Genomic DNA, 57412 nt, shown 5'->3' with positions numbered 1-57412 from the left:
TTGGTGTGCGGCTTCACCTGGCGGACCAGGTCGAGGTTGACGATCGTCGAGCGGTGCACGCGCTGGAAGCGGCGCGGATCGAGCCGCTTCTCCAGATCCTTCATCGTCTCGCGCAGGATCAGCGTGTTGTCGCCGGTATAGATGCACATGTAATCGCCGGCCGCGTCGATCCGCTCAATCGTGTCGACATCGACGCGGAAGATCTGGCCGCGATCCTTGATGTTGATCAGCTTCTCGAAGCGGCTCGACGCCGGCTCGGTGCCGTCGCCGGTGGCGATGTCGTCCACCGCATCCGGCGCGACTTCGGCCAGCACTTCCTTCAGCTTCTCCACTTCCTCCACGCCGCGCTTCTCGGTGAGGCGCTGGCGGACGCGGTCCAGCGTGTCGGCGAGCCGCGACGGCTCGACCGGCTTCATCAGGTAATCCACCGCCTGGGCCTCGAAGGCGCGGATGGCGTGGTCGGAGTAGGCAGTGACGAAGACGAACAGCGGCGGCTCGACTTCCATCAGGCCCTGGATGACCGAGAACCCGTCGAACCCGGGCATCTGGATGTCCAGGAAGACGAGGTCGGGCTTGTGCGTCTTGATCGATCGGATGGCTTCGCGGCCATTGGAGCATTTGTCGATGATTTCGACATCCTCATGCTCCTGCAGCCGGAGCTCGAGCCCCTGAATCGCCAGGGATTCGTCGTCAACGAGGATGGTACGGATGGTCATGCGGCCTCTCGGTTCGGTTCCTCAAGCTGGAACGGTATTTCGATCTCAACGCTGAAACCTTCCCCAGGTTTCGTTCGCGTCTCGAAACGATGGTCAGGCCCGAAAGCCTGCACCAGCCGTTCCCTGATATTGGCGAGCCCCACGCCAGTGGAAAGCGTCGGCCTAGGACGCGCTTCGATCAATCCCGGACCCGTATCGGACACGGCGATCTGCACCCTGTCTCCGGTGAGTCGAGCCGAAACGATGATGTCGGCGCCGTTCTCCTGCGTGCTGACGGCATATTTGATTGCGTTTTCGACCAGCGGCTGAAGCAGCAGCGACGGCAGCCGGCCCTTGGCGACACGCGGGTCGAGGTCGAAATGCATCCGCAGCCGCTCATCGAAGCGCATCTTCTCGATCTCGAGATAGAGCTTCAGCGTCTCGATCTCCTGCGCCAGCGTCACGTGCGCGGTCGGCTCATTGGCCAGCGTGTAGCGCAGGAAGGAGGAAAGGCGCGACAGCATGATGTTCGCGCGCTCCGTCTGCTTGAGCAGCACCAGCGTCGAGATCGAGTTGAGCGTGTTGAACAGGAAATGCGGGTTCAGCTGGTAGCGCAGCATCGCCAGCTGGGCGCTCGATGCCTGGTTCTCCAGGATCTGCATCTGATCGATCTGCTGCTCGACGATCAGGTAGAAGTTGATCCCGAAATAGAGTGCCGACCAGCCCGCCAGCACCGTGAAGGTGAGGAAGCTGTAGCCGATCACGCGCGCTACGGTAATGCCGGGCTCGGCGGCCGTGAACGAGTAGGTGAAGGCTTCCAGTACGGCATAGATCAGCGTCGCCGCACCGAGCGTCGCGAGGGTGAGCAGCACCGCCGGGATGCGCGGCAGCCGGCGGTAGAAGCCGTAGAGCGCGGACAGCAGCAGCGTGAGGCAATAGCCGACGATCGCCTCGATGATCGCCTTGATCAGCCCCTCTACCGAGAAGCCGTTCGAGATCGACGAGACCGAGCGCAGCAGCAGATAGCCGCTCCAGCCGGTCGCCTGGAGAATCCAGAAGGCACGGCCCTTGTCTTCGAAAAAGGGACGCGAAAACAGGTCGGGCTTGGGAAGGCCCAACGTCCTGGTGCTGGTGCCGGTCTGCGGAAGCGAAGTCTTTGCCACGCTGCGCCTGTACCATCGCGGCGGCGAGGGGGCAAAAAAAATGCCGGGCGCGCTGGGCGCCCGGCATTCCAGAGGTGATGGTCGGTACCGCTTAGAAGGTGAAGCGGGCGCCGACACGGATCGAGTAGAGCGACTGGTTCGCGTAGATCTGATCACTCGGGGCGGTGAAGTTGGCGGTGCCCCCCACCGGCGAGTAGCGATACTGTGCGCAGGGCTGCGCTGCGCTGGTCGCTACCGTTCCTGCGCCATCGGCGTTGCCCTTGGTGGTCAGGCACTGAACCCGAACCGTCGGCACGTTGTACGGGAACACGTACTCGCGGGTCTGGCCCCACTTCTTGTTCAGGAAATTGGTGAAGTTCTCGATGTCGCCGAAAATGGTGACACGCGACTTGCCCAGACCGGTCGGCAGTTCCTGCGACACGTGCAGATCGATGCGGGTGAACCACTTCGAGTGGAACGCGTTGCGCGGCGCGATCTGGCCACGATATTTGCCAAGACCCGAAGCGTCGATGAACGCGTTCACCGCATCGCGAACCGCAGGGGTGCTGTACGAGACGAGCGGATCGTTCACCGTCGGCACGTACATCAGATAGCGGTTGCCACCAGTGCCGGTGCCCGAGCTGACACCGGTGGTGCCAAACACCGAGGAACGGCCGCTGCCGAAATCCTGGAAGGTGTAGCTGTACGGGTGACCGATGCGCGACTCGCCGAACAGCGCGAAGGTGGTCTTGTAGTCACCGAAGAAAGCGTGCTCATAGTTCAGGCTGTACTTGAAGAAGTACTTCACCTGATCGTTCGAGATGCCATAGGCGACGTTGTTCGGATCAACAAACGCGCCGTTGCTGTAATTGGAACCAGCGGTCGACGAGGTCGCCGGCGACTGATCCTTCACGTCCTGGTAGGTGAAGCTGCCGTTGATGTTGAGGCCGAAGTCCCAGGTCTTGTCGACGCGAGCGACACCGATCAGTGCGCGGCCCTTGCTGGTGTTGGTCAGCAGGATGTCGCTGTTGGTGTTGGTGCTGGCGGCGCCATCGATGATGTTCTGATAGCGCTGGCGACCGTCGGGCGTCAGCGAGCCGACGATCGGCTGCGAGCGGATGTCGGTGAAGTACACCTGATCGCGGACCTTCGAGTACAGGAAGTCGGCGCCGAAGGTCCAGCCGCTCACCGTGTATTCGCCGCTGAGCGTAGCGCGCCACTGCGACGGCACCTTGAAGTTGGGCGCAAGCGCGTTGACGGTGGCGTTGGTGGCAACCGTGGCATTGGTCAGGAGCGTGTTGACCTCACCCGGGATCGACGTGCCGGTCACGCCGGAGAGCGCTGCGTTGCCGATCGCGGCGTTGGTGGTGGCGCCCGAAAAGCCGGTGGCGGTGCGGTTGATCTGCACAGAGTTGGTGAGCACGCCAGTGTTCGAGAAGCTGTTCGACACGTAGACGTCGGGAGTGCCGCCGCCGAAGATGCCGCCGCCGCCGCGGATGCTGACGCGCGGAAGCGGCTTCCAGTCGAAGCCGACGCGCGGCTGGAACAGGCCTAGACCAGAGATATTGGCGTTGTTGGCACCGATCGTCTGGAGCTGCCCGTTGACGACCGCCCCGGCTCCATAGCGCGCGGTGTAGGCGGCGCTCCGTGCCGGCAGATCATGCATTCCGTAGAGGTCGTAGCGCATGCCGTAGCTGATGTTCAGCGTCGGAGTTACGCGCCACGAGTCCATCACGCCGAACGTATAGCTTTGGTACGAGAAGTTCGCAGCAGCGTTGTTCGGTACCAGCGACGGGATCGCGTTGGCATAGGTCATCTGGTTTGCCGTCTTGTTCTGCAGATCGGCGATTGAATCGAAGTAATAGTTGCCGGCGCTGTTCTGCAGGAACGAGTTGAAGACGTTCACGAACTGCAACTCGGTGAAGATGCGCAGGTCATGATCGTTCTTTGTCAGGCGCGCCTGGAGCATGCCTCCCCACGTATCCGTTTTGAGCTGGTTGGTCTGGCGCGAATTGTCGGGGCCAAACGAAACGACCGCAGCGTTGTTTTCGCAGGCAGTAAGCGACGAGCCCGAAACGGTCAGCGGCGTCGACGTCTCATTGGTGCAGACGCGGAACTGGGCGAACCCGCGACCTAGCAAGGGATCCTGAATACGAGTGTAGTTCTTGTAGAACACACGCGCTTCGGTCGAGAAATCGTCCGACCAATCCGAGTTCAGCTGCACCACGCCGGTATGCAGGCGATTACCTTGAATATAGGCGTTAGACGCAAGACCCAGCCCGTAGGGCTGGTTGGTGAAGGTGTTGTTAAGCAGGTTGATGGCGTCGTTGGCATAGGTGTACGTCACCGACATGCGCTGCTTGTCGCTGATGTTCGCATCCAGGCGGGCGACGACGCGATCATCCTTATCGCCGGACTCGCGCAGCACGCCGCCGGTGTTGTAGTTATAGACGCTCTTCGCAATTGCGCTGATGCGATCCACCTGCGCCTGGGTAACGCCGGGGATGATCGTGCCGCTGTTGTTTTCGATCGGGCCTTCCGCGATCGGACGGCCTCCGCGCAGCCGCTCACCAGCGACCATGAAGAACAGCTTGTCCTTGATGATCGGGCCGCTCAGCTCGGCGCCATAGTTGTCGACGTGGAAGTTCGGGACATTGATGCTGACGTTCTTAGTTTTTTTGCCGACGAACTCGTCGCCTGAGCGGGCATAGAAGCCGCTGCCGTGGAACTCGTTGGTGCCCGACTTCAGAACGATGTTGATGGCGCCGCCCTGGAAATTGCCTTCACGGACGTCATACGGCGCGATCTTCGCCTGGAACTGGCCGATCGCATCAAACGGAATCGGCGAGCGGCGGCTGGGCAGACCATCGGTGTTGAGGCCAAAGTTGTCGGTGATGGGCACGCCGTCGACGCTGAAGCGGTTGTAGCGTGCATTCTGGCCAGCGAAAGAGATCGCGCGGCCGCCCGTGGGGGTGTCGTCGAGGCGGGCGAACGGATCGCGGCGCGAAAGGTCGCGGATGTCGCGGTTGAGGCTGGCCACATTGGCGATTTGCTCGGCAGAAAGAACGGTCGCAGGACCCTGCGAAATCGAGCGAGCGCCTCGGATGGTGCTCGCCGTCACGACGATGTCTTGGCCCTCAGCGACCAGTTCGACCGGCAGATCGAATGACTGGGCGGCAACGGTGTAAATGTCGGTGATCGAAGCGTTCGAATAGTTCGGCGCCGTTACTTCGACGGTGTACGGTCCGCCGGTGCGCAGGCCGGTAAGGTTGAAGCTGCCGCTCGCGTCGGTGCGGGCGGTAGAGCGGGTTCCCGATGCGGAATTGGTCGCGACGACGATCGCATCGGCAACCGGTGCGCCGTTGGCGGTCACGGTGCCGCGAATCGTCGAGGTGGTTTCCTGCGCGTGCGCGGCAACGGGAATGAGCAGCGCGGCAGCGGCCACGCCTGCAAGATAGTGCGTTCGCATCGAAAGAGTTCCCTTGTAGAGCCTGTGGCTACCAGTCGTGGCGCTTCGCGCGCCATCTGTCTGGGTGCCCCCTGCTCGGCTTTGATTGCGGAATTGTGACAGTCAATACGTACGCATCGTTCCGCTATGGTGCGTTGCAAAATGGCATCACTCGGAAGCGCGCACGATTGCCAGCCAATCGCCCTCGCTGATCACCCGGATTCCCAGATCTGCAGCCTTCTTCAGCTTCGACCCCGCACCAGGGCCGGCGATCACCAGATCCGTCTTCGCCGATACCGAACCGGATACGCGCGCGCCCAGCCGCTCTGCCTGCGCCTTGGCTTCGTCGCGGCTCAAGGCCTCCAGCGTGCCGGTGAAGACCAGTGTCTTGCCCGTCACTTCCGAGTCGCGCGATTCGACGACGAAGGGTGGCGGCGAGACCTGCGCCAGCAGATCCGCCCAGACAGTGCGGTTGTGCGGTTCGTGGAAGAAGTCTGCCAGCGCATGGCCGACGGCGGCACCGACATTCTCCACCCCGATCCGCTCGGCAATCGCCTTGTCGAGCCGGGTGCGGTGCCTGGCCTCGCTTTCGCCCAGCTGCGACGGGGTCGCCTCGCGTAGGGCGATCAGTTCATCGGCCAGCGCCTCCAGGGCGGGCAGGGTGACATAGCGCTTGAGCAGGTCGCGGGCGGTGATCGCGCCGATATGGCGGATGCCGAGGCCGAACAGCAGTCGTGCGGCATCGGGCGCGCGCTTCGCCTCGATCGCGGCGAGCAGGCTGTCGACTGACTTTTCCTGCCAGCCTTCGCGGCCGAGCAGGGTGGCGCGATGCCGGGCGAGGCGGAAGATGTCGGCGGGTTCGGTGATCCAGCCGAGGTCCAGCAGCTCGATCAGCGTCTTCTCGCCCAGCCCGTCGATGTCGAGGGCGCCGCGGCTGACGAAATGCTTCAGCCGCTCCAGCCGCTGTGCCGGGCAGATCAGCCCGCCGGTGCAGCGGACATCGACTTCGTCTTCCTCGGCGACCGCCTCCGATTGGCAGATCGGGCAGTGCGCCGGGAAATGCCAGTCGGGGCGCGGTTCGTCGCGGGTGAGGTTCTCGACGATCTGCGGGATCACGTCGCCCGCGCGCTGGAGAACGACGCGGTCGCCCGGGCGCACGCCCAGCCGGGCGATCTCGTCGGCATTGTGGAGCGTCGCGTTGCTGACGACGACGCCGCCCACCGTCACCGGCTCCAGCCGCGCGACCGGCGTGAGCTTGCCGGTGCGGCCGACCTGGATGTCGATCGCCTGCAGGGTGGTCTGGGCCCGCTCCGCCGGGAATTTGTGCGCCAGGCCCCAGCGCGGCGCCCGCCCGACGTAGCCGAGCCGCTCCTGCCAATCGAGCCGGTCGACCTTGTAGACCACCCCGTCGATATCGAACGGCAGGTCGGCGCGGCGGGCCTCGATCGCGCGATACTGGGCGAGCGCGTCCTCCAGCGTTGGCGCGCGGACGAACAGGTCGGAGACCGGAAAGCCCCAGGCGCGAACGCGGTCGATCGCTTCATACTGTTTGTCCGCGAGCGGTTCGCTCAACTCGCCCCAGCCCCAGGCGAGGAAGCGCAAGGGGCGCGCCGCGGTGACGGCGGCGTCCTTCTGGCGCAGCGAGCCGGCGGCGGCGTTGCGCGGATTGGCGAACTGGCGCGCTTCCTTGCCCGACTCCTCCGCTTCGAGGAGCAGCCGCGCGTTGAGCGCGGCAAAATCGGCCTTGGCCATATAGACCTCGCCGCGCACCTCGCAGACCGGCGGGGCGCCTTCGATGCGGTGGGGAATGTCGGCGATGGTGCGGACATTGGGCGTTACGTCCTCGCCGATCCTGCCATCGCCGCGGGTGAGCGCCTGGACCAGCACGCCATTTTCGTAGCGCAGCGAGCAGGACAAGCCGTCGATCTTGGGCTCGGCGGTGAGTTCGACCGGTGCATCGTCGGCCAGCTTCAGGAAGCGGCGCACGCGGCCGAGGAAGTCGGCAATGTCCTCGTCCGAAAAGCCGTTGTCGAGGCTGAACATCTGCCGCGCATGCGCCACCTTGGCTAGCGGGCCCGAGGGTGTGGCGCCGATCTGGCGGGAGGGCGAATCGGCGCGGATCAGGTCCGGGAACGCGGCTTCAACCTCGGCATTGCGGCGGACCAGCGCGTCGAAGGCCGCGTCGCTGATCTCGGGCGCGTCGGCGTCATGATAGCGGCGGTTGTGGTGCGCGATTTCTGCGGCGAGCCTTTCCAGCTCGGCGGCGGCTTCGTCGGGCGTGCGGGGCAGCGTCATGGCCCCGCGCTAGGGGATCGGGGCGGTTGATCGCAAGGGGCTTTGCGGCCATCACCCGCGGCCATGCGTATTGCGACCATGGCCAAGGCACTTGTTGGACTCCTGCTCTGGATCGTGGTGGCGCTGTGCCTGTTCCTGACGCTGGTGCCGCCCTTCCTCGATCGCATCTATTATCGCGGTGTCGAGACCGGCCATTTCGACGGGCAGCACTTCGCCAATCCGGACGGCGAAACCGCGCCGGCGCCGGCGCTTGGCTTTGTCTTCCTTGCGCACCGTATCGCCAGCGCGACTCGACAGCCGCCCTGGCCCGCCAGCGTGCCGGTGGCGCAAGGCCATCCCGCGGCGCGGGTGGACGGGCAGGCGATGCGGGTCACCTGGATCGGTCATGCCAGCGTGCTGATCCAGACCCAGGGGCTGAACATCCTCACCGATCCGGTGTGGAGCGACGTGGCGGGGCCGTTCGGCATGGGGCCGAAGCGTGTTGCCGCGCCCGGCGTGCGGCTGGCCGACCTGCCGAAGATCGACCTGATCGTCGTCAGCCACAATCATTACGACCATCTCGATCTCGCGACGCTCAAGACGATCTGGCAGCGCGACCGGCCGGTGATCGTCACCGGACTGGGCAACGACAGCGTGATCGGGCAAGCGGGCGTGCCTGCCCGCGGGCTCGACTGGGGGCAGCGGCTGACGCTGCGGCCCGGCATCGACGTCGTCGTTACACGCAACCACCATTGGAGCAGCCGCTGGTTCGCCGATCGCAACCGCGCGCTTTGGTCCAGCTTCGTGGTGACGCTGCCGGGCGGCAACCTGTTCTTCGCCGGCGACACCGGCTGGGGTGACGGCAAATGGCCGGCCGAGGCGGCGGCGCTGGGTCCGGTGCGGTTCGCCGCGATCCCGGTCGGCGCCTTCCGCTTCAAGCCAGGGCAGATGGCGGCCGACGCGCATATCGGTCCGCGCGACGCTATCCGGGTGTGGGATGGGCTGGGGCGGCCCTGGGCGCTGCCGATCCACTGGGGCACGTTCCGGCTTTCCTGGGAAGCGTATCGCACCCCGCCGGACATGCTCGCGGCGATGCTGCGCTGTGGCGGAACCGATTCCGCCCGGTTCGCCGATCATGCGATCGGCCGGAGCTTCGACGTGCCGGCAATCGGCGCACCGCCCCGAGCGCCGAACGACGATGGTATCGCCGCCTGCCGTGCAGCAGGGCGCTTCGACCGCTTCCGCTGAGCTTGAGACGCTGCGCCGCGGTTCCTAAAAGAAATCCGGGAACGGGGCAGATGCACGAAACGACCGGCGCACGGCGCCACCATCCAACAAGTGCCGAGCGCGTGGGCAAGGCGATCGCGGTAGGAAGCGGGCTGGGCGGCCTGCTCGTCCTGATGCTGCTGATTGCAGCGGGACAGCGTGCACCGCTGGGGCTGCTTGTCGGCTGGATGGTGGGCACGCTCTTTGCGGGCATCGCCCTGTCGGCAGTGGCTGGCCCGATTTGGCTGCTGCTGCACGCGGCGGGGCTTCGGCGCGGCCGCTACGCCGCGCTGGTCACGGGGCTGCTGGGGCTGGGGCTGTTCCTCGGCGCGCAGGGCGGCGGTAGCGCGATGTTCAGCCTTGCGCCGGTCGACACGCGCAGCTGGCTGTTCGCGATCGCCTTCCGGTTCGCCCAGGCGGCTGCGGTGGCGCTGCTCGCCGCCGGCATCGGACTCGCGATGTGGCGGATCGCCTATCGGCCAACGCCCTGATCGCAAGGCCGCTTTTCAGATGCGGCCGCACACCCCATATTCCGGCCATGGCGATCCAGATCCGGACCAACCTTGCCGAGCCCGAAACGGGCCAAGCCTTCATTCCCCACCGCCCGCAGCGCCCCGAAAAGGCGGAGGGCGGCAAGAAGTTCAAGCTCGTCTCCGACTATCAGCCTTCGGGCGACCAGCGTTTCGCGATTCCGGAGCTGGTGGAGCAGGCACGGGCGGGCGAGCGGGACCAGGTGCTGCTCGGCGTCACCGGATCGGGCAAGACCTACACCATGGCCAAGGTCATCGAGGAATTGCAGCGCCCGGCGCTGATCCTCGCGCCCAACAAGATCCTCGCCGCGCAGCTCTATGGGGAGTTCAAGAACTTCTTCCCCGAGAACGCGGTCGAATATTTCGTCAGCTATTACGATTACTACCAGCCCGAGGCTTATGTGCCGCGGTCGGATACGTATATCGAGAAGGAAAGCTCGATCAACGAGGCGATCGACCGGATGCGCCATGCCGCCACCCGGTCGCTGCTGGAGCGCGACGACGTGATCATCGTCGCTTCGGTCTCGTGCCTCTACGGTATCGGCTCGGTCGAGACCTATTCCGCGATGATCTTCGACCTGAAGAAGGGGCAGGTGGTCGACCAGCGCGAGATTATCCGCAAGCTGGTCGCGCTCCAGTACAAGCGCAACGACGCCGCCTTCGGACGCGGCGCCTTCCGGGTGCGCGGCGACAATCTCGAGCTGTTTCCCTCGCATTATGAGGACACCGCCTGGCGGATCAGTTTCTTCGGCGACGAGATCGAGGAAATCGTCGAGTTCGATCCCCTCACCGGCAAGAAGGTTGCGAGCCTGGACACTGTCCGCGTCTATGCCAACAGCCACTATGTGACGCCGGGGCCGACGCTCAAGCAAGCGATGGAAGCGATCCGCCACGAACTCACCGAGCGGCTGAAGGAACTGGAGGCCGAGGGCAAGCTGCTGGAGCTGCAGCGGCTCGAGCAGCGTACCAATTTCGACCTGGAGATGATCGCGGCGACCGGCTCTTGCGCGGGCATCGAGAATTACAGCCGTTTCCTCACCGGCCGCCTGCCCGGAGAGCCGCCGCCCACCTTGTTCGAGTATCTGCCGGAAAACGCGCTGCTCTTCGTCGACGAGAGCCACCAGACGATCGGCCAGATCAACGGCATGTCGCGCGGCGACCACAAGCGCAAATTGACGCTCGCCGAATATGGCTTCCGCTTGCCCTCGGCGATCGACAACCGCCCCTTGCGCTTCAATGAATGGGACGCGATGCGGCCGCAGACCACCTATGTCTCGGCGACGCCCGGCGACTGGGAGATGGAGCGGACCGGCGGCGTGTTCGTCGAGCAGGTGATCCGCCCCACGGGACTGATCGATCCGCCGGTGGAGATCAAGCCGGTCGAGGAGCAGGTGCAGGACCTGATCCAGGAGTGCAAGGCAACGGCTGCCAAGGGCTATCGCACGCTGGTGACGACGCTGACCAAGCGCATGGCCGAGGACCTGACCGAATATATGCACGAGGCGGGCGTGAAGGTTCGCTACATGCACTCGGACACCGAGACGCTGGAGCGCATCGAGCTGATCCGTGACCTGCGCATGGGGGTGTACGACGTGCTGATCGGCATCAACCTGCTGCGCGAGGGGCTCGACATCCCCGAATGCGGGCTGGTCGCGATCCTCGATGCGGACAAGGAGGGGTTCCTCCGTTCCGAAACCTCGCTGATCCAGACGATCGGCCGCGCGGCGCGCAATGTGGAAGGCCGCGTGATCCTCTATGCCGACCGCATGACCGGCAGCATGGAGCGCGCGCTCGCCGAAACCGGCCGCCGCCGCGAAAAGCAGATGGCGTACAACCTCGAGCACGGGATCACCCCGGCGACCGTCAAGAAGAACATCGGCGACATCATCGCCCATGTCGCCTCGAAGGACGGCGTGACCGTGGAGATCGATGCCGATCGCCCGCACATGGTCGGTCACAATCTGCGCGGCTATATCGAGGAGCTCGAGAAGAAGATGCGCGACGCCGCCGCGAATCTGGAGTTCGAGGAAGCCGGGCGCCTGCGCGACGAGATCCGCGCGCTGGAGGCGGAGGAACTCGGACTGCCCGAAGGCGAGCGCAAGGCACCGGTGATGGGGCGCAGCAACGAAGGCAAGCCGGGCACGCGCAAGACGCGATATGGCAAGCAGACCAAGACCAAGTTCGGCGGACCTCGGCGGGGATAGCTGCGTCGCGGCCAGCTCGCGTTCCGTCGTGATCGCTGCAGCCGCCAGTTGAGCCGCATCGCCCGCTCCCCCATAAGCACGGCCATGCGTTTGCTTTCCCTGCTGGCCGGTGCCGGCCTCGTTCTCATCGCCGGCTGCGTGCCCGCTCCATCCACGCCGCCGCCAGCACCGGCTCCCCGGCCGGTGTCGGTGCCAGTGCCCGCGCCGCCGCCCGCCGCCCCGGCACTTGGTGCGGATTGGCGGGACTGGCCGCTGACGCCGGGTGACTGGCGCTATCGAGCCGGCCGCGCGACCTACGGCGTTGCCGGCGGTACGCCGCTTGCGATCCTGCGTTGTGACCTTGCCGCGCGGCGGGTGACCCTGTCGCGCACGGGTTCTGCCCCGACGGCGCTTACGCTGCGCACCACCAGTGCCGTCCGTGCGATCCCCGCGACACCGGACCTGGGTGCCCCCGGCATGCTGGCGATCAGCTTCGCGCCGAACGACAGCTTTCTCGACGCGCTCGGCTTCAGCCGTGGGCGGTTCGTGATCGAGGGCGGGGGGCTGCCGGTGCTCGTGATACCGGCCTGGCCGGAGATCCTGCGCGTGGTGGAGGACTGCCGCAAATAGCACGAAGCGGCGCGCCGTTTCGGGCCAGACTTCCAGAATCGCACCGATAAAATTCTTTTACAAGACTTGTTCTGCGACTCAGGTGCGTCCTACATGTCAAGTGTGTCGAGAGGCACAGGCTCTTCAACAAGCGAAAGGAGGTGATCCGATGTCTCATGGTTCAGCAATGAGGTCGGTTCAGTTCGTTCGGGAGACGCGCCGCTGACCTTGCCGCGCGGGCGGAAGTCCTCCGTCCGTCGTGCCGTGCGGGAGGTATCCTCTTCCAATCAACGCCGGCAGCTGCAGGTAAAGCGGTCCGCATGGTCTCCCGGGCTGGAGCTCTCCGGCCGCTGACCATGTCGGAGGTCGCCGGGTGCCCTGGTAGGGTCCCGGCGGCCTCTTTCATTTTGAGGAGCCTCGGGCGCACGGCCCGCAGGTTATCGTCAGGTTTCCGCCTGGATATGGACAAGTCCTAGCTTGGCGCGGCGCGAGTCGCATAGGCAGGACCGACCGCTGGTGGATCACGCGGCGGGGTGCTGATGGCGAAGAACGAACAGGGAGACGCAGTTGCGTCCCGCCGAACCGGTCTCGGCGCCATGCTCGAGGCGATACCCTCGCCCGTCATCCTGATCGACCGCAGCGACATGATCGTGGACGTGAACGTCGCATTTTGCGCGCTGGCGGGGCGTGACCCGACCTATTGGCGCTGCACGCCGCTGGCCATGCACATCCCCCACGATCAATATGTGCGCTACTCGGCCGAGCACGCGCATGTTTTCGCGACCGGCGACGACATGGAAACCGAAGAGACCGTGAAGGCGTATGACGGAACGCCCCGCCACGTAGTCACGCGCCGCCGCCGGATTGACGTGGAAGGCGATCCGCTGGTCCTTACGATCCTTACCGATATCACCGCGTTGCGAGATGCAGAGGCTCGGGCGCGGCATCTCGCTTTCCATGATGCGCTGACCGGACTGCCGAACCGCGCCGCGCTTAGCGAGCAACTGGCCGCGGCATTGGATGCACCTGCGCGGGGGCAGCCGGCGCTGCTGCTGGTCGATCTCTATCAATTCAAGGACATCAACGAAGCCTTTGGCGAGTGCGTCGGCGATGCCCTGCTCCGCGCTTTTGCGGACCGGCTCGCGGGCGCGGCCCGCGGGTCGGACTGGGTGGCGCGCACCGGCGGCGATACCTTTGCCTTGCTGATCGATGATTGCCCCGATGCGGCAGCGGCCGAAGCTGCCTGTCGCCGCTTGCTGTCGCTGGCCAACTTGCCGCTCTCCGGGCCGGCGGGCGCAGTGAAGCTGGCGCTGTCGATCGGCTGCGCCTGGGCGGAACCGGGCGTTCGCGCGGAGGATCTGCATCGCCGTGCGGAGTTCGCGCTGTACGAGGCCAAGCAACAGCCCGCCAACGAGTTCCGCCTGTTCGATGCCGCGCTTGCCGCCGAGGTGCAGGACCGCCGCACGCTGGAAGCAGACCTGCGCGACGTGGTGGCCAGCGGCGAACAGCTCGACGTGCACTATCAGCCGGTGATCGGCGCCGGCGGCAATACCGTCGTCGGTGTCGAGGCGCTGGCCCGCTGGCATCACCCGACCCGTGGCACGATTTCGCCTGCCACCTTCATCCCGATTGCCGAGACCAGCGGGCTCATCGTTCCGCTAGGCGAGTTGGTGCTCGACCGCGCCGCCGCAATGATGGCGCGCTTCCCCAACGTTTCGCTGGCAGTGAACCTTTCCCCGATCCAGCTACGGAGCCCCGGATTCGACCGGCAGGTACTCGCCATTCTCGCGCGGCACGGCATGCACCCGGGCCAGCTGCAGCTCGAGGTGACCGAAAGCGCCGTGCTCGCGATGGATCCGTGCGTGGAAGCGGGGCTCGCGCGCTTGCGTGCCGCGGGCGTGCAATTGGTGCTCGACGATTTCGGCACGGGCTATTCCAGCCTTTCGCACCTCCACAAGCTGGCGATCGATCGCGTGAAGATCGACCAGAGCTTCGTACGCGACATCGGTCGCTCGCAGGATGCGCGCGCCATCATCCAGGCGGTGCTGGGCATTGGCCAGTCGCTGGGCCTTGGGGTGACGGCGGAAGGGGTGGAGGACGAGACGCAACAGCTGTTCCTCCGTTCCTTCGGCTGCCACGAGTTTCAGGGCTATCTGTTCTCGCGGCCGCTGCCGGCGGCCGAGGCGGGGACGTTCCTGGAGACATACGCCGAGCGCGCCGCCGCCTAGCGGTGTCACGGAAGGAGGGCGCAGTGTGGCGGCGCGAGGACGCAGTGCTGGCGCATGCGTGTTTCGCCGGTCCGTGTCCCCCCTCGTGATCGTCAGACGTCCTTTGCCAATCCCTTGAGCCGATAGAGCACGTCCAGCGCCTCGCGCGGGCTGAGCGCGTCGATGTCGAGCGCGTCCAGTTCGTGGCGCAGCGCGTCCACCTTCTCCTCCTCCGCATGCGCGGCGGCGGCGAACAGGGGGAGATCATCGAGCCCCGCTGCGAGTCCGCCGGTCTTGGCGCGGCCCGCCTCCAGCTTGTCGAGCACTGCCTTGGCGCGCTTCACCGTGGCGGGGGACATGCCGGCCAGCCGCGCGACCGCGATGCCGTAGCTGCGGTCCGCCGGCCCATCGGCCAGTTCGTGCAGCAGCACCAGCTCGCCCTTCCATTCGCGCGCGCGGACATGGTGGAGGGTAAGCGCGTCGCAGCGCTCGGCCAGCCGGGTCAGCTCATGGTAATGCGTGGCGAACAGGCAGCGGCAGCGATTGTCCTCATGGATCGCCTCCACCACCGCCCAGGCGATGGCGAGGCCGTCATAGGTGGAGGTGCCGCGACCGACCTCGTCGAGGATCACGAAGCTGCGCGGCGTCGCCTGCGCCAGGATCGCGGCGGTTTCGACCATCTCGACCATGAAGGTCGATCGGCCGCGCGCCAGATTGTCCGAAGCGCCGACGCGGCTGAACAGCCGATCGACCAGCCCCAGCGTCGCGCGCGTGGCGGGCACGTAGCTGCCGGCCTGGGCGAGTACCGCGATCAGCGCGTTCTGGCGCAGGAAGGTCGATTTGCCCCCCATGTTGGGGCCGGTGACCAGCCACAGGCGCGAGTCTTCGGAGAGCTTGCAGTCATTCGCCACGAAGCGGCCGCCGCTGCGCGCGACGGCGGCTTCGACCACCGGGTGGCGACCACCCTCGATATCGAAGCAGCTATGCTCGACCAGGTCAGGCCTTGCCCAGCCGCCTTCGGCTGCGCGTTCGGCAAGCCCGGCGGCGACGTCGATGCGGGCGAGCGCGTCCGCGGTCGCGGCGATCGGCTCGCGCCGGGCGAGCGCCTGGCCGGTCAGATCCTCCAGGTGCGCGGCTTCGGCCGAGAGGGCGTGGGCGCCGGCCTGGGTGACCTTCATCGCCACGTCGTGCAGCTCGGGCGCATTGAAGCGCACGACGCCGGCCAGCGTCTGGCGGTGGGTGAAGCCGCTGTCGGGCTTCATCAGCGCATCCGCCGAGCGCGCAGGCACTTCGATATGATAGCCGAGTACGCCGTTGTGGCGGATCTTGAGCGCGGTGATGCCGGTGCGGGCGCGATAGTCAGCCTCAAGCGCTGCGATCGCGCGGCGGCCACCGGCACCGGCATCGCGCAGGTCATCGAGAGCGGCGTCGTAGCCTTCGGCGATATAGCCGCCATGCGCGGCGTCGACCGGCGGTTCTGGCACGAGCGCGCGGGATAGCAGGTCGATCAGCGCGCCGTGGCCGCGAAGCTGTGGCGCGAGGTCGCGGAGCAGGGCGGGCGCATCGGCAATGCGGTCGAGCCGCTCGCCCAGTCGCCACGCGCCGTCGAGGCCGTCGCGCAGCTGGCCGAGATCGCGCGGAGATCCCCGCCCGGCGGCAACGCGGCCAAGCGCGCGGCCGATGTCGGGCAGCGCGCGCAGCGTCGCGCGGATGCTGTCGCGCAGGCCGGCATCATCGTGGAACAGCGTGACGAGATCGAGCCGCGCATCGATCGCGGCACGGTCCATCAGCGGCGCGGCGATGTCGGCGCCGAGCAGGCGCGCGCCCGCCCCGGTGACGGTGCGGTCCACCGCGTCGAGCAGGCTGCCCTTGCGCGTGCCGGCCGCGCTGACGGTGAGTTCCAGGCTTTCGCGCGTCGCCGCGTCGATCGCCATCGCGGCTTCGGCCTGGCTGACCCGTGGTGGGCGGAGGAAAGGGAGCGAGCCTTTGGCCGTGTGCTCCAGATAGGCGACCAGCCCGCCTGCGGCCGCCAGCCCGGCGCGCGAGAATTGCCCGAACCCGTCCAGCGTCGCCACGCCGAACAGCCGCTTCAGCCGCGCCTCGCCGCCGCTGCTGTCGAAGTCGATCTTGGGGCGCAGCGCAGTGGCGAGTTCCGCGAACGCGGTGGCATCGCAGGCAATTGTCTCGGCGGGGTTGAGCCGCGCGAGCTCGGCGCCCAGCCGTGCCGCATCGGTCTCGATCAGCTCGAACCGGCCGGTGGAGATGTCGGCGCAAGCGATCGCGACGCCGCTGCCCGCTTCGCCCACCGCCGCGCACCAATTGGCGGTGCGGCTGTCGAGCAGCGCTTCCTCGGTCAGCGTTCCGGCCGTCACCACGCGGATGATCGCGCGGGAAACGAGCGCCTTGGAGCCTGCGCGCTTCTTTGCCTCCTCAGGCGTCTCGGTCTGGTTGGCGATGGCGACGCGGTGGCCTGCCTTGATCAGCCGGGCGAGATAGGCCTCCATCGCATGTACCGGCACGCCGCACATCGGGATCTTGTCCCCCGCATGCTCCCCGCGCGAGGTGAGCGCGATGTCCAGCACGCTGCTCGCGATCTTCGCATCCTCGAAGAACAGCTCGAAGAAGTCGCCCATGCGGTAGAACAGCAGGCAGTCGCCGGCCTCCTCCTTGAGCGTGAGATACTGGGCCATCATCGGGGTAGGGGCGGCGGAGGACATGGGCATCTCGCTACCGGATGGGCAGGGGGCCGCACAACCGCCGCCACGGGGTGACGCTGGTGGAATCTGGGGATAAGGGCGCGGGCGATGCACAAGTCCCCGCTTCCTCAGCAGGCGGCGCCGATGCTGCGGTGGCGCTGGGTCGTCGCGCTGGCGGCGCTGTCGGTGCTGCCGTTCCTCTTCGTGAGCGTGCCGCCGCTGACCGATGCGCCGGGCCATATCGGTCGGTTCGCGGCGCAGCTGGCTGCGCCGGACAGCCCGCTGCACCGCTATTTCGATTTCGTCTGGCGGCCGACGCTCAATCTCGCGGCCGACCTGATCGTGCAGGTGCTGCACCCGCTGCTCGGGCCGGCTGAGGCGATGTGGCTGGTCTGCGCGGCGGTGCCGGTGCTGACGGTGCTGGGGCTGCTGGTGGTCGCGCGCCAGCTCAACCCGCAGGGGAGCGCAGCGCTGCCCTGGGCGCTGATCTTCGTCTACAACAGTCCGTTCCTCTGGGGCTTCGTCAACTATTCCTTCACGGCGGCGCTAGCGCTGTGCGGGTTCGCGTTGTGGATCGCGCTCGAGTGTCGCCCTACCCTGCGGGGGGCGCTGTTCCTGCCGATCGCGCCGGCGCTGTTCCTGGGGCACGGCGAGGGCGGGGCGCTGCTGTTGCTCTGGGCGGCGGGCTATGAGGCGGGCCGCGTCGGCAGTTGGTGGCGACTCAGGGCGGCGATCGGCGTGGCGGGGCGGCTCTGGCCTTTCGTCACGATAGTGCTGCCGCTCGCGGTCGCCCGCGGCGATGGCGGCACGACGGCATGGGACTTCCCCGGCAAGCTCGACGAATTGACCGCGCTGGTCCGCGACCAGAGCGCCGCGCTCGACATCGCCACCGTGGCTGCGGCGCTGGCGGTGCTGCTGCTGGGACGGCTGAGTGGTGCGCGGATCGTGCGCGCCGGGCTTTGGCCGGTGCTGGGAACGGCGGCGCTGTTCCTCGCGGCGCCGCTCCAGCTTTCGGGCACCAACAATGTCGACATGCGGCTGGCACCTTATGCGATGATGCTGGCGCTGGCGCTGCAGGATTGGCGCCCGGTCGCGATGTGGCGGCGCCGACTGGTGCTGCTTGGGGGCGCGGCGCTGCTGGCGGTGCGGTTCGGCGTCACCAGCGCCAGCTTCCTCGGCTATCAGCGCAGCTATGCGCGCGAACTGGCGGCGCTGGATCATATCGCGCCGGGCAGCCGCGTGCTGAACCTGGTGCCCAACGATTGCGGCCTGCGCGCCTGGCGCCAGCCGCGGCTCACCCATCTAGCCGCGTTGGCCACCGCCGAGCGCCAAGCCTGGACCAATGCGCACTGGTCGGTCGCCTCGATCCATCTGCTGCAGGTCCGCTATGCGCCACCGGGCTTCGCGACCGATCCGTCGCAACTCGTCTCACCCCCGGACTGTGTCGGCCGGGGCGGGGAGACGCGGCAGACCATCGCCGACGTCGTACCGCGCCTGCCGCTGGACGCAGCCGACTATGTCTGGTTGATCGACGTGCAGCTCCCGCGCGGTGCGGCAGAACCGCGGCTGGTGCCGATCTGGCGGTCCGCCCGCAGCGCGCTTTACGCCGTTCGCCCACGCGTCCGGACGTAGGGGAAAGCACGGAGCAGGGCTTCCGTCGTTTGCAATCGCCGCGTCGGGCTGCTTTAGGGGGAGTAAATATCCATCATTAGGAGCCGAGCGGATGGCCGAAGAGAGCAACGTCCAATTTTCCGATCGAGAGGCGCTGCGCTATCACGCCGAGGGCCGTCCCGGTAAGATCGAGATCGTCGCTTCCAAGCCGATGGCAACCCAGCGCGACCTGGCGCTGGCCTATTCGCCGGGCGTCGCCGTGCCGGTGCTGGCGATCGCGGAGAACCCGGCAACCGCCTATGATTATACGGCGAAGGGCAACCTCGTCGCGGTGATCTCCAACGGGACTGCGATCCTGGGCCTCGGCAATCTCGGCGCGCTCGCGTCCAAGCCCGTGATGGAAGGCAAGGCGGTGCTGTTCAAGCGCTTCGCCGACGTCGACTCGATCGACCTCGAGCTGAAGACCGAGGATGTCGACCGCTTCATCGACGCGGTCGAGCTGATGGAGCCAAGCTTCGGCGGCATCAACCTTGAGGACATCAAGGCCCCCGAATGCTTCGTCATCGAGCAGACGCTGCGCGAGCGCATGAACATTCCGGTGTTCCATGACGACCAGCACGGCACCGCGATCATCGCCGCCGCCGGCCTGATCAACGCGCTGTACCTGACCGGCCGCGACATCAAGACGACGAAGATCGTGGTCAACGGCGCCGGCGCCGCCGCGATCGCATGCACCGAGCTGATCAAGGCGATGGGGCTGCCGCAGGACAATCTGCTGATGTGCGATCGCACCGGCGTGATCTACCAGGGCCGCGAGGACGTGAACCAGTGGCAGTCCGCCCATGCCGCCAAGACCGACCGGCGCACGCTGGCCGAGGCGCTGGTGGGCGCGGACGTGTTCCTCGGCCTCTCCGCCGCCAACGCGCTGCCGGCCGAGCTGCTCGAGAAGATGGCGCCGAAGCCGATCATCTTCGCGATGGCGAACCCCGATCCGGAGATCACCCCGCCCGAGGCCAAGCGCGTGCGGCCGGACGTGATCATCGCCACCGGCCGTTCGGACTATCCGAACCAGGTCAACAACGTGCTGTGTTTCCCGTTCATCTTCCGCGGCGCGCTCGACGTGCGCGCGACGACGATCAACGATGCGATGAAGGTCGCGGCGTCGCGCGCGCTGGCCGAACTCGCCCGCCAGCAGGTGCCGGAAGAAGTCGCAACGGCCTATGGCACGTCGCACAGCTTCGGCCCGGATTACATCATCCCGACGCCGTTCGATCCGCGCCTGATCGAGATCATCCCGGCAGCGGTCGCCCAGGCGGCGATGGACTCGGGCGTGGCGACGCGGCCGATCATCGACATGACGGCCTATCGCCAGCAACTGCGCGCGCGCATGAACCCGACCACGTCGGTGCTGAGCATGGCGTATGAGGGTGCCCGTGCCAAGCCGAAGCGCGTCATCTTCGCCGAGGGCGAGGAAGAAGTGGTGCTGCGCGCCGCCATCGCGTTCCAGGAAGGCGGATACGGTACGCCGGTGCTGGTGGGCCGCGAGTCGGTGCACGACCGGTTGCGTGCACTGGGCGCGAACCCGGATCATTTCGAGCTGCACAACAGCGTCAACTCGCCGCTGGTGGAGGACATGGTGGAGATGCTGTACCAGCGCCTCCAGCGCCGCGGCTATCTGCGCCGGGATTGTGAGCGGATGGTCAATCGCGACCGCAACATCTTCGGCTCGCTGCTGCTCCGCCTCGGCCATGCCGATGCGATGATCACCGGCGTCACCCGCACCTATGCCGAAACGATGCGGCAGGTGCGTCGCGTGATCGATCCGGTCGACGGCCGAACGCCGTTCGGCATCCACGTGCTGGTCGGTCGGTCGCACACCGTCTTCATTGCCGACACTACGGTGAACGAGCGGCCGAACGCCGAGGAGCTGGCCGACATCGCCGAGCGCACCGTGCAGGTCGCCCGCCGCATGGGGCATGAACCGCGCGTGGCGCTGCTCAGCTACTCGACCTTCGGCAATCCCGAGGGCAAGTGGATCGACAATATCCGCGACGCGGTGAAGGTGCTCGACGCGCGCGGCGTGACCTTCGAATATGAAGGCGACATGGCGCCGGACGTGGCGTTGAACCCGAAGCTGCTCGCCAACTATCCGTTCGCGCGCCTCTCGGGTCCGGCCAACATCCTGATCATGCCGGGCCTGCAATCGGCCAACATCTCGGCCAAGCTGCTGCGCGAGCTGGGCGGCGATTCGACTATCGGCCCGATGCTGATCGGCATGGAGAAGTCGGTGCAGATCGCGCCGATGACCTCCACCGCCAGCGAGCTGGTGACGCTGGCGGTGTTGGCTGCGGGCGACATCGCCCGCTGAGGTTCAGGCGAGCATCGACGGATCAGCCGTCGATGCTCGCGCCCAATGAGGCATTGACCAGCCCGCCGTCCACGGTGACGGTCTCCCCGACCAGATAATCTCCGGCCCGGCTGGCGAGGTAGATCGCCGCGCCAGCCATGTCCTCGGCGACGCCGATGCGCTTGGCCGGAATCGCCTGCGCCACGGTGCCGCCATGGTCGCGTGCGGCCTTGTTCATGTCGCTCGGGAAGGCGCCGGGGGCGATCGAGGTGACGTGGATCTGGTCGCGCACCAGCCGCGCCGCCATCCGCCGGGTGAGGTGGATCAGCGCGGCCTTCGACGCCTGATAGCTATAGGTCTCCCAGGCATTCAGCCGCTGGCCGTCGATCGAGGTGATGTTGATCACCTTGGCCGGGCGTTCCGCGCTCCCGCCGGCCTTGAGCAGGCCGTGCAGCGCCTGGGTCAGGAAGAAGGGCGATTTCACGTTCAGGTCCATCACCTTGTCCCAGCCCTTCTCCGGAAAGCTCTCGAACGGCTCGCCCCAGGCCGCGCCGGCATTGTTGACAAGGACGTCGAGCTGCTGTTCGCGCTTCCCGAGATCGGCGGCGAGGGCTCGGCAGCCTTCGACGGTCGAGACGTCATGGGGCAGGGCGATGGCGTTCGGACCCAGCGCTGCCGCGGTGGCTTCGCAGGCGTCGGCCCGGCGCGACGACACATAGACCTTCGCGCCGGATGCAACGAACCCCTCGGCGATCATCCTCCCGATGCCGCGCGAGCCGCCGGTGACCAGCGCCACCCGTCCGTCGAGTCGAAACAGCGAAGATACGTCCATGCCAAACTCCCTCTCCCCCTGGGGGAGGGCCGGGGAGAGGGGCAGTCTCTCGATCCCGGCCCATCGGTTCGTGTATCCGACTGCCCCTCTCCGCACCCTCTCCCGGTGGGGAGAGGGCTTGATTATCCGCCGCGCTTCAGCGTCTCGCGGGCGATGATCAGCTGCTGGATCTGGCTGGTGCCTTCGTAGATGCGGAACAGCCGCACATCGCGGAACAGCCGCTCGATTCCGTAATCGGCGATGTACCCGGCCCCGCCGAAGATCTGCACGGCCCGGTCGGCAACACGACCGACCATTTCACTGGCGAAATACTTCGCGGCGGCGGCTTCCATCGTGGTGTTCGCCCCCGCGTCCTTGGCGGTTGCCGTCTCCAGTACCAGCGCGCGCGCGGCGAGCGCCTCTGTCTTTGAATCCGCCAGCATCGCCTGGATAAGCTGGTGCTCGGCGATCGGCTTGCCGAACTGCTTCCGCTCGCTGGCATAGGCAACGCAGTCGGCGATCAGTCGCTCGGCCACCCCGACGCATACCGCGGCGATGTGCAGCCGTCCGCGATCGAGCACCTGCATCGCGATGCGAAAGCCTTCGCCCTCTTCGCCCAATCGGTTCTCGATCGGAACCGGCACGTCGTCGAAGATCACGTCGGCCACGCGCGCGCCCTTCTGCCCCATCTTCTTCTCGGGCTCGCCGATCGAGACGCCGGGCAGGTCGCGCGGCACCAGGAAGGCAGAGACGCCGCGGCCGCCCGCTTCCTCGCCGGTGCGCGCCATCACGGTAAAGAGCTGCGCCTTGTCGGCATTGGTGATGTAGCGTTTGGTGCCGCTGATCCGGTAGACATCGCCGTCGCGGACGGCGCGCGTCTTCACCGATGCGGAATCGGAGCCGACGTCGGGTTCCGTCAGCGCGAAGCTGGTGATGATCGCGCCGCAGGCGATCTTCGGCAGCCACTGCTCCTTCTGCTCGGGTGTGCCGGCGATCACCAGGCCCTGGCTGCCGATGCCCACATTGGTGCCGAAGGCCGAACGGAAGGCAGGGGTGGTGCGCCCCAGCTCGATCGCCACCCGACACTCCTCGGCCATGGTGAGGCCCAGTCCGCCATGTTCCTCGGCGATCGACAGGCCGAACAGGCCGAGCGACTTCATCTCCTCGACGATCACGTCGGGGATCGCATCGGCGGCCTCCACCTCCGCCTCCAGCGGGCGCAGCCGCTCGGCGACGAAGCGGCGGACCGTGTCGATCAGCGCGTCGAACAGCTCGGTTTCGAGGGCCATGGCCATCCTCTCGGTTCTAATTACCAGCAGGTATAGCGCGTGGATGGTCGGCTGCAAGCCGTACCCGATATTCCAAAGTGTTTCGTTTGCCGCGACGGCCCCGCGTCTGTATCGGGACGCCCGGGGGACGTAGTGGAGAAGAGATTGATGGCCGGTCGCACCGCCGACACCCCGCCCGTACCGCCGAGCCGGCGCGTGGCGACGCCGACGATGCTGGCCTATGGCTTCGGCGCCGCGGCCTATGGCGTAAAGGACTTCTGCTTCGTCACCTTCCTGCTGTTGTTCTACAACCAGGTGGTAGGACTGCCCGCCGCGCAGGTCGGCTTCGTGATCATGTGCGCGCTGCTGTTCGACGCATTCGTCGATCCGGCGATCGGCATGCTCTCGGACCGGACGCGCAGCCGCTGGGGGCGGCGCCATCCCTGGATGTACGCGGCTTGGCTGCCGATCGCGGTGGGCTGGCTGTTCCTGTGGAACCCGCCGGCATGGAGCCAGGGGGCGCTGCTAGGTTGGCTGTTCGTCACCGCCGTGGTGGTGCGCACCGCCGTTTCCGCCTTCGAGGTGCCGTCGCAGGCGCTCAGCCCGGAGCTCTCCTCCGACTATGAGGAGCGGACGCGGATCATGGCCTATCGCTTCCTGTTCGGCTGGGGCGGGGGCATGGCGATGCTGATGCTTTCCTATGGCTGGTTCCTTGCCGAGCGGGCGGGCCAGCCGCACGGCCAGTTCGACCGCGCGGGCTACTCGGGCTTCGCGATCGGCGGCGCGGCGCTGATGGTGGTGGCGATCCTCGGCTCGGCATTGGGCACCCACCGCGAGATCAAGAACCTGCCGCCGGTGGAGATCGCGCCCCAGCCGCTCCGTCAGAGCATCGCTGAGCTGTTCGCCACGCTGCGCAACCCGGCCTTTCTGGTGCTGATGACCGCGGCGCTCAGCTATTTCGTCGCGCAGGGCATCAGCTTCTCGATGTCCAACTATCTCTATGCCCATGTCTGGAATTTCGGGAACCTCGCCTTCCAGCTGCTCGGGGCAACGCTGTTCCTGGGCGTCGTCCTCGCCTTCCTGATCGCCCCGCGGCTCGCCCGCTGGCTGGGCAAGCCGACCGCGGCGACCATCGCGCTCGTCGGTGCGGTGCTGCTGCTCGTCGCGCCCTATGTCCTCCGCCTCGTCGGGCTGTTCCCGGCCCCCGGCGATCCCCTGCTGCTGCCGGTCTTGTTCACCATCTTCACCGTCAACGCGACCTTTGCGGTCTCCTCCACCATGCTCGGCGCCTCGATGCTGGCCGACGTTGTCGAGCACAGCGAGGTCGAGACCGGGCGGCGGTCTGAGGGCGTGTTCTTCGCCGGGTTCTTCTTCGTCCAGAAATGCTCGAGCGGGCTCGGCATCTTCGCGACCGGTCTGATCCTCAGCCTCTCCGGCTTCCCGGATGGCGCCAAGCCGGGGACGGTGCCCGAGGCGGTGGTCGACCGCTTCACCCTGATCTTCTGCGCCGTCTACCTCCTGCTCGGCGCGATCGCGGCGTTCTTCTATCGGCGCTTCCCCTTCGGCAAGGCGGAGCACGCCGCCCGGCTGGCGCAGCTGCGCGGCGTTGAAGGTGGTGCGAACTGATGTTATAACGAACGTATGACCAAGCCGCTCAAGATCATCAAGATCGGCAACTCTGCCGGTGTCATCCTCCCCAAGGAAATCCTCGCGCGTCTGCGGGTGGAGCTGGGCGACGACCTCTTCCTCACGGAAGGCCAGGGAAGCGTCACGCTTCGGGCGGCAGACGTTGATTTCGCCGAGGCGATGCAGGCGGCGGAAGAAATCATGCGTGAGGATCGCGATGTTCTCGCCGTCCTCGCCCGGTGAGCGAGTTGCAGTTCCGCTTCCTTACCGCTGATATAGCGCTGGCGGTGCATGAGCGGCAATTGGCGGAACATGGCGGTCTGTCCGGCGTGAAGGACGCGGGACTGCTCGAATCGGCGATGGCGCGGCCGTTGAACAAGGCGGCTTATGGCGAAGAGGACCCGTTCGCCTTGGCAGCTGCCTATGGCTTTGGCGTTGCACGCAATCACCCCTTTGCCGACGGCAACAAGCGCACTGCGTGGGTGCTGACCCGCTTGTTCCTCAAGCTGAACCGCATCGAGATCGCCTTCGACAAAATGGATGCCATCCAGACCATGCTCGCCCTCGCCGCCGGCCAGTTGGGAGAAGATTCCTTCGCGGCCTGGCTGCGCAGCAAGGCCGGCTGAACACGGAAAATGCCCGCCGGGTCCTCGACCCGGCGGGCATCCTTTCCTCCCCAGGAAAGACGTCAGGCCACGCGGCCCAAACGGTGGTAGAGGTTGGAATATTTCACCGATTCCGGCTTGTCCTTCACCGCCTGCAGATGGGCGCCGACGGCCTCGCGGAGCAAGCGGAAATCCTCGGTGGAAAAGACGGCGCGGCTGCGCTGCGGTTCGTTCGACATGACATGCTCTCCTGTTATGCGGCTTGGGCGTTGAACTGGGCGGCTTCGGTGCTCTCGGCGAGCGCGGTGGTGGAGCTGGCGCCCCCGGCCACCGTCTGGGCAATGGCGTCGAAATAGCCGGTGCCGACCTCGCGCTGGTGGCGCGTCGCGGTGTACCCTTCCGCCTCCGCCGCGAACTCGGCCTGCTGCAGCTCCGAATAGGCCGCCATGCCGCGATCCCGATAGCCGCGTGCCAGCTCGTACATGCCGTAGTTGAGGCTGTGGAAGCCGGCGAGGGTGACGAACTGGAAATTGTACCCCATCGCCCCGATCTCGCGCTGGAAGCGGGCGATGTCGTCCTTGTCGAGGTTCTTCTCCCAGTTGAAGCTGGGCGAGCAGTTGTACGCCAGCATCTTGTTCGGATGCGCCTTCTTGATCGCCTCGGCGAAGCGGCGGGCGTCGTCGAGATTGGGCTTCGAGGTCTCCCACCACAGCAGGTCGGCATGCGGCGCGAACGCCAGCCCGCGCTGGATGCAGTGGTCGACCCCGGTGCCTTCCTTGAGGCGGAAGAACCCTTCCGGGGTCCGCTCGCCGGTGAGGAACGGGTGGTCCCGTTCGTCGACGTCCGAGGTGATCAGCCGCGCCGACTCCGCATCGGTGCGGGCGCAGATCACCGTCGGGACGCCGCACACATCCGCCGCCAGTCGCGCCGCATCGAGGTTGCGGATATGCGCCTGGGTCGGGATCAGCACCTTGCCGCCCAGATGGCCGCACTTCTTCTCGCTGGCGAGCTGGTCCTCGTAATGCACGCCTGCCGCGCCCGCCGCGATATAGGACTTCATGATCTCGAAGCAGTTGAGCGGCCCGCCGAAGCCGGCTTCTGCGTCGGCGACGATCGGCGCGAACCAGTCGCGGGTCGCGCCGCCTTCCATATGCTCGATCTGGTCGGCGCGCTGGAGCGTCGCGTTGATCCGCCGCGCCAGCTCCGGCCCGGCATTGGCCGGGTAGAGCGACTGATCGGGATACATCTGCCCGGCGGTGTTGGCATCCGCCGCGACCTGCCAGCCCGACAGATAGATCGCCTTGAGCCCGGCGCGGACCATCTGCATCGCCTGGTTGCCCGAGAGCGCGCCGAGCGCATGGACATAGTCCTCGGTGCGCAGCAGCTCCCACAGCTTGAGCGCGCCGCGGCGGGCCAGCGTATGCTCCACCGGCAGCGAGCCGCGCAGCTTGGCGACGTCGGCGGCGGTGTAGGGGCGCTGGATGCCGTCGAACCGCCCGGCGGGGGCGGGGACCAGATCCTCGAAACCAAGCGACTGGGACATTGTGAATTCCTTGACTGAATGGCTAAACTCTGTGTGGCTCAGTTTAGGGCGTTCAGCGGGGCGGGGAATTCAACTTCGGCTTCGCACAGGGTGTGGGTGTGTTGCGGGTTGCGGGGACTCCTTGTTGTGGTGTAAGCTATTTACAGGTCAGCCGTCTTCTTGGAATCTGAACATACCAAGAACGTATGTGGTGTAGGAAAGCCTCGCCACCCGCGTTCCCCTCCCGCTTGCGGGAGGGGCTAGGGGAGGGGATGACGGGCTCGCGTGGGACGCCGTTCCAGCAGGCGCCGCCACGTCAGCCCCTCCCCCGACCCCTCCCGCAAGCGGGAGGGGAGCGCAGGCTGCGAGCGTTGGAAGGAGCAGGAGTCCCCATGGCCGAACGCAAACTCTTCGCCGGGCACGCCATCCGCCGCCTCCGCTTCCAGCTCGGGGTCACCCAGGCGGCGATGGCGGAGGCGCTGGAGATTTCGCCCAGCTATCTCAACCTCGTCGAGCGCAACCAGCGGCCGATCTCCGCCGCGCTGATGCTCAAGCTGGCCGAGACCTATGACTTCGATCCCCGTCGCCTCGCCGCGGCCGAGCCCGGCGGCGGGGCCGAGGCGCTGCGGCGGCGGCTGGCCGACCCGCTGTTCGCCGACCTCGCCATCGATCGCCACCAGCTCGAGGAATGGCTGGCCGGTGCGCCCGACGGCGCCGAGGCCTTTGCCCGCGCCTATGACCGGATGGGCAGCGCCGCCGCGCCGCTCCCCGGCGCCGCGCAGGATCCCGGCCCCCAGGTCCGCCGCGCGATCGAGCGCTGGCGCAACCATTTCGCCGATCTCGACGCCGCCGGCGAGGCGCTGGCCGACGAACTGCGCATGGCCGGCGAGCCCTATGGCGCGATGGCCGAGCGGCTGCGGGTGAAGCACCAGCTTGCCGTGCGCATCCTGCCCGCCGAGGTTATGGTCGATACGCTCAAGCGGCTCGACCTCCATGCGCGGCAGCTGCAGCTGTCCGAGGCGCTCGATCCCAGCGCCCGCGCCTTTGCGCTGGCCGAGCAGCTGGCGGTGGAGGCGCGCGACGAGATCGAGGCGCTGGTCCGCGGCGCCGAACTCGACCGGGTGGCGGCGCGGCTGTTCCGCCGGCACCTGACCGCCTATTTCGCCGCCGCGGTGACGATGCCCTATGCCCGCTTTCTCCGCGCGTGCGAGGCCAGCGGCTATGACCTGGAGCTGCTCCAGCGGCGCTTCGGCGCGAGTTTGCCCCAAGTCGCGCACCGGCTGACGACGCTGCAGCGGGTGGGCGCGCGGGGGCTGAGCTTCTTCCTGATGCGGTTCGATCGCGCGGGGCAGGTCTCGAAACGCTATGCCGGCGCCAGCGGATCGGCGCTGGTCGAGGCGGCGGTGCCGTGCCCCTTGTGGAACGCCTATGACGCCTTCGCGCGGACCGACGAGACGGCGGTGCAGCTCGTCGAGCTGGAGGACGGCGCGCGCGCCTTCACCATTGCGCGCTGCGTGCATCCGCATGGGGGAGCCCCCGGCGGCGTGCGCCCGCGCTTCGTGATCGCGCTGGGCCTGCCGGCGGCGGAGGCGGGGACGCTGGCGGCGGCGCGCGGCGTGGACCTGGCCGGCCGCGCCGCGCCGATCGGGCTGGGGTGCCGGGCGTGTACGCGCGTCGCGTGCCTGCAGCGCTCGGCGGCGCCGGCGGGGCGGGCTGCGGCGGGGAGCGAGCGGGAGCGCGGGGTTACGGCGTTTGGGTTTGCGGGGGATTGAGGGGACGGTGGTTAGCCTTGCCTGCCTTCAAGAAACTCCCAACGCAACTGCATCATCCAGTGCTTGGAGAAGCGGGTCGAATCCGGCAAACGAGATACTATCGATGTTATCGCGAACATAATGCGCTAGCGCGATCTTACCAAAATGTAGGTCTGTATTCATTTTCTTGTTTGATGAAGAAAAGGATTTTCCTTTCAATTCAACAGAAATTACGTCTGCAGGAAGGAAATCCTCGATACAGGTTAATTTTTTGGACGATGTGTGAGGAGTCTTCACTAGCGTAAGGCCGGGTGAAATACGATGCACAGGCTGTGGATCCTCTGAACTGATATTTTTCTTGTACATACCATTTATCTGAGCGATTACATCCTTTCCACCAGAGTCATTGTCGATAACTATAATGACTGGTTGTTTCCTGAGGTTCATGTTGAAATGTGATCGCTTGGCATTGAGCAAGTATAAGAACCTCTTGATATTTCCAGAGCCTCCGGTCAATCCGATTACATCGGCAGCGGTCTTATCAAATCTAAAAAAGCTGATTTTGGGCTTTTCGCCATTTTCTTTAGATGACTTGATTTTCGGGAGATTGAGTGTACTCTTTGCTATTGCGGACTTCAGGTAATAGATGTCCGATGGGCCTTCCGTGAGAACTGTTGGAACATCATTCCCAATAAAATATTTGTACAAATAAAATAGCTGAAGCGTGTTCCGGAACTGCGTTGGTGCGTCTTGCTTGTCGTGCGTGGTTCGTGGGTCACGACGCTCTCTGAGGTAGTGGATATACGACAAACGTCCCTCAAGAGATTTGATTGGGTCTTTGACGATATCTGGCGACTGAGCGTCATCTTTTGGGCAATTGTCGGCAAAGCTTCCCGTAAAATGTGGAATCGTCACTTTGCCGGTCCGAAATAGGTGGTGGCACATAGCACGAGTATTTAGATAATATTCTCTGGTGACGTTAGGATGACTGTTAACCACTAAGCCGGTTACCATTTGGCGACTTCCGGTGATGCTCATCCTGGTTTTAGTGTTGTTCAGTGGAAGTGAGGATCGGGCAAATATGTCGCAAATCTCAGGAGCGAGTGCCCAACCGTGTGCGCCGGCATCGGGAACTGCAACATCGCTAGGGAAATCGGGCATATTTGTTGATATCGTGATGTCATCGGCATACCGCGAGTAAGCGCACTTCCGCGCGCGTAGGAAGCGTGTCAGCCGGCGGTCTAGAAACCTCGTCATGAGATTAGCAACGTGAGGAGAGGTTGGGGCGCCTTGCGGAAGCTTGTCGTCATGGCACACGATCTGTGCGATGACCGTTGCAACAGCTGGATGTAGCCGAAATTCTTCATTCTTGATGAAGAAGCCTCTGACTCGACCGAAATTAAACTGATCGAAGTAGTTTTCTAAATCTATATTTAGAACGAACAGGCGCTTTTGGTGAACTCTTGCGTTGTAGTAAATATTTGTGCCTCGCCGAAACCCATGATCCAGATTGGGCTGGCGGATTCCTGCTGCGTAGAGGTCGTCCTCGTAAGCGTAAAGTATATCAAGAGATTTCGCTGTATCCATTTAAGTTTTGGGCGCGATGAGAGAATCGTCCGCGTCTTTCCATTCTTTTTGCTGATGCAAAATGGAGTGTACCGTTCTTCCGGTGGGATCTTGTAAAGAGTGAATGCAAGCTCCTTTGCTGAAACGCCTAGCAAATCTGCTAGTCCATTTCTCGTGCTGCACTCTCTCAAATCTTCCAGCATGTGGGCCGTGAATACTCTTATGCGATAACGTGATTGGCGCAAATGACCAATAACGGATCATTATTATGCATGATGCATGGTAGCAAGCGGTGTACGCGTACTTCTCAAACGCTGAGATGCTCAGCGAAAAAATCTATTCACGGCCCTTAGCGGCCAACTTACGGACAGCGGTGCCCCTGTCAATTGGATCGTTGTAAGAGGCAGGCGAGGGGCCCCCTACCCCTCCACCCCCAACTGCCAAAGCACGAACGCCATCTCGTCGGCATACTCCCGCAAACTCTCCCACCGCCCGGACTTGCCGCCATGGCCGGCGCCCATATTGGTCTTGAGCAGCAGGATGTTGTCGTCGGTCTTGGTCGCGCGCAGGCGGGCGGCCCATTTGGCGGGCTCCCAATAGGTCACGCGCGGGTCGTTGAGGCCGCCCGAGATCAGCATCGGCGGATAGGCTTGTGCGCGCACATTGTCGTACGGGCTGTAGCTGCGGATCAGCTCGAACGCCGCCTTGTCCTCAATGGGGTTGCCCCATTCGGGCCACTCGCCGGGGGTGAGCGGCAGGCTCTCGTCGAGCATGGTGTTGAGCACGTCGACGAAGGGCACGTCGGCGATCACCGCGCCCCACAGCTCGGGATCGGAATTGACCACCGCGCCCATCAGCTCGCCGCCCGCCGATCGGCCGGCGATGGCGATCCGGCCCGGCGCGGTATAGCCGAGGGCGATCAGCCCCTTCGCCACGTCGACGAAATCATTGAACGTGTTGGTGCGCTTCTCCAGCTTGCCCTCGTGATACCAGTGCTGGCCGAGATCGTCGCCGCCGCGGATATGGGCGATGGCGAAGGCCATGCCGCGATCGAGGAACGACATGCGGCTGGTCGAGAAGCCCGGCGGGATGGCGTGACCATAGGCGCCGTACGCATAGAGATAGAGCTTGCCGGTGCCGTCGCGCGGGAAGTCGTGTGGGTAGACGATCGAGACGGGGACGGCGGTGCCGTCGCGCGCGGTGATGGTCAGGCGCTCGGTGCGATACTTGCTGCCGTCATAGCCGCTGGGGATTTCCTGGACCTTCAGCGTCTCCAGCGTGCCCGTCGCGACATCGTAATCCTGGACGGTGCCGGGGGTGACCATCGATTCATAGCCGAGCCGCAGCTTGGTGACGGCGTACTCCGGGTTGTCGCCCAGGCCCGCGACATAGCTCGCCTCGGGGAACTGCAGGCGTGTCGGGGGCACGCTCGCGTCGTAGCGGTGCAGCTCGATCTGATCGAGCCCGTCCTCGCGGCCCTCGACGATGAAGAAATCGGCGAAGCAGGTGACGCCGGTCATGTAGAAATGGCGCGAGGGGGCGATGCGCTCGGTCCATTCGGATGGCGCGGTGACGGGCGCGGTAACGAGGCGCCAGTTGGTGTCGGTATCGTTGGTGTGGATGAACAGCGTGCCGTCATGCTCGTCCACGTCATATTCGCGGCCGGGCTTGCGCGGGGCGACGCAGATCGGCGCGGCGGCCGGGTTGTCGGCGGGGAGCAGCCAGACCTCGCTGGTCACATGGTCGCCGGTGGCGATGGTCAGCCATTTGCGCGACGAGGTCTCGCCGACCGCGACGCGGTAGCCTTCGTCGGCCTCGCGGAACAGCTCCACATCGTTCTCGACCGGCTCGCCCAGCTTGTGCCAGCGGGCATTGTCGGTACGCCAGTTCTCGTTGGCGAGGCCGTATAGGAAGCCCTTGGAGTCCGAAGTCCAGACAATCTCGGAGAGCATGCCGGAGATGGTGTCTGGGAGAAGTTCGCCGGTGGTGAGGTCCTTCACCCGGACTTCGAACCGCTCCGAGCCGTTGTCGTCATAGGCATAGGCGAGCAGCCGGCCGTCGGGACTGACCGAGATCTCGCCGAGGCGGAAATATTCCTTGCCGGCGGCGAGCGGGGTCTCGTCGAGGATCAGCTGGTCCTCGCCGCCCGCGACGGGCTTGCGCCACCAGCGGGCATATTCGGCGCCAACCTCGTGATCGGTCCAGTAGAGCCAGTCGCCGTCCTTCTGGGGGACGCTGGCCTCGTCTTCCTTGATGCGGCCGCGCATCTCCTGGAACAGCGTTTCGGCGAGCGGCTTCAAGGGCGCCATCACCGTGTCGAAATAGCTGTTCTCCTCCGCGAGGTAGGCGAGGACGTCTTTGTCGGTGACGTCGGGGTAGCCGGGGTCGCGGATCCACGCCCAGGGATCCTCGATGGTGATGCCGTGGCGGGTGAAGCTGTGCGGGCGGGTGGCGGCGACGGGCGGCTTGGGGAAATCGGTCATGGAGACGTTGTAGGAAGCCGGGGCGCGGGTGCAATCCCCGGCTTCGCTTCAACGCAAGGACAGCGCGGCCTTGATGTCGTCCCAGGCGACGAGCTTGAAGTTCTGCGCGGCGGGCGGGTTGATGCCGTCCTGCGCCACGAACAGCCCGCCGGGGAAGCCGGGGCCGAAATCGCCGGTGATCAGCTCGATGCCGTCGGTTTGCTCGGTGCTGCCGAAGCTGCCGGCGGCGATGCGGAAGCGGCCGACATAGGCATCGTCGGCAAGGCGATAGACCGCATAAGCATTGTCGCCCTGGCTCGAGACCAGCAGATAGCCGCCATTGCCCGGCCCCTCCGCGGCGATCGCGAGGCCTTCGGCATCGGCAACGATCTGCTTGCCGTCGGCGGCGGCGACACGGGTGGGCTGGGTGTTGCCGTCCGGCCGCGCATCGAAGCGCCACAGGCCGACATCTTCCTCCGCCACATAGAGCCGGTGGGTGCGATCGTCGACGACGCAGCCTTCGGACTGGGTGCCGAGCTTCATCGTGCGGACGATCCGGCCGGGCGTGGCGCCGCTGCTCAGATCGACCTGGGTGATCGTGCCGTCCTTGAGCACGTTGAACGCGTAGAGCTTCTCGCCGGCGCGGTAGAGGCACACGCCGTACGCTTCGCCCGCACCCGCGGCGAAGGTGCCGGACCAGGCGAGCGTGGCGGTGGCGGGGTCGAGGCGGAACACATCGACCTTCGCCTGCAGCTTGTCGTTGCGATCGCTCGCGGCGACGATGATGCCGGGGGCGCCCATGTCGCGCAGGTCGACATTGTTGACGCGGCCGGCGTCGAGGAAGGAGCGCTGCCTGCCGCTCAGGTCGTAGACGTACAGCCCGGCCTGCTTGTCGGTGCCGACGATCAGGCTCGCCGCCGGATCGGCCGGGTTGCGCCAGATCGCGGGATCGTCGGCTGCATCGGCATTGGCGGTGCGCACCGCCTGCGCCTCGCCCCGCGCCGTTACCTGGGCGGTGGGGAGGGGCGAGAAGGCAGGGCGCGGCTCGGTGCGGGCGCAGCCGGCGGTGGCGAGCGCCACCAGGCCGGCCAGTGCCAGGGCAGGAGCCGCGCGCATCAGAAGTTCACCCGGATGCCGGCGGCGTAGCGGCGGCCGAAGCGTTCCCACTCGATGGTCTGCGACTTGATCGTCGGGCTGGGCGTGCCGGTGGCGGTGAGCAGATTGCCCGGCTCGGCATAGCGGCGGCCCGGCTGGTTCAGCACGTTCTGCACGTCGGCATAGATCTCGAAGCGCTTGGTGATCGCATAGCGCGCCGAGATGTCCATCTCCTCGTCCGCCGCCCAATAGGTGTCGCCGGCGTCGGTCAATTCGTCGGCGACCGTGTCGAGCCAGTCGCTGCGGCGCTGGTACTGGACGCGGAGCGACAGGCCGTATTTCTCGTAATAGCCGCCGATGTTGTAGATCAGGTCCGAGGTGCCGGGCAGGCGCACCTTGCGCGCCGGGATTTTGACGCTGGGGAGCCCGGGCTTGGTGACCTTGCTGTCGTTGAGCGTGACGTTGGCGGAGATGCCGAAGCCGCCCATCCAGTCCGGCAGGCCGAGCGATCCGGTCCAAGGCTCGAGCTGCAGCTGCGCCGCCGCCTCGGCGCCGAAGATGCGCCCGTTGCCGCCATTGGTGATGCCGGTAAAGACGTAGGAGGAGCGATCGATGCCGTTGCTGTCCAGCGCGTTGGAGCCGAAGGTGCGCGACTGGCGATACAGCACGTCCTCCACGCGCTTGTAGAACAGGCCGGCCATCAGATAGCCCTGCGGCCGGACATACCATTCGAAATAGCCGTCGACGCCGTACGCGCGCTCGGGCTTCACCGCCGGGTTGCCGCCCGAGATCACCTGGTTGGTATCGTTGATCACCACGTTGGGGCGCATCTGATCGTAATCGGCGCGCGCGGCGCCCGAGTTGAACGACAGGCGCAGCTTCTTGGTGTCGTCGACATTGTAGTTGATGTGCAGGCTCGGGAAGGCGAGCGTCTGGCTTGAGCTTGCCGTGACCGGCCCGGGGACGGTGCCGAGCGTGGCGATCGCCTTGCCGCGATTCTCCAGTCGCTCGACCCGCACGCCGCCAAGGATCGAGCCCCAGTCGTAGCGCAGCGTGCCCATCACATAGCCGGCGTAGACGCGCTCGCGCACATTGTAGTTGTTGGTGGTGTTGGGGGTGAAGGCAAACCGTCCGCGCGCGGCGTCGGCGACGTTCCGCATCTTGTCCGTATCGAAATAGCGGAAGGTGTAATCCATCGGAATCTTGCCGGCAAACGGGTCATTCAGCGAGAAATCGGCATAGTTACCCGACAAGCCGATCGCAGCGAGATTTGCGGGATTGTTTTTCAGGTCGACCAGGATCTGCTTTTCGTCCGCCACCTTGGTGCGCTGGTCGAACTGGAAGCCCGCCTTCAGCACCGCGTCGCTGCCCAGGAAGCGCGTCTCGCGCGACAGCACGACGCGGCCGGTATAGGCCTTGGTGGTGTCGATCGCGTCGAGCACGGTCAGCGACGAGGCCGGCTTGGTAAAGCTGTCGATCGCGACGACGCGGGTTCCGGCCGAATAGCGGGTCGGGCCGCTGAGCTGGAGCGTGTTGAACAGCAGCAGGCGCGAGCGGTTGGGATCGCTGAAATCATAGCCGACCGTGGGACGCAGCGTCCGCGTATCGGGGCTGTCCCACGCAATCTCGCCGACAACCGAGCGATCGTCCTTCGATTCGGTGTAGTTGCCCACCCAGGAGAGGTGCCAGCCCGGCGCAAAATCATGCTCGCCGACGATGCTGTTGGTGAAGATCGACTGGCGATAGGCGCGCAGCGTCGAGCGCTGGCGGATGTCGATGCCGTAGATCGTGCCGCGCTGGGGCGTGTTGCCGATGCAGACATCCGCATAGCCCGAATTGGTCGGCGTCGGGTTCACGTCCCGAGCGCAGTCCGCGGTGCCCTTCCCCAGCTCCTTCTCGGAGTCGTCGAGGTCGAAGCGGTAATTGTCGCGCGCCTCGTCATCCTTGAAGATCGTGTAGATCGACCGCAGCGAGATCGTGTTGCGATCGTCCGGCTTGTAATCGACCCGCGCCGAGGCCGACCAGTTGCGGCGGGTGAGGCGGTAGAGCTTGTTCTCGGCTTCCGCGGCCCAGAAGCGGGTAGCGTTGCCGGGGCGCTGGTCCCCGGGGACGCGCTCGTAATCGGTCTCGAAATTGTCGGTGATCATGCCGCGCTGGAAATAGCTGCCGGAAAGCAGCACGCCGACTTCGCCTTCGCCGACCTTGAAGCGATCCGATGCGACGGCCGAGACTTCATATTGCTTGCGCTCGCCCAGCTCGGCGATGCCATAGCCTGCCTTGCCCGCGAAATGTGCGCCGCTGTAGTCGAAGGCCGAGCGGGTGACGACGTTGACGTTGCCGGCGACGGTTTCGCCGGTCATGTCCGGCGTGACCGCCTTGGAGACGATGATCTGCGAGGCAATCGCCGAAGGGATCGAATCGAAACGCGCGTCGCGGCCTTCCGGGCTGACGACGGTGATTCCGTCGAACGACAGCGTAGTCCAATAGTTCGGCGCCCCGCGCAGCGAGATATAGCGGGCCTGGCCCTGATCGCGCTCGACCGCGATGCCGGGGAGACGGCTGGCAGCCTGGGCGATGTTCTGGTCGGGCAAGCGGCCGACGCCGTCCGCGGCCGCCACGGTAACCAGCGAATCCGACGCGCGTTGGATGCGCAGCGCGAGCGATTCTGATTCGGCGATCGGCCGTGCGCCAGTGACGACGATCTCGCCCGGCACGCCGTCCTGCGATTCGGCGGTGGGCGCGGTCTGCGCGGCAGCAGCGGTGGCGAGGATGCACGCCAGCATGCTCGCGCCGGACGCGAGGATCAACTTCGATTGCGATGTCATGAAAGCCCCCTGATTCAGCTCTGTTTGATGAGGCCGATAGGGGGGAACGCAGTCAGTTCGGTTGCGTTTGGGTAACGAATTTATGACAGTGACGCCGCCTTGTCTCGTTGGGAGACGTGCAGGCGGGGCGGTGCCGGCAGCCCCGTGGTACGGGGCTGCCGGTGTCCGATCAGGCGCGGGTGCCGGTGATCGGGAAGCTGCCGAAGGCGCCCGCGGTAACGGTGCCGTCGAGGCTGTCGCCGTTCACGGTCGCTTCGCAGGTGAGCGTCATCGGCATCGGCACGGAGATGTCGAGCGACCAGCTGAGCGTGTCACCGTTCACCTTGCCGTCCTTGATTTCCGTTTGGCCCATTGCGCCGTTGAAGCTGCCGGTGAAGCTGTCACCGTTGCTGGTGACGGTGAGCGTCGCCTGCTGATCGCCCAGCGGCGACTTGGTCACGGTGTTCCAGCTGCCATCCACATTCGCCATTTGGATCTCTCCTACTTGGTTGCCGGCGGGGCCTTCCCCGCCAGAGAACTCGCGCTGATCACCTCGACAGGGAGGCCGAGGCTGTCAAGCTGCGGGCGGACCTTGGCGGCGTCGCCCACAACCACCCAAACGAAGCGATCGACGTCGAGTGCCCCGCGTGCCGCAGCGTCAAGTTCGGCCGCGGTCATGCCGCGATATTTTTGCGCGATGCTGTCGTAGTAATTATCGGGGCGGTGGCGGATGTCGTTCTGCTGCATCGCGCCGAGCACCGCATTGGCCGTTTCGAATCGCCCGGCCAGTTCACGGGTGCTGCCGGTGATCTCGCGCGCGAGTTCGGCCGGGGTGATGCCGCTGGTGGTGAGGAAGCCGCGCACGTCGTCGCGGATCGACCGAATCGAATCACCCGTGCGGTCAGCCTGCACGGGCGCGTTCACTGCATAGGGCACGGCGTGCTCCAGCCAGTTGAACCCGCCGCTGGCGCCATAGGACCAGTGGCGCGCCTCGCGCAGATCCATGTTGATGCGCGAGAGGAAGCCGCCGCCCAGCACCTGGTTGGCGGTGATCGGGACGAGCAGATCGCCGGCCGGATCAAGCGGCGTCATCTGCGCGGCGACGATCAGCGACTGGGGCGAGTTGGGCCGGTCCACCAGCACGATGCGCGGGCTGGCCTGTTGCGGCTTCGCGGCGAACGCCTTCACGCCGGCTGCGCCTTCGCCCTTCCAGTCGCCGAAGCGCGCGTCGAGCGCTGCCTTCACCTGCGCCAGCGGCAGGTCGCTGACGACGAACACCTTCGCCTTGTCCGGCCGGATCCAGGCGCGGTGGAAGGCGATCAGTTCGTCGCGCGACAGCTTGGCGATCACGGCCGGATCGCCCGAGCCGTTGGCGAGCTTCGCATAGGGGCTGTCGCTGCCGTAGAGCAGGCCCGGCAGCGCCCGACCGGCGAGACCGTTCGGACTGCTCAGCTCGAACTGGATCGCAGTGAGCGTGGTGGCGCGCAGCCGCTCGACCTCGGCGGGTGCGAAGGCGGGGCGCCGCACGATATCGGCGAACAGCTCGACGCCGCCGCCGAGATTGGCGCTGGGCACGCCCAGGCTGAGATAGGTTCGATCGGCCGAACCGCCGCTGTCGATCTCCGCGCCCAGCCGCTCCTTGGCCTCGGCGATGGCAATCGAGTTCCGGCTGGTGGTGCCTTCGTCCATCAGCGACAGCGTGAGGTTCTGGGTTCCCGGCTTGCCGTCCGGATCGGCAGTGACGCCGGCATCGAAGCTGAGCACCATGCGCGTCACTGGCACCGCGGTCTGGCGGGCGTAGATCAGCTCCACGCCGTTCGCGAGGCGGGTGCGCTCGACGGTTGGGAAGCGGATGTCGCGGATCGGCCCGACGTCCGGCAGCGGACCGCGATCGCCCTTGGGGATCGCTTCCTCGGCGGCGGGCTTGGCAGGCGCGACGGCGGCGGCTTCCTGATAGGCCTCGCGGTCGCCAGGTTCGACGCGGATGGTGAAGGCCGGGCGGGTGAGCCACTTGGCGGCAGCGGCGCGCGCCTTGGCGGGCGTCATCCGCGCGACTTCCTCCAGCCGCTTGCGGAAGAAGCCGGGATCGTTGGAATAGAGCAGGCCCTCGGCCAGCGTCGCGGCCTGCGCGCGGGTCGACTGCAGGCCCTTGATCGTGGCCGAGACGTTGGTGGTGGCGACGCGCTGCACTTCGTCGGCGGTCGGGCCCTTGGCGATCAGATCGGCAAGGATTGCATCCATCCGCTTGTCGACCGCCGCGGGGTCGACGCCGGGCTTCAGCGTCACGCCGATGGTGAAGGTGCCGGCCTGCGAGAAGGTCTCGGCATAGGCATAGGCGCTCACCGCCAGCTTCTCCTCACGGACAAGCGCATTGGCAAGCCGCGAGCTGGCGAGGCCGCCCAGCACCTGGCCGAACACGTCGAGTGCTGCGGCATCGGGATCGTTGAGGCCGGGGATCGCCCAGTTGCGCGTGATCTGGATGGCAGGCACGCGGTCCTTGAGTACCACCGTCTTGGCCGATGGCAGCGTCGGGATGGTGACCTTGGGGAGCGCGCTCTGGGGTCCGCGCGCGATGCGGCCGAAATATTTCTCGACCATCGGCCGCGCCTCGGCAGCGTCGATGTCCCCCGAGAGTGAGAGGACGGCGTTGTTGGGGCCGTAATGGTCGCGGAACCAGCCCTTCACATCGTCGACGCTCGCGCGGTCGAGATCGGCCATCGAGCCGATCACCGAATGGCCATAGGGGCCGTCGCCGAACAGGCCTTCGACCAGCGTGTATTCGACCAGGCCGTAGGGTTGGTTGTCGCCCTGGCGTTTCTCGTTCTGGACGACGCCGCGCTGCTCGTCGAGCACGGCCTGCGTGATAGCGGGGGTGAGCCAGCCCATCCGGTCGCTCTCGAGGAACAGCGCGCGTTCGAGCGCGGGCTTGGGCACCGTCTCGAAATAATTGGTGCGATCGTAATAGGTGGTGCCGTTGAGATCGGTCGCGCCGACCTGCTTCAATGGCTCGAAGAAATCGCCGGGGGCGTTCTGCGAGCCGTTGAACATCAGATGCTCGAACAGATGCGCGAAGCCGGTGCGACCGGCTGGCTCGTGCTTCGAGCCGACATCGTACCAGACCGACAGCGCGACCACGGGCGCCTTGCGATCGGTATGCACGATCACGCGCAGTCCGTTGGCGAGGGTGAACTGCTCATAGGGCAGCTTCACCTGATCGACGAGCGTCGACAGCGGCGCGGGCGCGGTGGCGGCGGGCGCCTGCTGCGCGAAAGCGGGCAGGGCAGGCGCGGCAAACGCGATCAGGGCAGTGGTGCAGAGCAGGCGCATGGACGGCATCGAAGCGAAATCCCCCGGGATGGTTGCGGGCGACACCATAGCTACGCGGACGGGCGCGGCAAGCGATGGCTCGACCGCAGGAATTACCCTCGGCTGACGGCCGAAAATCCATCCGAACCGTGTTTTTTCTGGGGTGCTGTTCGCTGGGTGTGGCCGGCAGGCCGGGTTCTACCGCACCGTGCTGGGGGCTCATAATCGCGAGATGCTGCGGCTGGTTCGCCGGAAACGCGGACAGGTCAGCGGAAGACACCCCCTGCCTGGGACATCCCCGCTCCTCACACCATCTTCCACCGCGCCGCCTTTGGCGCTAGCACCCGGCGATGGATACTCCCAAGCTCGCCATCCCCCGTTCGCTGTTCGTCTATGCCATCCTCTATGGCGGCATGGTCTGCATGGCGGGCGTGCTGGGGGTGAAGCAGGTCGCGCTCGGGCCGCTGGCGGTGGAGGCGGGGATTTTCGCCTTCCTGCTGCTCGTGGTGTTGTCTAGTGCCGTCGCCGAGCTGCACGGCCAGGCGATCGCCACCGGGCTGGTGCGGCTGGGATTCGTGCCGCTGCTGATGTCCGCCGCGCTGATCCAGCTGGTGCTGATCCTGCCGACCGATCCGGGCATGTACCCGCCTGCGGTCGCCGCCTTCCCGATCGTGGTCGGGCAGGGGATGCGGATGATGCTCGCCGGGTTCATCTCCTACGGCACGTCGCAGACGCTCAACGTGTTCATCTTCAACAAGCTGCGCGGGCGCGAAGGGCCGGGCGGGCTCGTCTGGTTCCGCGGCATGGTGGCGAGCGTGGTGTCGCAGATCGTCGATACCGTGTTGTTCATCAGCATCTCCTTCCTCGGCGAGCGGCCGATCCTGGAGCTGATGGCGGGGCAGATGCTCACCAAGGTGGTGCTGTCGATCGCGCTCGTGCCGTTCCTGATCACCGGCGCGGTCGCGCTCGGACGCGCACTCGATGGACGTAAGGCCTGAGCGGCTCTAAAGGGCCGCGGATGACCGACCACGCACCCCATCCGGCGCTGCTCGCCAAGGCCGAGACCCTCACCGAGGCGCTGCCCTATCTGCAGCGTTATGCCGGCGCCACCTTCGTCGTGAAATATGGCGGCCACGCCATGGGCGATCCCGAGCTGGCGCGCGACTTCGCGGAAGACGTGGTGTTATTGAAGGCGGTGGGGATCAACCCGATCGTCGTCCATGGCGGCGGCCCGCAGATCGGGCGGATGCTCAAGCGGCTTGGCGTCGAATCGACCTTTGTCGGGGGGCTGCGCGTCACCGACAAGGCGACCGCCGAGATCGCCGAGATGGTCCTGGCCGGATCGATCAACAAGGAAATCGTCGCCTGGATCGCGGCGGCCGGCGGCAAGGCGGTGGGCATTTCGGGCAAGGATGCGGGCCTCGTCCGCGCCGAGAAGGTCCAGCGCACCGAGGCTGATCCCCTGCAGGGTATCGAGCGGCATGTCGACCTCGGCTTTGTCGGCGAGCCGGTGGCGGTCGACATCTCCATCCTCCAGTCGCTCGCGGCCTCGGGCTTCATCCCGGTAGTGTCGCCGATCGCGCTGGGTGCGGACGGGCATACCTACAACATCAACGCCGATACCATGGCCGGCGCGATCGCGGGTGCCTGCGGCGCCAAGCGCTTCTTCCTGCTGACCGACGTGCCTGGCGTGCTGAGCAAGACCGGCGACCTGCTCACCGATCTCGATGCGGCGCGGGTCCAGGCGCTGAAGGACGACGGCACGATTTCGGGCGGCATGATCCCCAAGGTGGAAACCTGCGTGAACGCGGTGGCGGCGGGCGTCGATGCGGCGGTGATCCTCGACGGGCGCATCCCGCACGGCATGCTGCTGGAAATCTTTACCCGCCAGGGCGTGGGCACGCTCGTCCACAGCTGATTGTTCGGCGCGCGTTTCATCCTATATCGCACCTGAAACGGTGTCCCGGAGAGTGAATTGACCCAGATTGGCCTGATGCTGCTGCAGATCGTGCAGGTGCTGCTCAACATCGTCTGGTGGATCATCGTGATCCAGGCGGTGATGTCGTGGCTGATCCAGTTCAACGTCATCAACACGCACAGCGATTTCGTCCGTGCGGTGTGGAACGCGCTGTACCGGATGACCGAGCCGCTCTACCGCCCCTTCCGGCGCATCCTGCCGGACTTCGGCGCGCTGGATCTCTCGCCTTTGGTCGTGCTGCTGATCCTCTACATCCTGCAGAACATCGTGATCCCGCGGATCGCGATCATGATCGCCGGCGCCGCGTTCTGAGCCGTGCCCGCCTGGCGGCCTAGCGCCACTGGAATCGAGATCGCGGTGCGCGTGACCCCGCGGGCGTCGCGCGACGCGTTGGCGGCGGGGACCGAGGAGCATTTTGCCGCCCGGCTCGCCGCGCCGCCGGTGGAGGGTGCTGCCAATGCCGCGCTGGTGCCGCTGGTCGCCAAGGCGTTCGGCGTGGCCAAGCGCGACGTGACGCTGATCGCGGGCGAAACATCGCGGCTCAAGCGGCTTTCCGTCGCCGGCGACGCTACGGCGCTGGAACAAATCGCCCGCAGCCTCTATGGCGAGGGGCATGACGGCTGAGATCATCGACGGCAAGGCATTTGCCGCGGGCCTGCGCGCCCGCATCGCGACCCTGGTTCCTGCATTCGAAGCGGCGGCGGGGCGCGTGCCCGGCCTCGCCGTGGTACTGGTGGGCGAGGACCCGGCTTCCGCCGTCTATGTCCGCTCCAAGGGCAAGCAGACGCGCGAGGCCGGCATGGCGAGCTTCGAGCATCGTCTGCCCGCTGATACGACGCAAGAAGCGCTGCTGGCGCTTGTCGACCAGCTCAATGCCGATGCGTCGGTGGACGGCATCCTCGTTCAGTTGCCCCTGCCCAAGCATATCGACGAGCAGGAAGTGCTGCTGCGCATCTCGCCCGACAAGGATGTCGACGGCTTCCATCCGGTCAACGCGGGCCGGCTGGCAACGGGCCTGGAGGGCTTCGTGCCCTGCACTCCGCTCGGCTGCCTGATGCTGCTGCAGGACAAGCTGGGCAGCCTGTCCGGCCTTGACGCGGTGGTGATCGGCCGGTCGAACATCGTCGGCAAGCCGATGGCGGCGCTGCTCACCAAGGCGAGCGCGACGGTGACCGTGGCGCATTCGCGCACCCGCAACCTGCCGCATTATCTTCGCCACGCCGACATCGTCGTCGCCGCGGTGGGCATCCCCCACTTCGTCAAGGGCGAGTGGCTCAAGCCCGGCGCGACGGTGATCGACGTCGGCATCAACCGCACCGACAATGGCCTGGTCGGCGATGTCGACTTCGATAGCGCGGCGAGCGTCGCGGGCGCGATCACGCCGGTGCCGGGCGGCGTCGGCCCGATGACCATCGCCTGCCTGCTCCGCAACACGCTGGTCGCCGCGCATCGCAATGCGGGGGTACCGCTCGAGGCAGACGCGATTTGATCGAGCTGTTCGTCTCGTCCTTCGTCACCTTCTTCGTCATCATCGACCCGCCCGGCTGCGCGCCGATCTTCGCGGGGCTGACGGCGGGGACCAATGCCGTGCATCGCCGCGCGATGGCGGTGCGCGCGGTGATGGTCGCCTCGATCATCCTGCTCGGCTTCGCGCTGTTCGGCGAGGCGCTGCTCCATGCCTTGGGGATCAGCCTCAACGCTTTCCGCATCGCCGGCGGCATCATGCTGTTCCTGATCGCGCTCGAAATGGTGTTCGAGAAGCGCACCGAACGCCGCGAGGACCGCGCCGAGAAGGTGAAGGCCGAGGATCCGGTCGACATCTCGATCTTCCCGATGGCGATGCCGATGATCGCCGGGCCGGGTTCGATCGCCTCGGTGATGCTGCTGATGGCGCAGAGCAAGGGGCTGGAGCAGTCGCTGGTGGTGCTGGCGGCGATGCTGGCGGTGCTGCTGCTGTGCGTGCTCGCGCTGCTCGCGGCGGGGCCGATCATGCGGATCGTCGGCGCGCGGATCGAGGCGGTGGTGTCGCGGCTGCTCGGTGTACTGCTCGCGGCGCTGGCGGTGCAGTTCGTGATCGACGGAATCCGCGCGGCGCTGGCGGCGGGGTAGGGCCTGGACGCATCCAACTGCCAGCTGCCGGGCGCCCGGGTGCCCCGGCTGGACGGTCGATCGGCGCTTCAGAAGCGTCGAAGTTTGAACGTGCCGCTGAAGGTGCAGGACCGGCCGTGATCGTCCAAGCACCCATCTTCAGCGGTCGTGATGCGGTTGCCGCGCCGCGTGAGTGTCATGCCGCACTGATGACCGGTAGCCTGGTCAGGGAGGCCGCGATAGCGGATCACGTCGTCTTTCGGCGTCGCCTCGAAGGCGATGCTGCCGCTGCAGTCCGGGCTGCCTACGATGATGTCGACATGGACCCGTCCGCCAGCGCGCGCCTGAATCGTCATCGATCCGCTGCCACCCTCTACCTTCCCCTCATATTTGCCTACGAACGGGCTGCCCGTCGTGCCGGGCGCCGCGGCGTGCTGCGGCGCATCTCGCTTCGCGGCTGTTCTCGCTTCCTGAGGCCCTTTTCGGTCCCGGTGGGTGCTGTCGGCCGGTGCAGCCGCGCTTTCGTTCAAGAGGATTGCTCCTGATAGCAGCAGCAGACCAGTAGCGGCCGATAGGAGCGCGACCGAAGATTTTCGGGGCGTCTGGATTTCCGCGCGCTGCGGTTCGCGTGTGTTGATGCCGTCCGGATGGTTCAATGCTGCTTCCTTCAGGCCCTGACGGCTTGGCCGTCGTTCCAGGTTGTTGAAAGCGCCCATTAATCGTCCCACCGGGCGCTGAGGAGAGCACCGGCGCGAATTATTTACGCGGAACGACGTCCGCGTTTTCCCAAGGTCCGAACGGCGTGGGATCGCGGGGATTGGCGGGAGCCAACCACGGGCTGCAGCATTTGTGCAGCGCGGCATCTGCGCCGCGCCCAGCGAAGGACTGCACCGTCATGCGCCTGCCCCTCCTGAAGCCCGACCAGCTCTCCGACGAACAGAAGCCGCTCTACGACGACATGAAGCGCGGCATTTCCTCCAACTTCAACGCCTTCGTCGCGGTCGGCGAAGACGGCAGCCTGATGGGGCCGTGGAACCCCTGGCTGCACGAGCCCCGCATCGGCGGCGCGATCTGGGAGCTGACCAAGGCGATGTCGATGGAAGCGACGCTGCCCGATCCGGCGCGGCAGATCGCGATCCTCGTCACCGGCGCGCATTTCAATGCGGCGTACGAGATCTACGCGCATGTCGCGGTGGCGGAGACCGAGAAGATGTCGCCCGCGCGCATCTCGGCGATCTGTGCGGGGCTCAAGCCCGCGGATCTCGACGAGCAGGAGAATGTCGCCTTCGACGTCGCCTATGCGCTGGTAAAGGGCGGGGTGCTGCCCGAGCCGTGCTACCGCCTCGCGGTCGATACCTTCGGCCAGCACGGCGCGAACGAACTGATCTATCTGGTCGGGCTGTACAGCCTCGTCTCGGTGACGCTCAACGGCTTCAACGTGCCGGTGCCCGAGCGGGAGTAGGGGCTTCCCTCCGTCACCATCATCCTTCCGGCGCTGACGCGCCTCCCTCCCTCTCCCGCAGGCGGGAGAGGGAAAGGGGGAACGGCTCAGCCGCCCATCGATCCGCCCACATAGCCGCCGCGGTGCCCGCCGCCGCCGCGACGACCGCTGCCCTCACCGCCACCGCTGCGGCCACCGCGGCGCTTCATCGCGCCGGTGCGGAGCTCGGGCAGCTCCTCCTTGGTGATCTTGCCGTCATGGTTGGTGTCGAGCAGGTCGAAGCGGCGCTTCGCCGCGCCCATGAACTCGATCGCGCTCACGCCGCCGTTGAGGCTCGAATCCGCTGCCGTCACCGGCTCGGGGCTGCCCAGATAGTTGAAGCGGGCAAGGCCGCTCAGCACGCGGGTGGAGCCGATCTCGGCGGCCTTTACCTGGCCGTCGTCGCCCATGGTGGGCCCGCCCATTTCAAACCCGCCGCCGCGCGCCTCGGGGGCGAGCACGGTCTCGTAATATTCGATGTCGGCGGGATCGATTTCGCCGTCACCCTTGCGATCGAGGACCTTGAACCAGCGCATCGCATCGTCGCGGAACTCGTCGAGGGTCAGCGCGCCGTCATGATCGGCATCGGCCCCGTCGAACCAGGCGTCCTGCGGCGCCTTGCCATCCGGGGTGCCGCGGAACGGCTCGCCCATCGGGCTGACGAACAGGCCGCGCGGGCGGCCGCCCGGCCCGCCGGGGCCTCCCGATCCGCCCGGCGGCGGTGGGCCGTCCTGCGCCTGCGCGCCGCTCGCCAGCACCAGCAACAGCCCGGCCAAACCCAGCATCCGCATCCTCTTGCCCTCCACCTGGAAATCGATTCTCCCGCTAGCTAGCGATTGTCGCGAAAATGTGCCCGAAAATTTCGGCTTGGGCGCGCAGGGCGGATTGTGGCAGCAGGCGGCGCATGACCGGCGCTGCCCCCATTACTCCCGATACCGAACATCGCGGCCTTGTCGGCCTGCTGCCGCGCGGCTGGCGGCCCTATGCGCTGCTCGCCCGGTTCGATCGTCCGATCGGCTGGTGGCTGCTGTTCCTGCCTTGCGCCTGGGGGGCGCTGCTTTCCGGGCTGCCCGATGGGGCGTGGTGGCGGATCGGCGCGATGCTGCTCGGCGCGATCGCGATGCGCGGCGCGGGCTGCGTCTACAACGATATCGTCGATCGCGACCTGGATGCGAAAGTCGAGCGGACCCGCAGCCGGCCGCTCCCCAGCGGCGCGGTTTCCGTGCGCGCGGCCTGGACGTGGCTGGCGGTGCTGCTGGCGATCGGCTTCGGGGTGTGGCTGGCCATGCCGCTGCCGGCCAAGCTCTGGTCGCTGGCCACGCTGCCGGTGGTCGCCGCCTATCCGTTCATGAAGCGCATCACCTGGTGGCCGCAGGCGTTCCTGGGCATCGTGTTCGGATCGGGCGCGGTGGTCGGCTTCGTCGCCGGCGATCCGGCGGCGGCGTTCGCCAGCCGGCAGGGGGCGCAGTGGTGGCTCTATGCCGGCACCATCCTGTGGGTGATCGGCTATGACACGATCTACGCGCTGCAGGATGTGGAGGATGACGCGATCGTCGGCGTCCGCTCGTCGGCGCGGCGAATGGGCACGCAGGTCCGCTTCGGGGTGGGGCTGCTCTATCTCGGTGCGCTGGGGCTATGGGCGGCGGCGGTGTGGACCGTGCGTCCCGATCCGCTGGCGCTGCTGGCGCTGCTGCCGGTGGCGGTGCATTTCGTCTGGCAGCTCGCCACCCTCAAGCCTGCCGACGGCGCCAATGCGCTGCGTCGCTTCCGTGCCAATCGCGACGCGGGATTGCTGATGCTCGCGGCGTGCGCGGTGGTGGGAATGTCCGGACTTTGATTTTACGCCCCCGCCTCCTAAGTCGCGGGGATGCTGAACAACGAATCCGCCCTGGAGCGCGCCGCCGACGCGGTGGCGCGTGCCCGCCGTGCGGGGGCCGACGCCGCCGATGCCGTCTTCTCCGCCGACCGCTCGCTTTCGGTCTCCCTCCGGATGGGGGCGCTGGAGGATGTCGAGCGCTCCGAGGCCGAAGAACTCGACCTTCGCGTATTCGTCGGCAAGCGCTCGGCCAGCGTCTCGACCAGCGACCTGAGCAGCGACGCGATCGCCACGCTGGTGGAGCGCGTGATCGCGATGGCGCGGGAGGCGCCGGAGGACCAATGGGCGGGGCTGGCCCCCGAGGACCGGCTGATGCAGGGGCTCCCGCCGCAGCTCGATCTCGATGACGGCGCAGAGGTGGAGCCCGCCGCGCTCAAGGCGCGTGCTCTCGCCGCCGAGGAGGCCGCGCGCGCCGTGCCGGGGGTAACCAACAGCGAAGGCGCGGGCGCGGGTGCAAGCCGCGTCCAGCTGGCGCTGGTGACCAGCCATGGCTTCAGCGGCGCCTATGCACAGTCGAGTCACGGCATCTCCGCCAGCGTGCTCGCGGGCAGCGGCGGCGCGATGGAGCGCGACTATGCGCACCACGCCGCGCGCCACGTGGCCCAGCTCGACCCCGCCGAGGCGGTCGGCCGGCTGGCCGGCGAGCGGGCGGTGGCGCGGCTGAACCCCCGCAAGATCCCCAGCGGCGCGATGCCGGTGGTGTTCGATCGGCGCGTTTCCTCGGGGCTGCTCGGCCACCTGATGGGGGCAATTTCGGGCGCGGCGATCACCCGCAAGACCAGCTTCCTGCTCGACGCGCTGGGCACCCAGGTGTTCGCGCCGGGCGTGACGATCTGGGACGATCCGCACCGCCCGCGCGGCATCCGCTCGCGCCCGTTCGACGGCGAAGGGCTGCCGGTCAGCCGCATGCAGATCGTGCGCGAGGGGATGCTGGAGACCTGGCTGCTCGAAAGCGCCGCCGCCCGGCAGCTTGGGCTCGAGCCGACCGGTCATGCGACGCGCGGCGGTGGCGGGGCGCCCGGCGTGTCGCCGAGCAATCTCTATATGGCAGCGGGCCATGTGCCGGTAGAGACGCTGATCGGCGAGATCGACCATGGCCTGTACGTGTTCGAGCTGATCGGCCAGGGCGTCAACGGGGTGACCGGCGACTATAGCCGGGGTGCCGCGGGCTTCCTGATCGAGAAGGGCGAACTCACCGTGCCTGTCTCCGAAGTGACGATCGCGAGCAACCTCAAGGATATGTTCCTCGCGCTCACGCCGGCGAGCGACCTTGAGTTCCGCTATGGCATCAACGCGCCGACGCTCCGCATCGACGGGATGACGATCGCCGGTGCCTGAGCTCGCCGCCGAGATCGCGGCGATCGCCGCCGAGGCGGGCCGGCACGCGATGGCGCGCTGGCAGAGCGATTTCGCGCGCTGGGAAAAGGCGCCGGGCAACCCGGTCTGCGCGGTGGACCTGGAGGTGGATGCGCTGCTCCGCGAGCGACTGGGGGCGCTGCTGCCCGAGGCCGGCTGGCTCTCCGAGGAGACGGTGGACAATGCCGATCGGCTTGCGCTCAACCGGCTCTGGGTGGTCGACCCGATCGACGGCACGCGGGACTATCTGCGCGGGCGGCCCGGCTGGGCAGTCTCGATCGCGCTGGTGGAGCATGGCCAGCCGGTGATCGGCGTGCTCGACGCGCCGGCGCGGGGTGAGGTTTGGACGGCTCGGGCCGGTGCGGGGGCGTGGCGGAACGGCGTGGCCTTGCGGGCAGCCGAGCGCGTGGACTTGCCCGGTGCGCGGGTGCCGGCGGACCAGCTCCCCAAGGTGGACCGCGACCTGGTGACGGTGCCCAAGCCCAATTCGATCGCGCTCCGCATCGCGATGATCGCCGCCGGCGAGGCCGATCTCGTCGCGACGCTGCGCTGGGGGCATGAATGGGACATTGCGGCTGCCGTGCTGCTCGCCCGCGAGGCAGGCGCCGCGGTTACCGACGCGCTGGGCCAGAAGCTGGCGTTCAACACGCCAGCGGGTGAGGCATATGGGGTGCTGGCGACGACGCAGGGCATCCACGCGGCGGCAGTGGCGCGGCTGGCGGACCGGGTGGAGCCGGGGAAGCGCTAGGCCCCACGGCCGCCGACGGCGCGGCGCGGCGCGATTTGACGCATGCCGGTCGCAACTATGCTGAATCAAGTCTTCATCCGGCCGGACCCTTGCGGCGCCCGGCGTCTATAAGACGTACAGCACTTCCCTGTTTCCGGATGCGCGCGGCCATGCCCGCCTGCGCCCGGGCTGGGCTGCGTCGGGGAAAGGACACGCTGCGCGCGCGCCATGTCCATCGGATCAAAGGACTGCTGCATGATACCCAAGATTCTGCACTTCATCTGGGTGGGTGACGAAACCAAGCGGCCGGACAATTGCATCGATACCTGGCGCACCCGCAATCCCGGCTGGGAGATCATGATCTGGGGCAATGAGTCGCTGCAGCAGCGCGGCTGGATCAACGGTCGCCACATGAGCGAAATGTCCGCGCGCGAGCTGAACGGCGTGGCAGACATGATGCGCTGGGAGATCGTGTACGAGCATGGCGGCTTCGTCGTCGACGCGGACAGCGTGTGCGTGCGGCCGCTCGACGATCATCTGCTCGATTGCGAGGCCTTTGCCTGCTGGGAAAGCGAAATGGCGCGGCCCGGACTGATCGCGGCGGGCTATTTCGCCGCGCAGCCGAAGAACCCGTTCGTCGCGCAGATCATCGGCGACATCTACAACGAAACCACGGTGGTCGATCGGATGGCGTGGGAAAGCGTCGGCCCGAAGCGGCTCACCGACTCCTATCGCGAATATCGCTATCACGGCCTGCGGATCTACCCGAGCCACTATTTCATCCCCGAGCACTTCTCCGGCGTGAAATATGAAGGGCCGGGCCCGGTCTATGCCGACCAGCTCTGGGGCAGCACGCTCGACATCTATGACGAGCTGCATCAGCAAGTCGTAGCGGACGCAGCGCCCGCGTCGGCACCGGCCCCGGCCCCGGTCGAGCGCGCGAAACCCGCGCCGGTCGCCGCCGTGCGCCCCGCCCCGGCTGCCGCCGCAGAGAGCGTGCCCGGCGCGCGCACCACTTTCCACCGGATCTGGTTTGGCACCCGGCCGATCCCGGCCGCCTACGAAGCCTATTGGCAGGCCTGGCAGCGCCAATATCCGGACAGCGACTTCCGCACCTGGACCGATCGCGATCTCGACACGCTAACGCTGTCGCGCCCGGCGCTCGATCGCTTCGCCAGCCATGTCTCGCGTGCCGATCTCGCGCGCTACGAGATCCTCTACACGCATGGCGGCATCTATCTCGATTGCGACATCATGCCTTACGCGCATTTTGTGCCGGAGGAGATGTGCCGCGAGCTCACCGTCTGCAACGAAACCGACGCTACCGAATATTGCTCCATCGGCTTTATCGGCACGCCGGCGGGCCACCCGATCTTCCGCGACCTGATCGACCATATCCTCGCCGCCGAGCCCGATGAATCGCGCCCCAACGTGACGACCGGTCCCTGGCTGTTCGGCAAATATCTGGCCAAGCACGCGCATCGTCGCCTGCCGCCGGAAAGCTTCTACCCCTATCTGTACGATGCCCCGCTGTCCTCGATCCGGCGCAAGGACCTCGGCAACACGCTGGGGATCCATGTCTGGGGCGGGGCCTGGCTCCCGCCCGAGCTAAAGAAGAGCAAGGCGCTCGATCTGCTCGGCAAGGGCGACCTGGTCGATGCCGGCGGCATCCTGGAGGGGTTCGAGGACAAATGGGCCGCGGATCTCCAGCTCGTGCTGAAGGTCATTGCCGAAGGGCGCACCATGGCTGCCGAGGCGGCGCAGTTCCTCAGTAGCAGCCTGACGGTCGCGCCGGCGGACCGCCCGGCGTTCGCGTTCGACAAGATCGTCCACTGGCTGCTCGAGCAGAACCCCGACCGCATGGTGTGGCAGATCGGCGCGGCAGACGGCGTGCTGGTCGATCCGCTGCGGTCGGCGCTGGTGAACTACGATCCGCCCGCGCTGCTGCTGGAGCCGAACCCCTATATGTTCGACATGCTGGCGCGCGGCTATGCGAACAACCGTAACGCCGTACCGGTGCAGCGTGCCTATAGCATCGACGGGCAGCCGCTGGTGCTCAACGCGATCAATCCGGACAAGGCGGCGGCAGCAGGCCTGCCGCGCTGGGTGCTCGGCATTTCCTCGGTCTATGACGACAAGAACGCGATCGGCGGCCTGACCATCGACGCGGAGACGACGCGCCGCATCGGTACCTGCATCGAACGCATCACTGTGCAGGTGATCGGCTTCGATGCGCTGGCGGCACAGGCGGAAGGCCGGACCCCCGAGATCCTGGTGATCGACGCCGAGGGCATGGACAAGGTGATCATCGACGATGTGCTGAACCATGGCTGCCGCCCGGCGGTGATCCATTTCGAGGTCCAGTGCATGGACCCCGCCGAAAGCACGGCGCTGACCGAGCGGCTGGGGAACGACTATGTGCTGTTCGCCTTCGGCAACGACGTGACGGCCTATCGCACCGATATCTTCCTCGATTATGCCAAGTGGATCTACATCCACAACGGCCTGCCGACGATCTTCGCCTCGGCGCTGCCGATCGTGGCGGGGCTGGTGCAGTAGGACGGCGGGGCTGCGCCCGTGCGTTGGCGCAGTTCCCATGCTAAGGGGCCCCAATGTCGAAATCCCTGAGCACCAGCGGTGCCATCGATCTGGATGGCGTGACCTATGATTGGCGTCTGCAGCGCGAGCCCCATCTGTCGGACGACGAGGGCTGGAAGGGGATGACCATCGCGGTCGCCCAGCGCGATGCCAAACGCGAGGCCTGGCTGGAATTCCCGGCCCCCAAGCGGCTGCTGAAGGGGCTTCCTCGCGGCCGTCTCCAGCTCGACGATGCGACGATCACGCGCTGCGTCCGATCCGCGCTGTCGGCGGGCTGGGATCTCCTGTCGCGAGGCAAGCCCGAGGTTTTCGTCGTCGATTCGGAGGGGAATTAAGCCTCCTCGGCGCGGGTGACGCGGTTTAGCCGCGCTTCACCCGCGTGACATGCCCCATCTTGCGGCCTGGCCGGGCCTGGCCCTTGCCGTAGAGGTGGAGATGGGTGCCCGGCTCGGCGAGCAGTTCGGGCCAGCGGTCGGCTTCGTCGCCGATCAGGTTTTCCATTTCCACATGGCTGCCGGTCAGCGCGGTCGAGCCCAGGGGCAAGCCGCAGATCGCGCGGACATGATTCTCGAACTGCGAGGTCTCGGCGCCCTCGATCGTCCAGTGGCCGCTATTGTGGACGCGCGGTGCCATTTCGTTGAACACCGGGCCCGCATCGGTCGCGAAGAACTCGCAGGTCAGCACGCCGATATGGCCCAGCGCCTCGGCGACTCGGCCGGAAAGCGCTGCCGCCTCGGTCCAGTGGCGGGCGATCTCGGCGGGAGCGGGCAGGGTGGAGCGGGCGAGGATGCCGTCCTTGTGCTCGTTCCAGGGCGGCGGATAGCTGGCCAGCGTACCGTCGAGCCCGCGCACGGTGATGATCGAGAATTCGTGGCTGAAGGTGACGAAGCCTTCGAGGATCGCCGGGCGCTCGCCGATCGCCGCCCAGGCCGCCTCTGCTTCGGAGGCGTCGTGCAGGCGCACCTGGCCCTTGCCGTCATAGCCGAGCCGCAGCGTCTTCAGGATCGACGGCGCGCCGATGCGGGCGATCGCGGCGTGCAGCTCGTCGCGGGTGGTGACCAGCGCCCAGGGCGCGGTGCGGCCGCCCAGCGCCGCGACGAACGACTTCTCGTTGGCGCGGTCCTGCGCGATCTCCAGGCTCTTGGCGCCGGGGCGGACGGGCACCTTGCTCGCGAGGTGCGCGACCGGCGCGAGCGCGACATTCTCGAACTCGTAGGTGATCACGTCGGCGTGGCTCGCCAGTTCGTCGAGCACGATATGGCTGTGATAATCGGCGCGGGTGAAGCTGGAGGCGGTCTGCGCGGCGATGCTTTCCTCGTCGGGGGCGAGGACATGGGTGCGATAGCCGAGATTGGCGGCCGCAACCGCGATCATCCGGCCGAGCTGGCCGCCGCCGAGGATGCCGATGGTCGAGCCGGGGGGGAGGATGTCGCTCATGCCGGGTCCTCCGCCACGCTTTCGGTCTGCGCGGTGCGCCAGGCGATCAGCCGCTCGGTGAGCGCCGGATCGGCGGTGGCGAGGATCGCGGCGGCGAGCAGCGCGGCGTTCTTGGCGCCGGCCTTGCCGATCGCCAGCGTACCTACGGGGATGCCGCCGGGCATCTGGACGATCGAATAGAGGCTATCGAGGCCCTTCATCGTCTTCGATTCGACCGGCACGCCCAGCACCGGCAGATGCGTCATCGCCGCTGCCATGCCGGGCAGGTGCGCCGCGCCGCCGGCGCCGGCGATGATCACCTTCAGGCCGCGATCCGCGGCACCTGTCGCATAATCATAGAGCCGCTGGGGCGTGCGATGGGCCGAGACGACCTTGGTCTCGTGCGGAACCCCGAGCTCGGCGAGGATGTCGGCCGCGTGGCGCATCGTCTCCCAATCGGAGGTGCTGCCCATGATGATGCCGATAAGAGGTGCGTGCGCCATTGCCTGCCCGACCGTGGAATGGAAGCGGGGTGTTAGTCAGGCAGGGCCCTCAGGGCAATGGGTCACGAATCGAGTTCGAGCAGTTCCTGGCGGACATGGATCGCCTTGAGCGACATCCGTACCTCGACGAGGAAATAGAGCAGGCCGGCGATCAGCAGCAGCATCGAGATGATGAACGCCACCGCCACCCAGATCCCGACATGCAGATTGGCCAGCCGCGACACGAACATCAGCGCCACGACCATGCAGATGGCGAGCGCGCTGGCGGTGCAGAGGAAGATCGCATTGTTGATCACGGAAATCCGGCGATCGATGATCCGCAGCTCCCAGACGTGCCGGTCATGCTCGGGGCCGCTGGAGCGGGGGTGCAGTTCCTCGATGTTTCGCGCACGATCGACGATGCGGGCGAGGCGCCCCACCATCGTGTTAAGGAACGCGCCGATACCAGCGAGCAGGAACACCGGCGCGATCGCAGCCTGGATCGTTTCCGAGACGGTGGAGAGATAGGGACCTTCCATGCGTGCTCCTTATGCAAGGGGTAATGCGCGCGGCGCAAGCATGGGCTGCACCGTATGGTAAGGGGTAATGGCGTAAGCCAAGGGCATGGTTCCCCCAGACCCGATGTTGCGCACCGTGGAGGGCCTTGCCGACGCGCTGGACGTGGTGGCGGAGCATGCGCCGGAACGTCTCCGCTTCCTCCGGCGCGGCTGGTACGCTGCGGCGCTGCAAGCCTATGGCGGCAGCGCACGGACGCTGGTGGTGGAGGCCGACGGCTCGCCGGTGGCCGCACTGCCGCTGGTGGCGAAGGGGCCGCGCTGGCTGGGACTGGCGGAGGTTCCCGGCTGCTACTGGCCGTTCCGCAGCTTCCCGGTAGCCGAGGGGGCCAGCCGGGCGGCGGCAGGGGCGCTGCTTGCCGGATTGGCCCGGCAGGTGCGGGCGCTGCGGATCGGGCCGGTGCAGGACGGTGATCCGGCGCTCGAATGGCTGAGGGCGGCGGCGGTTGCCAGAGGCTGGACGCTGCTTGACCGGCACCTGGCGGACAGCTTTCTGCTGGACCTGCCGACAAGCAAGGATTGGCCCCGCGCAGCGACGCTGCGGAAGAACCGGTATCTGGAGAAGCGCCTCGCGGGCGAGGGCGCCGTTGCCTGGGAATGGAGCCCCCCGCCCTTTGACGACCTTGCCGATCTCGAACGGCGTAGCTGGGTGGGCACGCGAACCGATGGCCGCGACGCGAAGTTCACCGTGGAAGGGCACGGCGCCTTCTGGCGTGCCGCGGCGCGGGACCCGGCGCTGGCGGCGATGTTCCGCGCCGCGGTGTTGCGGGTCGACGGGCGCGCGATGGCCTTCGCGTTCGGGCTGGTCACGGGTGCGCACGCCCATGTGATCGCCAACAGCTATGATCCGGCGGTGGCGCAGCATTCGCCGGGCCGGCTGCTTGCCTATCGGGACTTCGTGCGCATGCGCGTGCACGGCGTGACCAGCGTTGACTGGGGCGCGGGAGACAGCGGGTACAAGCAGGCGCTGGGGGCGCGGAAGGGGCCGGCGATGCGCGACTGGATCCTGGTACGGCCGGGCCTGGAGGCGCTGGCTGCGCGATTGCTGCGCAGGCGCTGGCGGCGCAGCCGTCAGCCGGTCGGCGGCCAGGCCTGAGCGGCAAGGCGTTCGCGAAGCGCGAGCACCAGAATCGCGGTCTTCATGTCGGCCAGCGCCGGCATGCCCATCGCCCACAGCTCGTCGAGCCGCATCTCGATGACCTCGATATCCTCATGATCGTGCGCGAGGCCGCCGCCGGCGCCTGTGCGATCGGCGAGGCTATAGGGCGCGAGATACAGGCTCAGCCGTTCGGTGGAGACTGCCGGCATCGAGAAGAAATGGCCGACCAACGCCAGGGTATTCAGCGCAACGCCGCATTCCTCCAGGGCTTCGCGACGGGCGGTCGCCTCCGCATCTTCACCGGCGTCGATGCGGCCGGCGAGCACCTCGTAGACCGAATCGGTCTCGCCCCGGAAGATCAGCGGCGGGCGCGACTGGCGAACCAGCAGCACGGTGCCCCGCGCCGCATCATAGGGAAGGACGCCGACGGCATCGCCATGATCCTCGACCTGGCGGAGGATCTGGCTGCCGTCGGGGGTGCGCAGCGTAGCCAACAGCAGCCGGCCCCAGCCTTCATAGACCGTGGCGACGCTTTCGATGCGGTGGCCGGGTTCAGACCCGGACATAGCGGAAATACCAGACCTCATGGCCCTGGCGGCGCGCCTTGCGCTCGTAGCGCGTCTCCGGCCAGTCGGCGGGGCGGGTGAGGAAATCCTGCGCGGTCTGCGCCTGCCAGACGAAATCCTTGCGCTGGCCCAGCACCATCATCGCCCATCGGCAATAGGTGGGGTCGTCCGTGCCGAGGCGGAATTCGCAGCCGGGCTTCAGCTTGGCGGCGATCAGGTCAAGCGGGCCGTGGTTGACCATGCGGCGCTTGGCATGGCGCGCCTTGGGCCAGGGATCGGGGTGGAGCAGGTAGACGCGGGACAGGCTCGCATCGGGAAGCCGCTCCATCACCTCCAGCGCGTCGCCCATGTGCAGGCGAACATTGGCGAGATCGCCGTCGCGGATATGGTTCAGCGCACCGACCACGCCGTTGAGGAAGGGTTCGCAGCCGATGAAGCCATGATCGGGGCGCATCGTCGCCTGGCCGGCAAGATGCTCGCCGCCGCCGAAGCCGATCTCGAATTCGAGCGGGCGGTCGTCGCCGAACAGGGTCTGCGCGTCGAGCGGGCCGGCGTCGGGCACGCTCACCTGCGGCAGCAGTTCCTCGACGAGCGCGGACTGGCCCTGGCGGAGCTTGTGGCCCTGGCGGCGGCCATAGAGACGGCGGAGAGTGATGGGATCGGCCATGGGGCGCAGCGCATAGTCGTGCTGCCGCGCGCTGGCAAATCCGCGCTGGATCAGGCGGCGATGCGCATCCCGGCGCAGGGCGCGCCCCAGCGACGCACCGGGCGGGTGTAGCGGCGGATGCGGCGCGCGATGTGGAGTTCGCCCTGGAAATGGCGGAGGCCGGCGGCGGCTGCGGCGCGCTGTTCGGCTTCCTCGGTGGGAGCAGGCGCGACCACGGTGACGCCCATGCCGCGGGCGAGGCGCAGCACGCCTTCGACCAGGCGGGCACGCGCCGGGGCAACATCGAGCCGGTGTGCAAGCGCAGGCGCCAGGCGAATCAGGCGCGGCGAGCAATGTGCGAGCAGGCCCAGTGCCAGCGGACCGGCGGCGAAGTCGCCGAGGCCGATCATCATGCCGCGATCGGTGCACGCGTGGATCATCGCAGCGGCGGCGTCGCGATCGGCCGTCTCGTCGGCGCTGATCTCCACGACGACGCGGTCCAGCGGGACGCGGTGACGCAGCGCAGCGCGGAACAGGTGGGTGAGCAGGCGATCGGGCGTGCCGGTGGAGAGCTGGACCGGAACAACCAACAGCGTACCCGCGTCGACCAGACCGGCTTCGGCGGCAACGGCGAAGGCACGATCGAGGCGGACGGCCTCCAGTTCCACGCGATCTTCCCGCGGCAGAATGGCATCGACGGT

The 57412-nt window shown here is 66.7% G+C and carries 47 protein-coding genes (2 of these 47 running past the window's edge); 24 read left to right on the top strand and 23 right to left on the bottom strand.

Annotation, left to right across the window (positions count from 1 at the left end; translation table 11 throughout):
* From V7E00_RS13920 to ligA, 4 genes are all read right to left on the bottom strand, one after another.
* Positions 1 to 716 carry the 5' portion of a LytR/AlgR family response regulator transcription factor gene (locus V7E00_RS13920; RefSeq protein WP_125976632.1) on the bottom strand. 88 nt of this gene lie to the left of the window's left edge, so the window shows 716 of its 804 coding nt (coding positions 1–716); its start codon is at positions 714 to 716; its stop codon lies off the left edge, out of view.
* Positions 713 to 1858, bottom strand: a complete 1146-nt coding sequence (locus tag V7E00_RS13915; RefSeq protein ID WP_333573232.1) for a sensor histidine kinase — start codon at positions 1856 to 1858, stop codon at positions 713 to 715. Before V7E00_RS13915 ends, V7E00_RS13920 begins: the two co-directional genes overlap by 4 nt.
* Positions 1859 to 1949: 91 nt before the next feature.
* A complete protein-coding gene (locus V7E00_RS13910) occupies positions 1950 to 5306 on the bottom strand; it encodes a TonB-dependent receptor (protein ID WP_333573231.1) in 3357 nt (1118 codons plus the stop codon).
* Positions 5307 to 5453: 147 nt separating this feature from the next.
* On the bottom strand, positions 5454 to 7580 hold the full coding sequence (ligA, locus tag V7E00_RS13905; protein WP_333573230.1) for an NAD-dependent DNA ligase LigA: 2127 nt from the start codon (positions 7578 to 7580) through the stop codon (positions 5454 to 5456).
* Between the two features lie 63 nt (positions 7581 to 7643).
* On the opposite strand from ligA, the gene V7E00_RS13900 reads away from it, so the two are divergent.
* The 5 genes from V7E00_RS13900 (at position 7644) to V7E00_RS13880 (ending at position 14375) form a co-directional block, all read left to right on the top strand.
* Positions 7644 to 8807, top strand: a complete 1164-nt coding sequence (locus tag V7E00_RS13900) for an MBL fold metallo-hydrolase (protein WP_333573229.1) — start codon at positions 7644 to 7646, stop codon at positions 8805 to 8807.
* A gap of 50 nt (positions 8808 to 8857) precedes the next feature.
* The gene (locus V7E00_RS13895) at positions 8858 to 9316 is read left to right on the top strand and encodes a hypothetical protein (protein ID WP_333573228.1); all 459 of its coding nucleotides are present in this window, start codon (positions 8858 to 8860) and stop codon (positions 9314 to 9316) included.
* A gap of 47 nt (positions 9317 to 9363) precedes the next feature.
* Positions 9364 to 11559 (top strand): excinuclease ABC subunit UvrB, encoded by a 2196-nt coding sequence (gene uvrB, locus V7E00_RS13890; RefSeq protein WP_333573227.1) that lies wholly within the window; start codon positions 9364 to 9366, stop codon positions 11557 to 11559.
* A gap of 84 nt (positions 11560 to 11643) precedes the next feature.
* A complete protein-coding gene (locus tag V7E00_RS13885) occupies positions 11644 to 12168 on the top strand; it encodes a hypothetical protein (RefSeq protein ID WP_333573226.1) in 525 nt (174 codons plus the stop codon).
* A 518-nt stretch (positions 12169 to 12686) separates the two neighbouring features.
* A complete protein-coding gene (locus V7E00_RS13880) occupies positions 12687 to 14375 on the top strand; it encodes a putative bifunctional diguanylate cyclase/phosphodiesterase (RefSeq protein WP_333573225.1) in 1689 nt (562 codons plus the stop codon).
* A 92-nt stretch (positions 14376 to 14467) separates the two neighbouring features.
* Here the strand turns inward: V7E00_RS13880 and mutS are convergent, their stop codons facing one another.
* A complete protein-coding gene (gene mutS, locus V7E00_RS13875; RefSeq protein ID WP_333573869.1) occupies positions 14468 to 17047 on the bottom strand; it encodes a DNA mismatch repair protein MutS in 2580 nt (859 codons plus the stop codon).
* A gap of 111 nt (positions 17048 to 17158) precedes the next feature.
* On the opposite strand from mutS, the gene V7E00_RS13870 reads away from it, so the two are divergent.
* A complete protein-coding gene (locus V7E00_RS13870) occupies positions 17159 to 18682 on the top strand; it encodes a hypothetical protein (protein WP_333573224.1) in 1524 nt (507 codons plus the stop codon).
* Positions 18683 to 18773: 91 nt separating this feature from the next.
* Positions 18774 to 21029, top strand: coding sequence for an NADP-dependent malic enzyme (locus V7E00_RS13865; RefSeq protein ID WP_333573223.1), 2256 nt, complete (start codon positions 18774 to 18776; stop codon positions 21027 to 21029).
* Positions 21030 to 21051: 22 nt separating this feature from the next.
* Here V7E00_RS13865 and V7E00_RS13860 read toward each other — a convergent pair whose 3' ends face one another.
* Complete coding sequence (locus V7E00_RS13860; protein ID WP_333573222.1) at positions 21052 to 21840, bottom strand: SDR family oxidoreductase; 789 nt, start codon at positions 21838 to 21840, stop codon at positions 21052 to 21054.
* Positions 21841 to 21962: 122 nt separating this feature from the next.
* Positions 21963 to 23108: an acyl-CoA dehydrogenase family protein gene (locus tag V7E00_RS13855; protein WP_333573868.1), complete on the bottom strand. Its 1146-nt coding sequence runs from the start codon at positions 23106 to 23108 to the stop codon at positions 21963 to 21965.
* Between the two features lie 147 nt (positions 23109 to 23255).
* Here V7E00_RS13855 and V7E00_RS13850 point away from each other — a divergent pair, with 147 nt between their 5' ends.
* The 3 genes from V7E00_RS13850 to V7E00_RS13840 are packed head-to-tail and all read left to right on the top strand — an operon-like array spanning position 23256 to position 25339.
* Positions 23256 to 24713, top strand: coding sequence for an MFS transporter (locus V7E00_RS13850; RefSeq protein WP_333573221.1), 1458 nt, complete (start codon positions 23256 to 23258; stop codon positions 24711 to 24713).
* A gap of 15 nt (positions 24714 to 24728) precedes the next feature.
* Positions 24729 to 24956 carry an AbrB/MazE/SpoVT family DNA-binding domain-containing protein gene (locus V7E00_RS13845; protein ID WP_333573220.1) on the top strand — a complete coding sequence of 76 codons (228 nt, stop codon included), beginning with the start codon at positions 24729 to 24731 and terminating at the stop codon, positions 24954 to 24956.
* A 5-nt stretch (positions 24957 to 24961) separates the two neighbouring features.
* Positions 24962 to 25339 (top strand): type II toxin-antitoxin system death-on-curing family toxin, encoded by a 378-nt coding sequence (locus V7E00_RS13840; RefSeq protein WP_333573219.1) that lies wholly within the window; start codon positions 24962 to 24964, stop codon positions 25337 to 25339.
* A 62-nt stretch (positions 25340 to 25401) separates the two neighbouring features.
* On the opposite strand, the gene V7E00_RS13835 is transcribed toward V7E00_RS13840, so the two are convergent.
* Both V7E00_RS13835 and aceA read right to left on the bottom strand, forming a co-directional pair.
* Positions 25402 to 25557, bottom strand: a complete 156-nt coding sequence (locus tag V7E00_RS13835; protein ID WP_333573218.1) for a hypothetical protein — start codon at positions 25555 to 25557, stop codon at positions 25402 to 25404.
* Positions 25558 to 25571: 14 nt separating this feature from the next.
* Positions 25572 to 26861, bottom strand: a complete 1290-nt coding sequence (gene aceA, locus V7E00_RS13830) for an isocitrate lyase (RefSeq protein ID WP_333573217.1) — start codon at positions 26859 to 26861, stop codon at positions 25572 to 25574.
* 371 nt (positions 26862 to 27232) lie between these two features.
* Here aceA and V7E00_RS13825 point away from each other — a divergent pair, with 371 nt between their 5' ends.
* Positions 27233 to 28612: a helix-turn-helix domain-containing protein gene (locus tag V7E00_RS13825; protein WP_333573216.1), complete on the top strand. Its 1380-nt coding sequence runs from the start codon at positions 27233 to 27235 to the stop codon at positions 28610 to 28612.
* Positions 28613 to 28639: 27 nt separating this feature from the next.
* On the opposite strand, the gene V7E00_RS13820 is transcribed toward V7E00_RS13825, so the two are convergent.
* The 6 genes from V7E00_RS13820 to V7E00_RS13795 form a co-directional block, all read right to left on the bottom strand.
* Positions 28640 to 30178 (bottom strand): retron Ec67 family RNA-directed DNA polymerase/endonuclease, encoded by a 1539-nt coding sequence (locus V7E00_RS13820; protein WP_333573215.1) that lies wholly within the window; start codon positions 30176 to 30178, stop codon positions 28640 to 28642.
* 398 nt (positions 30179 to 30576) lie between these two features.
* Positions 30577 to 32640 carry a S9 family peptidase gene (locus V7E00_RS13815; protein WP_333573214.1) on the bottom strand — a complete coding sequence of 688 codons (2064 nt, stop codon included), beginning with the start codon at positions 32638 to 32640 and terminating at the stop codon, positions 30577 to 30579.
* Positions 32641 to 32688: 48 nt separating this feature from the next.
* Positions 32689 to 33735: a phytase gene (locus V7E00_RS13810; RefSeq protein ID WP_333573213.1), complete on the bottom strand. Its 1047-nt coding sequence runs from the start codon at positions 33733 to 33735 to the stop codon at positions 32689 to 32691.
* Positions 33735 to 36539, bottom strand: coding sequence for a TonB-dependent receptor (locus V7E00_RS13805; RefSeq protein WP_333573212.1), 2805 nt, complete (start codon positions 36537 to 36539; stop codon positions 33735 to 33737). The genes V7E00_RS13810 and V7E00_RS13805 overlap by 1 nt, the downstream gene beginning before the upstream one ends.
* Positions 36540 to 36708: 169 nt before the next feature.
* On the bottom strand, positions 36709 to 37008 hold the full coding sequence (locus V7E00_RS13800) for a hypothetical protein (RefSeq protein ID WP_294255203.1): 300 nt from the start codon (positions 37006 to 37008) through the stop codon (positions 36709 to 36711).
* Positions 37009 to 37019: 11 nt separating this feature from the next.
* Positions 37020 to 39854, bottom strand: a complete 2835-nt coding sequence (locus V7E00_RS13795) for a M16 family metallopeptidase (RefSeq protein WP_333573211.1) — start codon at positions 39852 to 39854, stop codon at positions 37020 to 37022.
* 320 nt (positions 39855 to 40174) lie between these two features.
* On the opposite strand from V7E00_RS13795, the gene V7E00_RS13790 reads away from it, so the two are divergent.
* The 6 genes from V7E00_RS13790 to V7E00_RS13765 all read left to right on the top strand — a co-directional run bounded on the left by V7E00_RS13790 (position 40175) and on the right by V7E00_RS13765 (position 43911).
* Positions 40175 to 40822, top strand: a complete 648-nt coding sequence (locus V7E00_RS13790; RefSeq protein ID WP_333573210.1) for a queuosine precursor transporter — start codon at positions 40175 to 40177, stop codon at positions 40820 to 40822.
* A gap of 20 nt (positions 40823 to 40842) precedes the next feature.
* The gene (gene argB / locus V7E00_RS13785) at positions 40843 to 41742 is read left to right on the top strand and encodes an acetylglutamate kinase (protein ID WP_264606588.1); all 900 of its coding nucleotides are present in this window, start codon (positions 40843 to 40845) and stop codon (positions 41740 to 41742) included.
* A 75-nt stretch (positions 41743 to 41817) separates the two neighbouring features.
* A complete protein-coding gene (locus V7E00_RS13780) occupies positions 41818 to 42114 on the top strand; it encodes a YggT family protein (protein ID WP_333573867.1) in 297 nt (98 codons plus the stop codon).
* Positions 42115 to 42117: 3 nt separating this feature from the next.
* On the top strand, positions 42118 to 42426 hold the full coding sequence (locus tag V7E00_RS13775; protein WP_333573209.1) for a DUF167 domain-containing protein: 309 nt from the start codon (positions 42118 to 42120) through the stop codon (positions 42424 to 42426).
* Entirely contained in the window at positions 42416 to 43291 is an 876-nt protein-coding gene (folD, locus tag V7E00_RS13770) for a bifunctional methylenetetrahydrofolate dehydrogenase/methenyltetrahydrofolate cyclohydrolase FolD (RefSeq protein WP_333573208.1), read from the top strand. The genes V7E00_RS13775 and folD overlap by 11 nt, the downstream gene beginning before the upstream one ends.
* Positions 43288 to 43911 (top strand): MarC family protein, encoded by a 624-nt coding sequence (locus V7E00_RS13765; protein ID WP_333573207.1) that lies wholly within the window; start codon positions 43288 to 43290, stop codon positions 43909 to 43911. The genes folD and V7E00_RS13765 overlap by 4 nt, the downstream gene beginning before the upstream one ends.
* A gap of 68 nt (positions 43912 to 43979) precedes the next feature.
* Here the strand turns inward: V7E00_RS13765 and V7E00_RS13760 are convergent, their stop codons facing one another.
* Complete coding sequence (locus tag V7E00_RS13760; protein ID WP_333573206.1) at positions 43980 to 44606, bottom strand: hypothetical protein; 627 nt, start codon at positions 44604 to 44606, stop codon at positions 43980 to 43982.
* A 179-nt stretch (positions 44607 to 44785) separates the two neighbouring features.
* On the opposite strand from V7E00_RS13760, the gene V7E00_RS13755 reads away from it, so the two are divergent.
* On the top strand, positions 44786 to 45352 hold the full coding sequence (locus V7E00_RS13755; protein ID WP_333573205.1) for a carboxymuconolactone decarboxylase family protein: 567 nt from the start codon (positions 44786 to 44788) through the stop codon (positions 45350 to 45352).
* 86 nt (positions 45353 to 45438) lie between these two features.
* Here the strand turns inward: V7E00_RS13755 and V7E00_RS13750 are convergent, their stop codons facing one another.
* A complete protein-coding gene (locus V7E00_RS13750; RefSeq protein WP_333573204.1) occupies positions 45439 to 46155 on the bottom strand; it encodes an EF-hand domain-containing protein in 717 nt (238 codons plus the stop codon).
* 119 nt (positions 46156 to 46274) lie between these two features.
* Between V7E00_RS13750 and ubiA the strand changes: the two genes are divergently transcribed.
* The 5 genes from ubiA (at position 46275) to V7E00_RS13725 (ending at position 52262) form a co-directional block, all read left to right on the top strand.
* On the top strand, positions 46275 to 47207 hold the full coding sequence (gene ubiA, locus V7E00_RS13745) for a 4-hydroxybenzoate octaprenyltransferase (protein ID WP_333573203.1): 933 nt from the start codon (positions 46275 to 46277) through the stop codon (positions 47205 to 47207).
* Between the two features lie 30 nt (positions 47208 to 47237).
* A complete protein-coding gene (locus tag V7E00_RS13740; protein ID WP_333573202.1) occupies positions 47238 to 48584 on the top strand; it encodes a TldD/PmbA family protein in 1347 nt (448 codons plus the stop codon).
* Positions 48577 to 49350 carry a 3'(2'),5'-bisphosphate nucleotidase CysQ gene (locus V7E00_RS13735; protein WP_333573201.1) on the top strand — a complete coding sequence of 258 codons (774 nt, stop codon included), beginning with the start codon at positions 48577 to 48579 and terminating at the stop codon, positions 49348 to 49350. The genes V7E00_RS13740 and V7E00_RS13735 overlap by 8 nt, the downstream gene beginning before the upstream one ends.
* 234 nt (positions 49351 to 49584) lie before the next feature.
* On the top strand, positions 49585 to 51888 hold the full coding sequence (locus V7E00_RS13730; RefSeq protein WP_333573200.1) for a glycosyltransferase: 2304 nt from the start codon (positions 49585 to 49587) through the stop codon (positions 51886 to 51888).
* A gap of 53 nt (positions 51889 to 51941) precedes the next feature.
* Positions 51942 to 52262, top strand: a complete 321-nt coding sequence (locus V7E00_RS13725) for a hypothetical protein (RefSeq protein WP_333573199.1) — start codon at positions 51942 to 51944, stop codon at positions 52260 to 52262.
* A gap of 25 nt (positions 52263 to 52287) precedes the next feature.
* Here V7E00_RS13725 and V7E00_RS13720 read toward each other — a convergent pair whose 3' ends face one another.
* The 3 genes from V7E00_RS13720 to V7E00_RS13710 all read right to left on the bottom strand — a co-directional run bounded on the left by V7E00_RS13720 (position 52288) and on the right by V7E00_RS13710 (position 54364).
* On the bottom strand, positions 52288 to 53364 hold the full coding sequence (locus V7E00_RS13720) for a 5-(carboxyamino)imidazole ribonucleotide synthase (RefSeq protein WP_333573198.1): 1077 nt from the start codon (positions 53362 to 53364) through the stop codon (positions 52288 to 52290).
* Positions 53361 to 53846: a 5-(carboxyamino)imidazole ribonucleotide mutase gene (gene purE / locus V7E00_RS13715; RefSeq protein WP_333573197.1), complete on the bottom strand. Its 486-nt coding sequence runs from the start codon at positions 53844 to 53846 to the stop codon at positions 53361 to 53363. The genes V7E00_RS13720 and purE overlap by 4 nt, the downstream gene beginning before the upstream one ends.
* Before the next feature lie 62 nt (positions 53847 to 53908).
* Positions 53909 to 54364, bottom strand: a complete 456-nt coding sequence (locus V7E00_RS13710) for a DUF2721 domain-containing protein (protein WP_333573196.1) — start codon at positions 54362 to 54364, stop codon at positions 53909 to 53911.
* 85 nt (positions 54365 to 54449) lie between these two features.
* Here V7E00_RS13710 and V7E00_RS13705 point away from each other — a divergent pair, with 85 nt between their 5' ends.
* Complete coding sequence (locus V7E00_RS13705; RefSeq protein WP_333573195.1) at positions 54450 to 55496, top strand: GNAT family N-acetyltransferase; 1047 nt, start codon at positions 54450 to 54452, stop codon at positions 55494 to 55496.
* On the opposite strand, the gene V7E00_RS13700 is transcribed toward V7E00_RS13705, so the two are convergent.
* The 3 genes in view from V7E00_RS13700 to V7E00_RS13690 are tightly spaced (at most 50 nt apart) and all read right to left on the bottom strand, a layout consistent with a single transcriptional unit that may run on beyond the window.
* Positions 55472 to 56065: an NUDIX hydrolase gene (locus V7E00_RS13700; protein ID WP_333573194.1), complete on the bottom strand. Its 594-nt coding sequence runs from the start codon at positions 56063 to 56065 to the stop codon at positions 55472 to 55474. The two genes, V7E00_RS13705 and V7E00_RS13700, sit on opposite strands and share 25 nt — an antisense overlap.
* Positions 56052 to 56732 (bottom strand): tRNA (guanosine(46)-N7)-methyltransferase TrmB, encoded by a 681-nt coding sequence (gene trmB / locus V7E00_RS13695; RefSeq protein ID WP_333573193.1) that lies wholly within the window; start codon positions 56730 to 56732, stop codon positions 56052 to 56054. Before trmB ends, V7E00_RS13700 begins: the two co-directional genes overlap by 14 nt.
* Before the next feature lie 50 nt (positions 56733 to 56782).
* On the bottom strand, positions 56783 to 57412 hold the 3' portion of the coding sequence (locus V7E00_RS13690) for an EAL domain-containing protein (RefSeq protein WP_333573192.1). It continues 111 nt past the right edge of the window; the window shows 630 of its 741 coding nt (coding positions 112–741); the start codon falls outside the window, past its right edge; it ends in the stop codon at positions 56783 to 56785.

It is taken from the genome of Sphingomonas sp. (genome assembly GCF_036731925.1).
Taxonomy (GTDB): domain Bacteria; phylum Pseudomonadota; class Alphaproteobacteria; order Sphingomonadales; family Sphingomonadaceae; genus Sphingomonas.
The sequence above is the reverse complement of the archived record's forward strand: the minus strand, read 5'-3'. Positions and strand labels throughout refer to the sequence as shown.

Excerpts from the sequence above, each read along its gene's own strand:
- ligA (WP_333573230.1), bottom strand. The coding sequence starts at position 7,580 with ATGACGCTGCCCCGCACGCCCGACGAAGCCGCCGCCGAGCTGGAAAGG.
- V7E00_RS13755 (WP_333573205.1), top strand. The coding sequence starts at position 44,786 with ATGCGCCTGCCCCTCCTGAAGCCCGACCAGCTCTCCGACGAACAGAAG.
- V7E00_RS13845 (WP_333573220.1), top strand. The coding sequence starts at position 24,729 with ATGACCAAGCCGCTCAAGATCATCAAGATCGGCAACTCTGCCGGTGTC.
- argB (WP_264606588.1), top strand. The coding sequence starts at position 40,843 with ATGACCGACCACGCACCCCATCCGGCGCTGCTCGCCAAGGCCGAGACC.
- V7E00_RS13805 (WP_333573212.1), bottom strand. The coding sequence starts at position 36,539 with ATGACATCGCAATCGAAGTTGATCCTCGCGTCCGGCGCGAGCATGCTG.
- V7E00_RS13725 (WP_333573199.1), top strand. The coding sequence starts at position 51,942 with ATGTCGAAATCCCTGAGCACCAGCGGTGCCATCGATCTGGATGGCGTG.
- V7E00_RS13780 (WP_333573867.1), top strand. The coding sequence starts at position 41,818 with ATGCTGCTGCAGATCGTGCAGGTGCTGCTCAACATCGTCTGGTGGATC.
- V7E00_RS13750 (WP_333573204.1), bottom strand. The coding sequence starts at position 46,155 with ATGCTGGGTTTGGCCGGGCTGTTGCTGGTGCTGGCGAGCGGCGCGCAG.
- V7E00_RS13730 (WP_333573200.1), top strand. The coding sequence starts at position 49,585 with ATGATACCCAAGATTCTGCACTTCATCTGGGTGGGTGACGAAACCAAG.
- V7E00_RS13800 (WP_294255203.1), bottom strand. The coding sequence starts at position 37,008 with ATGGCGAATGTGGATGGCAGCTGGAACACCGTGACCAAGTCGCCGCTG.
- folD (WP_333573208.1), top strand. The coding sequence starts at position 42,416 with ATGACGGCTGAGATCATCGACGGCAAGGCATTTGCCGCGGGCCTGCGC.
- V7E00_RS13895 (WP_333573228.1), top strand. The coding sequence starts at position 8,858 with ATGCACGAAACGACCGGCGCACGGCGCCACCATCCAACAAGTGCCGAG.
- V7E00_RS13820 (WP_333573215.1), bottom strand. The coding sequence starts at position 30,178 with ATGGATACAGCGAAATCTCTTGATATACTTTACGCTTACGAGGACGAC.
- V7E00_RS13740 (WP_333573202.1), top strand. The coding sequence starts at position 47,238 with ATGCTGAACAACGAATCCGCCCTGGAGCGCGCCGCCGACGCGGTGGCG.
- V7E00_RS13855 (WP_333573868.1), bottom strand. The coding sequence starts at position 23,108 with ATGGCCCTCGAAACCGAGCTGTTCGACGCGCTGATCGACACGGTCCGC.
- V7E00_RS13705 (WP_333573195.1), top strand. The coding sequence starts at position 54,450 with ATGGTTCCCCCAGACCCGATGTTGCGCACCGTGGAGGGCCTTGCCGAC.
- V7E00_RS13910 (WP_333573231.1), bottom strand. The coding sequence starts at position 5,306 with ATGCGAACGCACTATCTTGCAGGCGTGGCCGCTGCCGCGCTGCTCATT.
- V7E00_RS13810 (WP_333573213.1), bottom strand. The coding sequence starts at position 33,735 with ATGCGCGCGGCTCCTGCCCTGGCACTGGCCGGCCTGGTGGCGCTCGCC.
- V7E00_RS13720 (WP_333573198.1), bottom strand. The coding sequence starts at position 53,364 with ATGAGCGACATCCTCCCCCCCGGCTCGACCATCGGCATCCTCGGCGGC.
- ubiA (WP_333573203.1), top strand. The coding sequence starts at position 46,275 with ATGACCGGCGCTGCCCCCATTACTCCCGATACCGAACATCGCGGCCTT.
- V7E00_RS13865 (WP_333573223.1), top strand. The coding sequence starts at position 18,774 with ATGGCCGAAGAGAGCAACGTCCAATTTTCCGATCGAGAGGCGCTGCGC.
- trmB (WP_333573193.1), bottom strand. The coding sequence starts at position 56,732 with ATGGCCGATCCCATCACTCTCCGCCGTCTCTATGGCCGCCGCCAGGGC.
- purE (WP_333573197.1), bottom strand. The coding sequence starts at position 53,846 with ATGGCGCACGCACCTCTTATCGGCATCATCATGGGCAGCACCTCCGAT.
- V7E00_RS13710 (WP_333573196.1), bottom strand. The coding sequence starts at position 54,364 with ATGGAAGGTCCCTATCTCTCCACCGTCTCGGAAACGATCCAGGCTGCG.
- uvrB (WP_333573227.1), top strand. The coding sequence starts at position 9,364 with ATGGCGATCCAGATCCGGACCAACCTTGCCGAGCCCGAAACGGGCCAA.
- V7E00_RS13700 (WP_333573194.1), bottom strand. The coding sequence starts at position 56,065 with ATGTCCGGGTCTGAACCCGGCCACCGCATCGAAAGCGTCGCCACGGTC.
- V7E00_RS13860 (WP_333573222.1), bottom strand. The coding sequence starts at position 21,840 with ATGGACGTATCTTCGCTGTTTCGACTCGACGGACGGGTGGCGCTGGTC.
- V7E00_RS13880 (WP_333573225.1), top strand. The coding sequence starts at position 12,687 with ATGGCGAAGAACGAACAGGGAGACGCAGTTGCGTCCCGCCGAACCGGT.
- V7E00_RS13790 (WP_333573210.1), top strand. The coding sequence starts at position 40,175 with ATGGATACTCCCAAGCTCGCCATCCCCCGTTCGCTGTTCGTCTATGCC.
- V7E00_RS13885 (WP_333573226.1), top strand. The coding sequence starts at position 11,644 with ATGCGTTTGCTTTCCCTGCTGGCCGGTGCCGGCCTCGTTCTCATCGCC.
- V7E00_RS13795 (WP_333573211.1), bottom strand. The coding sequence starts at position 39,854 with ATGCCGTCCATGCGCCTGCTCTGCACCACTGCCCTGATCGCGTTTGCC.
- V7E00_RS13815 (WP_333573214.1), bottom strand. The coding sequence starts at position 32,640 with ATGACCGATTTCCCCAAGCCGCCCGTCGCCGCCACCCGCCCGCACAGC.
- V7E00_RS13760 (WP_333573206.1), bottom strand. The coding sequence starts at position 44,606 with ATGGGCGCTTTCAACAACCTGGAACGACGGCCAAGCCGTCAGGGCCTG.
- aceA (WP_333573217.1), bottom strand. The coding sequence starts at position 26,861 with ATGTCCCAGTCGCTTGGTTTCGAGGATCTGGTCCCCGCCCCCGCCGGG.
- V7E00_RS13825 (WP_333573216.1), top strand. The coding sequence starts at position 27,233 with ATGGCCGAACGCAAACTCTTCGCCGGGCACGCCATCCGCCGCCTCCGC.
- V7E00_RS13835 (WP_333573218.1), bottom strand. The coding sequence starts at position 25,557 with ATGTCGAACGAACCGCAGCGCAGCCGCGCCGTCTTTTCCACCGAGGAT.
- mutS (WP_333573869.1), bottom strand. The coding sequence starts at position 17,047 with ATGATGGCCCAGTATCTCACGCTCAAGGAGGAGGCCGGCGACTGCCTG.
- V7E00_RS13870 (WP_333573224.1), top strand. The coding sequence starts at position 17,159 with ATGCACAAGTCCCCGCTTCCTCAGCAGGCGGCGCCGATGCTGCGGTGG.
- V7E00_RS13850 (WP_333573221.1), top strand. The coding sequence starts at position 23,256 with ATGGCCGGTCGCACCGCCGACACCCCGCCCGTACCGCCGAGCCGGCGC.
- V7E00_RS13900 (WP_333573229.1), top strand. The coding sequence starts at position 7,644 with ATGCGTATTGCGACCATGGCCAAGGCACTTGTTGGACTCCTGCTCTGG.